Annotated in this window: 49 protein-coding genes and 2 tRNA genes; 30 read left to right on the top strand and 21 right to left on the bottom strand. The window is 34.8% G+C overall.

Annotated elements, in window-relative coordinates:
* Positions 1-460 (top strand): LPXTG cell wall anchor domain-containing protein (locus RZ74_RS06480; protein WP_148562086.1); only part of this gene is annotated, 460 nt, incomplete at its 5' end.
* Between the two features lie 97 nt (positions 461-557).
* On the opposite strand, the gene RZ74_RS06475 is transcribed toward RZ74_RS06480, so the two are convergent.
* The 6 genes from RZ74_RS06475 to RZ74_RS06925 form a co-directional block, all read right to left on the bottom strand.
* Positions 558-1,373 (bottom strand): transporter substrate-binding domain-containing protein, encoded by an 816-nt coding sequence (locus tag RZ74_RS06475; protein WP_053950584.1) that lies wholly within the window; start codon positions 1,371-1,373, stop codon positions 558-560.
* A gap of 11 nt (positions 1,374-1,384) precedes the next feature.
* Positions 1,385-2,128, bottom strand: coding sequence for an amino acid ABC transporter ATP-binding protein (locus RZ74_RS06470; protein ID WP_053950583.1), 744 nt, complete (start codon positions 2,126-2,128; stop codon positions 1,385-1,387).
* Positions 2,129-2,141: 13 nt separating this feature from the next.
* Positions 2,142-2,843 (bottom strand): amino acid ABC transporter permease, encoded by a 702-nt coding sequence (locus RZ74_RS06465; RefSeq protein WP_053950582.1) that lies wholly within the window; start codon positions 2,841-2,843, stop codon positions 2,142-2,144.
* Between the two features lie 238 nt (positions 2,844-3,081).
* Positions 3,082-3,951, bottom strand: coding sequence for a mechanosensitive ion channel family protein (locus RZ74_RS06460; protein WP_053950581.1), 870 nt, complete (start codon positions 3,949-3,951; stop codon positions 3,082-3,084).
* 59 nt (positions 3,952-4,010) lie between these two features.
* A complete protein-coding gene (locus tag RZ74_RS06455) occupies positions 4,011-4,877 on the bottom strand; it encodes a mechanosensitive ion channel family protein (RefSeq protein WP_053950580.1) in 867 nt (288 codons plus the stop codon).
* A 109-nt stretch (positions 4,878-4,986) separates the two neighbouring features.
* A complete protein-coding gene (locus tag RZ74_RS06925; protein ID WP_148562085.1) occupies positions 4,987-5,196 on the bottom strand; it encodes a hypothetical protein in 210 nt (69 codons plus the stop codon).
* 81 nt (positions 5,197-5,277) lie between these two features.
* Here RZ74_RS06925 and RZ74_RS06450 point away from each other — a divergent pair, with 81 nt between their 5' ends.
* Complete coding sequence (locus tag RZ74_RS06450; RefSeq protein ID WP_053950579.1) at positions 5,278-5,832, top strand: TetR/AcrR family transcriptional regulator; 555 nt, start codon at positions 5,278-5,280, stop codon at positions 5,830-5,832.
* 50 nt (positions 5,833-5,882) lie between these two features.
* Here RZ74_RS06450 and RZ74_RS06445 read toward each other — a convergent pair whose 3' ends face one another.
* On the bottom strand, positions 5,883-7,796 hold the full coding sequence (locus RZ74_RS06445; RefSeq protein ID WP_053950578.1) for an ABC transporter ATP-binding protein/permease: 1,914 nt from the start codon (positions 7,794-7,796) through the stop codon (positions 5,883-5,885).
* 220 nt (positions 7,797-8,016) lie between these two features.
* On the opposite strand from RZ74_RS06445, the gene RZ74_RS06440 reads away from it, so the two are divergent.
* A complete protein-coding gene (locus RZ74_RS06440) occupies positions 8,017-9,042 on the top strand; it encodes a GH25 family lysozyme (protein ID WP_053950577.1) in 1,026 nt (341 codons plus the stop codon).
* 140 nt (positions 9,043-9,182) lie between these two features.
* Here RZ74_RS06440 and RZ74_RS06435 read toward each other — a convergent pair.
* From RZ74_RS06435 to RZ74_RS06425, 3 genes are all read right to left on the bottom strand, one after another.
* Positions 9,183-9,254 (bottom strand) — tRNA-Asn (locus tag RZ74_RS06435).
* 128 nt (positions 9,255-9,382) lie between these two features.
* A tRNA-Asn gene (locus RZ74_RS06430) sits at positions 9,383-9,454 on the bottom strand.
* Between the two features lie 259 nt (positions 9,455-9,713).
* Complete coding sequence (locus tag RZ74_RS06425) at positions 9,714-10,460, bottom strand: SGNH/GDSL hydrolase family protein (protein ID WP_083437196.1); 747 nt, start codon at positions 10,458-10,460, stop codon at positions 9,714-9,716.
* A 408-nt stretch (positions 10,461-10,868) separates the two neighbouring features.
* Between RZ74_RS06425 and RZ74_RS06420 the strand changes: the two genes are divergently transcribed.
* The 4 genes from RZ74_RS06420 to RZ74_RS06405 all read left to right on the top strand — a co-directional run bounded on the left by RZ74_RS06420 (position 10,869) and on the right by RZ74_RS06405 (position 14,712).
* Positions 10,869-12,230, top strand: coding sequence for an FAD-dependent oxidoreductase (locus RZ74_RS06420; RefSeq protein ID WP_053950575.1), 1,362 nt, complete (start codon positions 10,869-10,871; stop codon positions 12,228-12,230).
* A gap of 118 nt (positions 12,231-12,348) precedes the next feature.
* Positions 12,349-12,945, top strand: coding sequence for a TetR/AcrR family transcriptional regulator (locus RZ74_RS06415; protein ID WP_053950574.1), 597 nt, complete (start codon positions 12,349-12,351; stop codon positions 12,943-12,945).
* Position 12,946: 1 nt separating this feature from the next.
* Positions 12,947-14,014, top strand: coding sequence for an ABC transporter permease (locus tag RZ74_RS06410; RefSeq protein ID WP_053950573.1), 1,068 nt, complete (start codon positions 12,947-12,949; stop codon positions 14,012-14,014).
* A gap of 2 nt (positions 14,015-14,016) precedes the next feature.
* Positions 14,017-14,712, top strand: coding sequence for an ABC transporter ATP-binding protein (locus RZ74_RS06405; RefSeq protein WP_053950572.1), 696 nt, complete (start codon positions 14,017-14,019; stop codon positions 14,710-14,712).
* A 30-nt stretch (positions 14,713-14,742) separates the two neighbouring features.
* Here RZ74_RS06405 and RZ74_RS06400 read toward each other — a convergent pair whose 3' ends face one another.
* From RZ74_RS06400 to RZ74_RS06390, 3 genes are all read right to left on the bottom strand, one after another.
* Positions 14,743-15,198 (bottom strand): hypothetical protein, encoded by a 456-nt coding sequence (locus RZ74_RS06400; RefSeq protein ID WP_053950571.1) that lies wholly within the window; start codon positions 15,196-15,198, stop codon positions 14,743-14,745.
* 115 nt (positions 15,199-15,313) lie between these two features.
* Positions 15,314-16,204: a metal ABC transporter solute-binding protein, Zn/Mn family gene (locus RZ74_RS06395; RefSeq protein WP_053950570.1), complete on the bottom strand. Its 891-nt coding sequence runs from the start codon at positions 16,202-16,204 to the stop codon at positions 15,314-15,316.
* Positions 16,205-16,295: 91 nt separating this feature from the next.
* Positions 16,296-16,577, bottom strand: coding sequence for an ArsR/SmtB family transcription factor (locus RZ74_RS06390; protein ID WP_187291409.1), 282 nt, complete (start codon positions 16,575-16,577; stop codon positions 16,296-16,298).
* A gap of 173 nt (positions 16,578-16,750) precedes the next feature.
* On the opposite strand from RZ74_RS06390, the gene RZ74_RS06385 reads away from it, so the two are divergent.
* Both RZ74_RS06385 and RZ74_RS06380 read left to right on the top strand, forming a co-directional pair.
* Positions 16,751-17,458: a glycerophosphodiester phosphodiesterase family protein gene (locus RZ74_RS06385; RefSeq protein ID WP_053950569.1), complete on the top strand. Its 708-nt coding sequence runs from the start codon at positions 16,751-16,753 to the stop codon at positions 17,456-17,458.
* 42 nt (positions 17,459-17,500) lie between these two features.
* The gene (locus RZ74_RS06380) at positions 17,501-18,196 is read left to right on the top strand and encodes a GPP34 family phosphoprotein (RefSeq protein WP_053950568.1); all 696 of its coding nucleotides are present in this window, start codon (positions 17,501-17,503) and stop codon (positions 18,194-18,196) included.
* A gap of 33 nt (positions 18,197-18,229) precedes the next feature.
* On the opposite strand, the gene RZ74_RS06375 is transcribed toward RZ74_RS06380, so the two are convergent.
* From RZ74_RS06375 to RZ74_RS06350, 6 genes are all read right to left on the bottom strand, one after another.
* Positions 18,230-18,472, bottom strand: a complete 243-nt coding sequence (locus tag RZ74_RS06375) for a hypothetical protein (RefSeq protein ID WP_053950567.1) — start codon at positions 18,470-18,472, stop codon at positions 18,230-18,232.
* 14 nt (positions 18,473-18,486) lie between these two features.
* Entirely contained in the window at positions 18,487-18,711 is a 225-nt protein-coding gene (locus RZ74_RS06370; RefSeq protein ID WP_053950566.1) for a hypothetical protein, read from the bottom strand.
* A gap of 15 nt (positions 18,712-18,726) precedes the next feature.
* Positions 18,727-18,954, bottom strand: coding sequence for a hypothetical protein (locus RZ74_RS06365; protein ID WP_053950565.1), 228 nt, complete (start codon positions 18,952-18,954; stop codon positions 18,727-18,729).
* 50 nt (positions 18,955-19,004) lie between these two features.
* On the bottom strand, positions 19,005-19,439 hold the full coding sequence (locus RZ74_RS06360; RefSeq protein ID WP_053950681.1) for an ACT domain-containing protein: 435 nt from the start codon (positions 19,437-19,439) through the stop codon (positions 19,005-19,007).
* Positions 19,440-19,744: 305 nt separating this feature from the next.
* A complete protein-coding gene (locus RZ74_RS06355) occupies positions 19,745-20,116 on the bottom strand; it encodes an aggregation-promoting factor C-terminal-like domain-containing protein (protein ID WP_148562084.1) in 372 nt (123 codons plus the stop codon).
* A 180-nt stretch (positions 20,117-20,296) separates the two neighbouring features.
* Positions 20,297-21,745 (bottom strand): catalase, encoded by a 1,449-nt coding sequence (locus tag RZ74_RS06350; RefSeq protein WP_053950564.1) that lies wholly within the window; start codon positions 21,743-21,745, stop codon positions 20,297-20,299.
* Positions 21,746-21,927: 182 nt separating this feature from the next.
* Here RZ74_RS06350 and RZ74_RS06345 point away from each other — a divergent pair, with 182 nt between their 5' ends.
* The 6 genes from RZ74_RS06345 to RZ74_RS06320 all read left to right on the top strand — a co-directional run bounded on the left by RZ74_RS06345 (position 21,928) and on the right by RZ74_RS06320 (position 26,134).
* A complete protein-coding gene (locus tag RZ74_RS06345) occupies positions 21,928-22,878 on the top strand; it encodes a Dyp-type peroxidase (protein ID WP_053950563.1) in 951 nt (316 codons plus the stop codon).
* Between the two features lie 457 nt (positions 22,879-23,335).
* Entirely contained in the window at positions 23,336-23,815 is a 480-nt protein-coding gene (gene rlmH / locus RZ74_RS06340; RefSeq protein ID WP_053950562.1) for a 23S rRNA (pseudouridine(1915)-N(3))-methyltransferase RlmH, read from the top strand.
* Between the two features lie 82 nt (positions 23,816-23,897).
* A complete protein-coding gene (locus RZ74_RS06335; protein WP_053950561.1) occupies positions 23,898-24,770 on the top strand; it encodes a hypothetical protein in 873 nt (290 codons plus the stop codon).
* Positions 24,771-24,890: 120 nt separating this feature from the next.
* Positions 24,891-25,421, top strand: coding sequence for a DUF3278 domain-containing protein (locus RZ74_RS06330; RefSeq protein WP_053950560.1), 531 nt, complete (start codon positions 24,891-24,893; stop codon positions 25,419-25,421).
* Positions 25,422-25,438: 17 nt separating this feature from the next.
* Positions 25,439-25,630: a helix-turn-helix transcriptional regulator gene (locus RZ74_RS06325; RefSeq protein WP_378252472.1), complete on the top strand. Its 192-nt coding sequence runs from the start codon at positions 25,439-25,441 to the stop codon at positions 25,628-25,630.
* A 12-nt stretch (positions 25,631-25,642) separates the two neighbouring features.
* Positions 25,643-26,134, top strand: coding sequence for a DUF3278 domain-containing protein (locus RZ74_RS06320; protein WP_053950558.1), 492 nt, complete (start codon positions 25,643-25,645; stop codon positions 26,132-26,134).
* 10 nt (positions 26,135-26,144) lie between these two features.
* Here the strand turns inward: RZ74_RS06320 and RZ74_RS06315 are convergent, their stop codons facing one another.
* On the bottom strand, positions 26,145-26,780 hold the full coding sequence (locus RZ74_RS06315) for a YczE/YyaS/YitT family protein (RefSeq protein WP_053950557.1): 636 nt from the start codon (positions 26,778-26,780) through the stop codon (positions 26,145-26,147).
* A gap of 350 nt (positions 26,781-27,130) precedes the next feature.
* Here RZ74_RS06315 and RZ74_RS06310 point away from each other — a divergent pair, with 350 nt between their 5' ends.
* Positions 27,131-33,445: a DUF1542 domain-containing protein gene (locus RZ74_RS06310; protein ID WP_053950556.1), complete on the top strand. Its 6,315-nt coding sequence runs from the start codon at positions 27,131-27,133 to the stop codon at positions 33,443-33,445.
* 143 nt (positions 33,446-33,588) lie between these two features.
* On the opposite strand, the gene RZ74_RS06305 is transcribed toward RZ74_RS06310, so the two are convergent.
* Positions 33,589-35,772, bottom strand: coding sequence for a leucine-rich repeat domain-containing protein (locus tag RZ74_RS06305; RefSeq protein WP_053950555.1), 2,184 nt, complete (start codon positions 35,770-35,772; stop codon positions 33,589-33,591).
* A 470-nt stretch (positions 35,773-36,242) separates the two neighbouring features.
* On the opposite strand from RZ74_RS06305, the gene RZ74_RS06300 reads away from it, so the two are divergent.
* The 14 genes from RZ74_RS06300 (at position 36,243) to RZ74_RS06235 (ending at position 51,994) form a co-directional block, all read left to right on the top strand.
* On the top strand, positions 36,243-38,765 hold the full coding sequence (locus tag RZ74_RS06300; protein ID WP_053950554.1) for a M1 family metallopeptidase: 2,523 nt from the start codon (positions 36,243-36,245) through the stop codon (positions 38,763-38,765).
* Between the two features lie 140 nt (positions 38,766-38,905).
* Entirely contained in the window at positions 38,906-39,829 is a 924-nt protein-coding gene (locus tag RZ74_RS06295; protein WP_053950553.1) for a D-alanyl-D-alanine carboxypeptidase family protein, read from the top strand.
* A 166-nt stretch (positions 39,830-39,995) separates the two neighbouring features.
* Positions 39,996-40,475, top strand: a complete 480-nt coding sequence (purE, locus tag RZ74_RS06290; RefSeq protein ID WP_053950552.1) for a 5-(carboxyamino)imidazole ribonucleotide mutase — start codon at positions 39,996-39,998, stop codon at positions 40,473-40,475.
* Positions 40,462-41,583 (top strand): 5-(carboxyamino)imidazole ribonucleotide synthase, encoded by a 1,122-nt coding sequence (purK, locus tag RZ74_RS06285; protein ID WP_053950551.1) that lies wholly within the window; start codon positions 40,462-40,464, stop codon positions 41,581-41,583. The genes purE and purK overlap by 14 nt, the downstream gene beginning before the upstream one ends.
* A gap of 11 nt (positions 41,584-41,594) precedes the next feature.
* Positions 41,595-42,302: a phosphoribosylaminoimidazolesuccinocarboxamide synthase gene (purC, locus tag RZ74_RS06280; RefSeq protein WP_330376144.1), complete on the top strand. Its 708-nt coding sequence runs from the start codon at positions 41,595-41,597 to the stop codon at positions 42,300-42,302.
* Between the two features lie 14 nt (positions 42,303-42,316).
* The gene (purS, locus tag RZ74_RS06275; RefSeq protein WP_053950549.1) at positions 42,317-42,571 is read left to right on the top strand and encodes a phosphoribosylformylglycinamidine synthase subunit PurS; all 255 of its coding nucleotides are present in this window, start codon (positions 42,317-42,319) and stop codon (positions 42,569-42,571) included.
* Entirely contained in the window at positions 42,568-43,233 is a 666-nt protein-coding gene (gene purQ, locus RZ74_RS06270) for a phosphoribosylformylglycinamidine synthase subunit PurQ (protein ID WP_053950548.1), read from the top strand. Before purS ends, purQ begins: the two co-directional genes overlap by 4 nt.
* A gap of 4 nt (positions 43,234-43,237) precedes the next feature.
* Entirely contained in the window at positions 43,238-45,460 is a 2,223-nt protein-coding gene (gene purL, locus RZ74_RS06265; RefSeq protein ID WP_053950547.1) for a phosphoribosylformylglycinamidine synthase subunit PurL, read from the top strand.
* Positions 45,436-46,899 (top strand): amidophosphoribosyltransferase, encoded by a 1,464-nt coding sequence (purF, locus tag RZ74_RS06260; protein WP_053950546.1) that lies wholly within the window; start codon positions 45,436-45,438, stop codon positions 46,897-46,899. Before purL ends, purF begins: the two co-directional genes overlap by 25 nt.
* A complete protein-coding gene (gene purM / locus RZ74_RS06255) occupies positions 46,892-47,926 on the top strand; it encodes a phosphoribosylformylglycinamidine cyclo-ligase (protein ID WP_053950545.1) in 1,035 nt (344 codons plus the stop codon). Before purF ends, purM begins: the two co-directional genes overlap by 8 nt.
* Positions 47,898-48,488: a phosphoribosylglycinamide formyltransferase gene (gene purN / locus RZ74_RS06250; RefSeq protein ID WP_053950544.1), complete on the top strand. Its 591-nt coding sequence runs from the start codon at positions 47,898-47,900 to the stop codon at positions 48,486-48,488. The genes purM and purN overlap by 29 nt, the downstream gene beginning before the upstream one ends.
* A gap of 1 nt (position 48,489) precedes the next feature.
* A complete protein-coding gene (gene purH / locus RZ74_RS06245) occupies positions 48,490-50,022 on the top strand; it encodes a bifunctional phosphoribosylaminoimidazolecarboxamide formyltransferase/IMP cyclohydrolase (protein ID WP_053950543.1) in 1,533 nt (510 codons plus the stop codon).
* Between the two features lie 16 nt (positions 50,023-50,038).
* Positions 50,039-51,289 (top strand): phosphoribosylamine--glycine ligase, encoded by a 1,251-nt coding sequence (gene purD / locus RZ74_RS06240; RefSeq protein ID WP_053950542.1) that lies wholly within the window; start codon positions 50,039-50,041, stop codon positions 51,287-51,289.
* A gap of 108 nt (positions 51,290-51,397) precedes the next feature.
* Positions 51,398-51,994 carry a DUF1003 domain-containing protein gene (locus RZ74_RS06235; RefSeq protein ID WP_053950541.1) on the top strand — a complete coding sequence of 199 codons (597 nt, stop codon included), beginning with the start codon at positions 51,398-51,400 and terminating at the stop codon, positions 51,992-51,994.
* Positions 51,995-52,017: the final 23 nt, after the last annotated feature.

Genomic DNA, 52,017 nt, shown 5'->3' with positions numbered 1-52,017 from the left:
TGCACAAAGCTCAAGCGCATCACAAAGTTCATCAACAAGTGCACAAAGCTCAAGCGCATCACAAAGTTCATCAACAAGCGCACAAAGCTCAAGCGCATCACAAAGTTCATCAACAAGCGCACAAAGCTCAAGCACATCACAAAGTTCATCAACAAGCGCACAAAGTTCAAGTTCATCACAAAGCTCTTCATCTATCTCACAAGCATCAAGTTCTGCTAGCACACCTACTGTAGATGAACACGGTAACAATAATGGTAATGCTGATAAGAAAGAAAATACTAACAAGATAGTTAATGAAAATAATAACAATGATGGACATCATGTAAATAACACCAGCGCACAATCATTACCTCAAACAGGTGATCAAACTAACCAAAAATCATTAGCAATTGCCGGACTGGTAATTGGATTGATTGGATTAGGAATGGCAGCGTTTGGATTTAGAAGAAAAAATAAATAATAGAATTTAAAAAAGGACTTTTAAAGTCCTTTTCTTCTATATAAATATGTAAATAAAAAGCCACTCATTAATTTGAGTGGCTTTTTCGTATCTATAATTAGTTGTTCTTTGTAGTGATGTCTGAACCGAAGTACTTCAATGAAAGTTTCTTTAAAGTACCATCTTTTCTTAATTCATCAATAGCTTGATTGATCTTCTTAGTTAAAGCTGATGATTTCTTGTTTAACATGATTGAAGTTTCAGCTGGAGCTTGTAGCTTAGTTGGAACATCAATTTCTTTTAGACCTTCAGTTGAGTTGTGTTTTGCAAAGTATTTCCATGATGGAACGGCATTGACAGTACCATCTGCTCTACCTTGTTGGATTAATTGATAACCAGTAGCGTTGTCAGGAGTTGATGAAACGTTAGCACCGAACTTCTTAGCAACAACGGCGTTATCAGTACCGGCACCATCAACAATGTTCTTACCCTTGATGTCTTTGATGCTCATCATCTTGCTGTCACTCTTAGTAATAAGAGTGTAGTATGAGTAAGCATATGGTTCTGAGAACTTGTATAGCTTTTCTCTTTGTGGAGTAACAGTCATGTTGTTCATAACAGCATCGTATCTGTCACTACCTAGACCAGCAATTAAACTGTCCCATTTAGTTTGAACAAAGTTAACTTTTAGACCTAACTTCTTTGAGATGTCAGTAGCTAAATCAACTTCAAAACCTTTTAGTTTACCACCTTGACGGTATGAGTAAGGCGCATAAGTTCCTTCCAAACCGATAGTTAGCTTACCGCTTTGAGTTAAATCTGATTTGTAATCTTTTGAGCTTGATGAACTGTTACCACATGAAGCTAAGATAGCTCCAGTACCTAATACGGCCAAAGCAACAGATAGTGATTTCATTAATTTGTTGAATTTCATGATAAATCTCCTTAAATATTTTGTAGTGTCATCGCAGCTAAGAAATCTTTAATTCTTTTGTCTTCAGATTCGAAGAAGTCCTTAGTATCACCGTCAAAACCAACTTTACCATCTTCGATAAAGACAATTTTATCAGCGACACGTTGAGCAAAAGTAAGATTATGAGTAACGATAACTAGTGATTGTTTTTCTTTAGCTAAATCTAGTAGTACTTTTAGAACTTCTAATTCGATTTCAGGATCCAAAGCACTAGTAGGTTCATCTAGCAAAATGTATTCTGGGTGCATTGCAAGTGAACGAGCAATCGCAACACGTTGAGCTTGACCACCAGATAATTGACTAGGATAAGCATTTGCTTTATCCAACATGCCAACCTTCTTTAGTAGTTGTTCAGCAGTCTCTTTAGCTTCTTCCTTTGTTTTGTTGAGTACTTGGACTTGACCTTCCATTACGTTTTTTAAAACGGTAAGGTGAGGGAATAAGTTAAAGCTTTGAAATACCATACTGGTTTTTCGACGAATATTTAAAACAGTTTTTGAACTGATTTTTTCAGCAAAGTTTAAGCTTAGGTCGCTAAAATCATATTCACCAGATTCAGGAGTTTCAAGTAGATTCAAAGATCTAAGTAGTGTTGACTTACCAGAACCGGATGGTCCAACAATTACAGTAGTCTTATTTTCTGGGAATTGAAGGGAGATATTATCTAATGCATGTTGATTATCAAATGTTTTAGATACGTTTTTTAAATTAATCATTTAATACTCCTCTCTAATTACTTACAGAATAACGAGAAACTCGTTTTTCTAGGTAACTTTGTAAAATAGTAAGAACACTACAGATAACTGCGTAGATAGCAGCTACTAAAATGTACATGATTAGTGGTTGATAGTTTTCAGCAGCGATTTGTTGACTGACTTCAAACATTTCCACAATCGTAATTGAAGCTGCTAGTGATGTATCTTTCACCAAACCAATGAATTCATTTGAAAGAGGTGGAAGTGATACTCGACTAGCTTGAGGTAGGATAATTCTCCAAAGTACTTTACGCTTAGTCATACCAAGTGAGTATGCAGCTTCCCATTGACCATCGGGGATTGACAAAATCGCACCACGAATAGTTTCAGAAGCGTAAGCTCCAGTGTTAAGAGAAAAAGTGATAATCCCAGCTACGATAGGGGTTAATCTAATTCCGTCGGGTAATATTCCTGCAATTCTTAGGTATGGAAGACCGAAGAATACGATGAATAATTGAACCAAAAGTGGGGTACTTCTAAATAACCAAACATAGAAGTAGAAAATGGCTTTGACGATATTGAATAGTCCACCACGAGGGGAGATCTTAACCAAAGCAGTAATAACAGCGATGGTTAAACCGATAATAAATGACACAATCGCAATTGGAATTGTATAAGCAATACATGCAGCAAGCAATTGCGGTGTTGAGTCACGAATAATTTCCCAAGCACTCATATTTTGTCTCCTTTGTTTTCTAACTAAAAAAGCATTGGAAATGCATATTTAAATCCAATACTATTGTACACTATTTAATCGTAGTTTCAATTAATTTGTACACAAAATAATCGAAAATGTTAACAACCTCTAAGAAGTCTATTAAATAGCGGTTAGTTGATGATTAATTTAATACTATCAATCAATAATTTAGGTGTCAATTAAAAGGATGTGTATCGATTAAATTTTAACTAATCCTTTATTTTTGTGGGATTGGGGTAATTAATTTATTGTTTGGTAGTGTAATTCCAGCATCATTAATGGCTTCTAAATATAATTGAAGGAATTTGAATTGAACAGCGAATTTAGCGGTGTCTTTACATGGAATCCATTCCTTTACTGCGATGGTTCCATCACCTAGATCAACAGTTCCTAGCAATTGTGGTTCATCAATAATTCCATCTGTAAGTGGAATGTTTTTGGCGTTAACTTCTTTGACAATATCAATGATTTGTTGAATTGGGCTATTAGGGTTAACACGAATGTTAATTTCAGCCTTCAAACGATCTTTAGACATGTTACAGATGTTAGTGATATATCTATTTGGTACGAAGTTTAGTGAGTCATCGACTCCACGAATTTGAGTAGAACGAAGACCAATTTCTTCAACGGTTCCAGTGATAGTGTCTAAAACAACAAAGTCACCGACATCAATTTGATGTTCGAATAAAATGAAGAAACCAGTGATGATATCGTTAGCTAAACCTTGTGCACCTAATCCTAGTGCCACTGTTAATAGTCCGGCACCAGCTAATAGTGAACCAACAGGAATACCAATAACAGTTAAAACAGAATATAGCCAGAAGAATTCCAAAATGTAGTTAAATGTGTTGGTAGCGATTGATTTAAGAGTCCCTTCACGTTTAGGACCAATCTTCTTTTCTTTTTGTAAATATTTACCAAATAGATGGTTTACTAGAGATTGACCAATTACTTTGATAATTAAGAAGAAAATTGAAATTAAAACTAAGTCGATAATCACAAAAGTTAAATTGTGAAGAATGTGTCCCCAGTTAAAACTATCTACGTATTGTTTCAAGATACTAGGGTTAGTTGCTAATCTATACATGTTAAAAACTTCCTTTCAAAAATGATAGTAAAAAACGCCCGAAAGTGGGCGTTGAAACTTTATTTGGAAATATCAGCGATAACTTTGTTGTTTGGTAGTTTAATACCAGCTTTTTGAATAGCTTCCAAGTATAATTGTAGGTATTCAAATTGCACATCAAAGCGAGCTTCGTCGGTAGTAGGAATGTATTCCTTAACGGCGATAGTACCATCACCCATATCAACAGTTCCTAGTAATTGAGGGTCTTCGATAATTCCCTTAGTCTTAGGAACATATTCAGCATTAACTTGTTTGATGATATTAATTACTTCAGTAATTGGAGTATCAGGGTTAACACGAATGTTGATTTCAGCCTTCATTCGATCTTTAGACATATTACAAATGTTAGTAATGTATCTGTTAGGGATGAAATTTAATGCATCATTGTTACTTCTGATTTTAGTGGTTCTTAAACCGATTTCAGAAACAGTACCAGTAACGTCTCCGATAGTTACATAGTCACCAATGTTAATTTGTTTTTCAAATAAGATGAAGAAACCATTGATAATATCATTGGCAAGGCCTTGTGCACCTAAACCAATTGCTACAGAGAATAATCCAGCACCAGCCAGTAGTGTTCCAATTGGCACACCGATGAATGTTAGGACTGAGTAAATCCAGAAGAATACCAAAATGTACATGTAGGCATTAGTGGATAGTGAGTGAAGCGTTTTTAGTCTGTTTTCTGCTACGCCAGTTTGCTTTTTGGCGTAGTTATTAAATAAGTGGTTGATTACTTTCTTTCCGATTGTTCTTAAAATTAAGAAGAAAATTGAAATTAGAATAATATCAATCACAATATTAGTAATGTTGCGTAGAATTTCGTCCCAGTTAAAGCTTAAAAAATATCTTTTAATGAAGTCGGGATTGGCTGCAACTGTCAACATAATCGACACTCCTTACTATTATTATTGTCATATTAATATCCTAACATCACATTAAGTGTTATAACAGTTATAAGTTGTTTTCTTAATAAAATGTTAAGGACTTAGTTAATTAGATTGATGATAGAATGAATAATATGAAGTGACTATCAAGGAAATATGAAATGATAATCACGATGGATGATACCACAAAGCATATAATATCCATTTGAATAGGTGACTTTAAATAAATTCGACGAACGATAATCGCTAAAAATGTAAAGAACGATAATATACCTACCAAGAATAAAATTAAACCAGACATTAATTCAACGTCTAACATATAAAACATCTCTTTTCTATTAATGTTTGTATCATACCACTGTCCATACATAATTTAATAAATAATGGAGGATAATCAATTTTGAAATACGAAAAGAAACGACAATTAACTAAAGATAAAATCGTAAAAGCATTTGTTTCAATTGCAAAAGAAAAAGGAGTCTCAGCTGTAACGGTCAGCGACATCATTAAACAAGCTGATGTAAACCGTAGTACTTTTTATCGCCACTATATCGATAAGTTTGACTTGATTGAAAAAGTTGAAGATGGTGTAATTGATCAAATTAGAAATGCAAACGAATTTTTCCAAGAAACCGATGTTGCACATATCGATACAGCAGCCGGTAAATTCGTATATAGTTTTTTAACTGTAATCGAAGAAAATCAGCCAATTCTAAGTGTTCTAATTAGTGAAAAAGGGGAAATTCGCTTCTCCATTAAACTATTACAATTTTTCAATGAACTTGTTGAATCAACAACAGAAGTTTTTAGTGAAGAAATGGACCCGAAAAAGCGAAAACTATTTGCTGCATATAATTCCTCAACAGCCTTAGGCGTTATCATCTTTTGGATTCATCATTTTGAAGATTATGATAAAGAATACGTATATGATTTCTTAATGCATCGAGAGTATTAAAAAAACACGCTATTGTAAATAGCGTGTTTTTTGTATTTGGGGATGAATTGTTATTCAGCGCTTAAACTTTCGATAGGATCTAGTTTAGCACCCTTGTTTGATGGAAGAATTGATGCTAGTAAGTTAATGATTACAGCAATTACAATTCCAAAGGCAGCATTACCAATAGATACTTGGATAATTGAGTAATGAATCATGCCGTCAACGGTTGAGTTAATTCCTAATTGAATTAGGTAAGAAAGAACTACAGCTGATACTGATGAGAAGATACCTAGGAATAGTGCTTGGCTAACGAATAACATTCTGATGTTACCCTTAGTAGCACCTAAAGCACGTAAGATACCGATTTCTTTAGTTCTTTCAGCAACACTGATGTATAGTACAACGATGATCATGATAGCTGAAACTAATAGTGAGATTCCAGCAATTGCAGCTAGTACGTATACAGCTAAGTTGATGTAAGTGTTTAGAGTTGAAACGATTGCACCAGCACCTTGGATGCTGTATAGCTTCTTACCATCAGCTTCTAGGGCTTTGATTCTGTTTTGAACAGGAGTAACGTTGCTTACACCACCTGAAATGTTAACGTTTAAGAAGTTTGGTTCAATCTTAATTCCGTTAGCTGATAAATCTTTTCCTAAAGTATTGTAGTTAATAATACTAATTGGACTTTGTGAATCAGCTATACCTGAAACTTTTAGATCAGTAGTGATTGGATATGGCTTACCATCCTTCATGGCGTTGAATGTTACTTGAATGGTCTTACCAACTAATGAGTAAGGTTTATTTTTGTTGAATGACTTAGCGGTAGTTTTGGTGATTAGAATTTCACCATCTTTAGGGGTTGTTCCACGTTTGATGTTATCAGTATTAATAGTAGCAATGCTTGAAGTCATGTATGCCACTTGAGCTGATTTTTTACCATCTTTTAATTGGATACCACTAGAAGCGTATGCTTTGTCGACAGATTTAACACCTTTGACGTCTGATAAACGACTAACATCACTGTCTTTAAATGATGAATGATCATTAGTATTCTTGTGTGAAATTTGAATACTGTTAGGGTTAACTTGTGAGTAAATTTCGTGGTTAATGTATCCGCGGATACCGTTACCTAGTCCTAACATGAAAACAACTGAGAAGATACCAATTAAACCACCAAAGATGATTAAAAGGTTTCTCTTTGAATTGTACTTAATGTTGTCCCAAGTCATTTTGACGATTGACTTAAATGATAGAGTTTTGGATTCTAGTGTTTCTTCTTTACTTTCGGCATATTTGTCACGAAGGGTACGATCTTCGTCGATTTTACCGTCAGTCATGTGAACAACACGAGTACCGTAATCAGCAACCTTTTCGGAGTGGGTAACAGTTAAAACTAATTTACCTTCCTTAGCAATGTTGTCTAAGATTTGTAGAATTTCAGTTGTGTTTTCTGGATCCAATGCACCGGTTGGTTCATCGGCAATAAGCATTTCAGGATCACCAGCTAAAGCACGAGCAATTGACACACGTTGTTTTTGACCACCAGATAATTGGTTAGGAAATTTGTTCATGTGGTCTTGTAGACCAACTTTAGTTAGTAATTCCTTCGCACGAGCGACTTGTTCTTTCTTTGAAAGAGTAGTCATTTCAAGTGGTACTAATACGTTATCTAAAATAGTTAAATGACTAATTAAGTTAAAACTTTGGAAAATGAATCCAATAGTTTTACGACGATATTCGTCTAGTTGTTTGTCGGTATCATGTCTTAATGATTCTCCGTTTAGTAAAACATCACCAGAGTATTTACTATCTAAACCACCGATAATGTTCATTAATGTGGATTTACCTCCACCGGATTCTCCTAAGATGGATACCATTTCACCTTTTTCAAAAGATAAATCGATTCCTTTTAAAACTTTAAATTCATCTTTGCCAAGGAAGTATGATTTTTCGATATTTTTTAATTCTAAGAATGACATTTTTTTCACTCCTTATTCATAATTGTTTATTTGTAATGACTATTATAGGGCTAATTTTGATATAAACAATCACCAAAATAGGAAAAAGTGTTGCATTTTTTCCTTAAATTCTTAAGAAAAGGTTAAATTGTCATAATTTGTAACATTCCTATATTATTCTTGAAATATTCGGCGGTTATACTGCTAGTATATAATCAGTTAGAAATAGGAGTGTGGTATATTGATTAAGTTTAAATCAATATTGATGATGTTGATCACTTCAATCGGACTATCAGGAGCAGCTGTTGCAATGGGGAACTACGCAACTGCTCATGCTGCAAGCACTGATAATGTTTACGATTTGTCAGAATGGCAAGGAAAGTTAAGCGACAACAAAGCGAAAAAGTTAAGTAGTGAAGTACCTTTTGTAATTTTAAGAGTTCAATATGGTACAAGACATTACGACAAAACATTCAATCATAATAAAGCAATGATAGAAAAATATGGTGTTCCATATGGGGTATATTCATACAGCAGATATACATCAAAATCTAGCGCTGCAAGTGAGGCTCGTGATTTATATTACAGAGCTCCAAATGCCAAGTTTTATGTAAACGACTTTGAATCTACTTATTTAAGTCGTAGCGCAGCTAGAGCTGCTACATTACAATGGGTTCAAACCTTGCGTCCGCTAGTCGGAAATAAAAAGATTCTATTTTATTCTTACCAAAGCTTCATGAAAGCTTATGCTAAATCTGCACTTAGTGCTTATGACGGATATTGGTTAGCTGCTTACACTAAACATGAACCATCAGTTAGTCATGTATTATGGCAATACACTGATCGTTACTACTCAGCAGCTTTAAATAAAAAAGTCGATGCAAGTAAGATGAGAACTGATCAAAGTTGGTTTATTGGTGATGTTGCTACCCCATCAAGTAACAATAACATCACTGCTGTATCAACACCGACAGAACCTACCCAAACAACTACAAGTACTTCAACCACAGATAGTAATAACACTACAAGTGGAATTCCTGCTATTCAAAATATGGATAAGACTATGACAATTTCATCAAATGCTACTCAAAATATTTATGGTGATAATCAAGCAACACTTCCTGTTGATACAACTATTAATTATCAAGGGATGCAAGTTGCTGTTGTAGCACAATCTAAGTACAATGGTAAGACATACTACTTAGCAACATCTATCTACAGTGGTAATAGAATTGGTTGGATTGCTTCAGATGCGTTCAATAAATAATAAGTAAAATAAAAGAACTTAGCGGGATAGCTAAGTTCTTTTATTATGTGGAATTATAGATAATTATGAATAAAAATATGGAAAAGCAATTTGCTTTATTAGTTAACATTGGGATAAAGCTAACTTGGGATTTCTCCCAACTGCTCTAGCTGGACTCGAACCAGCAACCATCGCATTAACAGTGCGCTATTCTACCATTGAACCATAGAGCAATAAATAAAGGGGTGTTAATAATTTAAGTTAATCCCAAATAAGTAAAGGGGTTAAAGATCAACTCATACAATTAGAAAGATACCGTATCGTTAACATCTCTAATTATGTTGAGTGAATTATCACTCGACTGCTCCGGCTGGACTCGAACCAGCAACCATCGCATTAACAGTGCGCTATTCTACCATTGAACCACGGAGCAAAAATGAGAGAAAAATGTGAAATTTCATTTTTCTTATAAAACTAATAACGTAAATGTTATGTAGTGAATATGTGCCACCAAACCAACATTTTAAAGCTAATTCGGTAAAAATGTAACTTGATACTATGTCTTTGTCATTGACTATAATAATACACTATTATTAAAAAAATACAACCTTTTTTCATCAAATTTTAATAAAAATAAAAATATGTTAACAAAATCCTATTATATCAAGGTTTATCGTCAACATATTTTTTGATTATTCTATCATTTGGTCTAATTCTTTTACGAAAATAGGAGTCCAACCGTAACGATATCCAGCACAAGTAGGGTGAGTATCATCTAACATGAAACTAGGGTTTTGTTCGTTCATTTTCTTTAAGGTTTTGTTTTTCCAAATATCAATAATAGCAAAATGCCATTTCTTTTGAAGTTCAAATAATTTATCTCTTAAAAATTCGTAACCAGGTTCAGGTTTTCTTAAACAAGTATAGAAAACTAATGGGCAATCCCATTCTTCTTGAACTGTTGCAGCGATGTATTCGATCGCACCAATCGTGGTTTGTGTATCAAAATCATCAGGATTGTATGAATTACTAATTTTACCTATATCAATACCGTTTCTTTGATCATTAGTGGATAATTGGCAAGTGAATAAGTCATAGTGAGCATCACGGCTTAAATTATTTTTCATTCTACTAATGTATGAATTTTCATTAATATCAGCTAAAGTTGTTCCACTCACGGCTTCTTTAATTGCGTGAACGCCATGTTCGACACGTAAAAAGTCTACAAATGAGATTCCTTTAGCAGCCAGTCCTGCCGTTACAGATGAACCAAGGAATACAATTTTTTTACCGTTAAGATTGCCATCAACAAAGAAATCACGAGACGGTCTATATATTTCACTATTAGCTTTTCTAATATCAATGCTCTTCTTAGATGCTTTCATTAAAGCGGCACCTGCGGCTGTTACTAATGCAGTTTTAATAAACCCGTATTTCAATGCGATTAACTCCCTTACAATTATTATTTAAAACTAATTTTACTAGCATTTAAGGGTGGTAACAATTAAACGGAAGAAACTTAATTAATATTTAAACATTTAAATTAATCCTTAACATTTGATTGAAAAAGTTTGTGATAAAAGTATTTAATTAGGTGTATTGAGATGGATTAACTATTTTTTGTAAATTAATTAAAAAATTGATCTTTATAACTAATAAGAAAAGAGACTTTTGCAGATTTGTTTTGTTATTGAGTTTAAAAAGATTAAAAAAGTTTAAGTATTTTTTAAATATTGCTTGCTAAATAATCGGGCGAAAGGTAAAATATTGGTTGTAAAGTAATGTGATAAATATCACAAAGTTAAATTATAGAAATATTATATAAAAATTATTAGGAGGCCACACTAATGAAAGTTATCGTAGTCGGTTCTTCACACGGTGGATACGAAGCCGTTCGTGGAATGCTTTTAGAAAACCCTGAAGCAGAAATTCAATGGTATGAAAGAGGAGATTTTATTTCCTTCCTATCATGTGGTATGGAATTATACCTAGAAGGTACTGTAAAGGATGTAAATACAGTTGCGTATGAAACTGTAGAAAATGCTGAAAAAGATGGTGTACATGTATTTGTACAACAAGAAATTGCAAGTATTGATGAAAAGAAGAAATTAGTTCATGTTAAGAATTTAGCTGATGGTTCAGAACGTGATGAAAGCTACGATAAGCTAATCTTAGCTATTGGTGCTACTCCTCGTCGTTTAGACGTTCCTGGTAAGGACCTAGAAAACCTATACGCTATGCGTGGTCGTAACTGGGCAATCAAGCTAAAACAAAAAATGGTAGATCCTGATTTAAAACATGTTTTTGTTATCGGATCAGGTTACATTGGAATCGAAGCTGCTGAAGCATTTGCTAAAGCGGGTAAGGAAGTTACTATCGTAGACCACAATCCTCGTCTATTAGGTAACTACTTAGATTCAGAATTCACTGAAAAATTAACTCAAGAATTTAAAGAAAACGGCGTTAACTTCGTTGGTAGCGTAAACGTTGCTGAATTCGTTGGCGAAGACGGTAAAGTTAAGGCTGTTAAAACTGACCAAGGTACTTTCGATGCTGAATTAGTTGTTGAAACTGCTGGGGTTCTTCCAAATACTTCATTAGTTGATGGGTTATTAGACCTAGACGAACGTGGTCGTATTAAGATTGACGAACACCAAGAAACTAGTGTTAAAGATATTTACGCTGTTGGTGACGCAACTAAGGTTCCATACGCACCAACTGGTGAATTATCATCAATTGCTCTAGCATCAAATGCTCGTCGTCAAGGACGTACTGCTGCTGCTAACGCTGCTGGAAGAAAATTAAAGATGACTGCTGTGTCAGGTTCATCAGCACTTTCAGTATTCAACTACCACTTTGCTTCAACTGGTGTTAAACAAGACACTCAAGAAAAATGTGGTGTTACTAATGCTAAATCAGTATTAGTAGAAGACTGGGCAGTTCCTCCATTCGTTTCAGAAGAAGCTGGAAATGCTAAAGTTTACTTCAAGATTACATTTGACCCAACTGATGGTCGTATCCTTGGTGGTCAAATCATGTCAACTAGAGATGTGACTGCAAACATCAACACAATCTCATTTGCAATCCAACAAAAAGCTACAGTTTACGACTTAGCATATGCTGACTTCTTCTTCCAACCTGGATTTGATCGTCCTTGGAACATCATGAATGAAGCAGCTCAAGAAGCAGTAAGACAAATTAACAAGTAATTTTAAAAAGATGGAATCATTTCCATCTTTTTTTGTGCACATATGTTGACACGGTGTCACCTTGGATGTATTATATTGAAAAATGACACAATGTCACTTAGTCGAAAGGGAGAGAAAAATGCCAACAAAAACGTTTTTAAACTTAAATGAAGAAAAACAAAATCAAATATTTAATGCTTTGATTAAGGAATTTTCTCAATATCGATTAATGGAGGCTCAAGTAGCCAGAATCATTAATGACTGTTCTATTGCACGTGGTTCATTTTATAAATATTTTGAAGATATTAATGATAGTTATCATTATGCTTTAAAGCGAGTTTTAAAAGAGGTTCACTTTGAGGTTTTTCAACAAATTAGAGCTGAAAAGCAAAACTCACTGAAAGTTTTTTATGATGCAACGAAGTCTTTTATCGAGCGTTTAAAAGGAACTCAATATGAATCTTTTTACCAAAAGTATGTTGTTTATAATCAGTTTGAATTAAAACATAAGGAATATGACTATCGTGAAATACCCGAAGAATATTTGGTGCTATTAGTTGATGGGAGACCAGTTGGTGATAAAGAACAAATTATTATCACTTATAAATGGGCAACTAGTGCTGCACATGAAACAATTAGAAACGTGCTAAGTGGTGGTAACCAAGAACAGTTATTTAGTGACTTTGAAAGTCTTTTGGAATTATTGAATAAGGGATTAAAAAATAAGGGAGAGTAAGATGTTTTTATCAATTCAAGAAATTAAAAAGAATAAATTAAGATATAGCTTAATTTGTTTAGTAATTATCATGATTGCATATTTAATCTTTATTTTGACTGCATTAGCTAACGGATTAAGCAATGCTAATCGCCAAGCGATTGATTCTTGGAACGCAGAAAAAATCGTTTTAAATTCAGATGCGAATGGATTATTAGATCAATCTACAATTACTAAACAACAAGCAAGACAATATCCAGCTAACAAACGTTCCGACATTACTCAAATGAGTGCCAATGTTCAAACGTTTAATGATGGGAATAAAGTTGGCTCACAAATTATTGGTTTAAATAAGAACCAATTTATTTATAAAGATTTAAAAATCACTTCAGGTCGTACCTTTAAAAATGATTATGAAGTGGTTGTTGATGATAGTTTAATCTCACAAGATCACTACCGATTAGGTGAAAATGTTAAGTTTAGTAGTAACGGTCATCAATTTAAAATTGTAGGAACGGTCAAAAATAATCAATTAAATGTTGCACCGGTAATTTACGCCAGTTCGAAAAATGTACAATCAGAAAAGTTTGGCAAAAACGACCAAGCTATGATTAGTTCAATTATTTACAGAAATGACCCTAAAGAGACTGTTAGTGGTACTCAGGTAATGGGAATGGAAGATTTTATTCAAGACATTCCCGGTTACAGTGCCCAAAATTCAACTTTTGAATTTATGATTGTCTTCTTATTATTAATCACACTAGTGGTGATTTCGATTTTCTTATATGTATTAACGATGCAAAAAATACCATACTTCGCTGTAATGAAGGTGCAAGGGGTATCTAACTTCTACCTTGCAATGAACGTAATTTCTAATGCGATTATCTTAGCTGTGAGTGGAGTCGCAATTAGTGCATTACTAACACTCTTAACTGCAATTTCAATGCCAGCCGCTGTTCCAATGACATTTGACCCTGCCTTGATGGTATTTGTATCTATCATGATTATTTTAATGTCAATCATAGGAGCACTTATTCCAATGAGAACGGTCACTGAGATTGACCCAGCAACTGCAATGGGAGGAATTTAATAATGGCTACAATTGAATTAAATAACGTTAATAAAGTTTTTGGTGTCGACGAAGCTGCCACCACAGCATTAAACAATATTAATTTTTCTGCTAATAAAGGGGAAGTTATCGCAATTACTGGACCATCTGGTTCAGGTAAATCTACCTTTATGAAAATTTTAGGTGGGATTCTTTCAGCCACTAGTGGTGAAATCATGATTAATGGTCTTAACTACGGAGATATGAATTCTAAACAACAAAGTCGTTTCAGATTAAATCGCATCGGTTTTATCTTACAAGCATACAACTTATTACCTTACTTAAAGGTGAAAGATCAATTTAAACTGGTTAATAAAGTTAAAAAGACTGGCAATATGTCTGTTGATGAATGTCAGCAACTAGCAGAAGAAATAAAAGTGACTAACTTAATGAACAAATATCCAGATGAATTATCTGGAGGTCAACAACAAAGAGTGGCCATTTTAAGAGCGCTATATACTAACCCTGATATCATCTTAGCTGATGAACCAACAGCAGCATTAGATGGTCAAATGGCAATTAAATCAATGGAACTATTACAAGAACTAGCTCATAAACAAAATAAAACGGTGATTGTAATTACTCATGATTCCAGATTGTTAAATTATGTTGATAAAAATTATCGAATCGTTGATGGTCAAGGCGAATTCATCGATACCGATGACTCTGTCTTGGTATAAAAAAAGAAGATAGGCAATGCCTATCTTCTTTTATTTTTGATGTTGTTGTTCAACGTGATTAGTAATGTCATTGTAGAAACGTTGTTCTAGCGCAGAAGAACCAGAACTCTTAAATGCTTGCCAGCTACCGACTAAATCAATGCTGAAAATGGTGATTTTATCATCAACTAAAAATTCTTTTTCTAAAGTGGATTTTAAATCTTTAACGATTTCCTTAGTACGATCTAAAACCTCAAATTCTTTTTCATTAATGAATGAAGATTCGAATTCCTTTTGATACTTGTTTAAGAAGTTACTCATTACTTCTTGTAGTTCAGCATCATATTTTTCGATAAATTTACGTTTACCATCTTCGAATTTATGGAAACCATCATCAACTAGAAATGATAATTTAAACCATTCAGTATATCCGTCTCTGGAATCCTTGTAACTTAAATCAGGATCGTTAAATTCGTTAAACATTTCATTTACTAGTGCAATTGCCATGATGGTTGAACTCCTTATTCTGAATAGTATTTTGTATCTATATTATATACTAATATTTTCTCCAAATGACTTCAAATAAAAAAACATTTATCGGAATAGATAAATGTTTTTTTCATTACTTTTTGTTTTGGATAGCTTGAATTTCTTTATATTGGTTTTGCATCCATGTGATGTAAGTTGGTTCATCACTTGGTTTAGTTTCAGTCACAGAGACTACTGGCACATTGTTTTGCTTAGCTAGTTTAACTAAGTTAGTGACAGTCTTACTGTTAACTTGCTTGTTGTAAACAAAGAAAGCTAGTTTGTGGTCTTTAATATCGTTTTGTATTTCACGAATACTCTTAGGGGATGGATCATTATCTTTTTCAGTGGCTTCTTCAAATGATTTGTCAGAAACGGTGTAACCCATGTTAGTAAGTGAGTAATCAAAAACTGGTTCTGAAACGGCGACAGTTTTGTTAATTTTGTTTTTCTTGATATCTGCTAATTGGGTATTTAGCACTTTTAGTTTTGCGATGTATGCTTTGGCGTTATTTTCAAAGTCTTTTTTGTGGCTAGGTTGTAGTTTAGTGAATTTAGCAGCTAATTCGTTAGCTAATTTTTCCATAGTGGCTACGTTGTACCAGATATGTGGATTGTCACCTGTCTTTTTACCCATTAGACTACCAACGTTAATTGAATCGACGTTCTTGTTACTACTTAATAGTTTTTGTGCCCATGAGTCGTAACCTAATCCATTATATATAACTAAGTTAGCTTGGTAAACGCTCTTAGCGTCTGAACTAGCAGGGTTAAAATCATGTGGATCAATGTTAGGGTTGTTGATAATTGAAGTTACTTTACCGTATTTTCCTAAAACATTTTTGGCAACTTCACCGTAGAAGTTGACTGATGAAGTGACATGGATACTCTTTTTAGCATCGTTCTTGCTGGCTGAACATCCGGTTAAGATTAGGATGAATGTTGCGATGAAGACAATCAAACTAATCGCTTTAATTTTTTTCATAATTTCCTCCAAATAAAAAATATATCTAAATCTGTTATATAACGAGTATAGTTATATAACTAAAATAGATATATGTCAAGAATAAAACTTTTTAATCGTTAATATGTGTTTTTAATGTTGCTAGTAGTTGAGAAACGTGGTTATCGCTAAGTTGATAAATGCGTTCTTGTCCGTCTTTTTGGCTGTAAACTAAGTTAGCATCAGCTAATATTTTTAGATGACGAGAAATATTAGGTTGAGAAGTTTCAAAGTAATTCATTAAGTTGGAGACATTACTTTGTTGATTATCTTCTAAGTAATAGAGGATTTGAATTCGTAATGAATTATCCAATGCCTTAGTAATCATATGTAGTTTTTTATCATTTATGATCATAATTTCCTCCGCGATAGTTGATATTTAAATTATAACGTTAAACGCTGGAAAAGAAAAATTATTCCAATAAATATTTATCTTAAAATAAACAGTAATTAATTGAGTAATTATATTGCAAAATTAAAAAATAGATTTATTATTAATTGAGAGGAAACAAAAGGGGGATATTTAAAATGAAAACATTGGTTTTTGGTCATCGTGGGGTACCAGATTTGTATCCAGAAAATTCACTACAAGGATTTCGTTATGCTCTGTACCATCACATTGATGGGCTAGAATTTGATGTTCATTTAACAAAAGATAATATCCCAGTCGTTATTCATGATGAACGTATTGATCGTACCACTGACGGACGTGGTTTGGTTAATAGTTATACTTATGAAGAATTATCACAATTTTCACTTGAAAATTATGAACGCATTCCAAAATTAGAAGAATTATTAGCACTGATTGAAGGACGCGATGTTTTGGTTAATCTAGAATTTAAGACTGATAAAATTCATTACCCAAATATCGAAAAGATTGTTGTTGATATGGTAAGTAAATTTGAACTATTACATCCAGTTATTTACTCATCATTTAATTTGTCGTCTGTAAAAATTGTCCAAGAACTAACCGACGATGCTCAATTCGCCTACTTAACTGACCGAAGAGTCGATAACCCAAAAGAATTCATGTTAACTAATCACTTGGATGCCTTGCATCTTCAATTCTTCCAACCAGATATTGAAAATAAAGAAAGAGTTTGGACGGTTAACGGATCATTACGTTTACGTTTCTTAATTAAACACGGTGTCGATGCTGTCATCACCAATAATTTCGAACGTGCAATGAAGATTCGACAAAGCGTCGCAAATAAAAAGGCTAACAAAAAAAGATAAGAAGTGTTAGAATACTTTTATCCTACTCATGGAGGCTATACAATGGCACTTACAACTGCTGAAATGTATTTTTTAATCACCAGTAAGTCCAAAGATAGTCGTGTAATGTTGAAAAACGTACGTCTACGCGCCTATTTAGTAGACAGTTGTTTATTAGATTTAGCGGCTGCTGGAGTAATTAAATTAAATGAAGATAACCGCATTGAAATTGTCGATGCGTTGCCACATAAATTATATTTCTTAAATTCATTTATGGATTTAATTGAAAGAAATAAAGATGCAGATGTGGACACAATGATTGCCAAGTTATTACAAAATGTTGATGTAATGAAACATACTTACATGGCATTAGGTGAACAATTTTATGAAGGCGGTCATGTGCTAGAAAAGAAAAAGGGATTAGTGCATAAGGTGAGAACCTTTGTCCCTAAGTCACAAACAAATCAAGATATTATTGATGAAATCTATGATCAAATGATGGGTTCTGCACCAATGACTGTAAACGTCTATTGTTTGGCTAAGATGTTAACCATTAGTCGACAATTGAAGTTATGCTTCAAGAGTCGTGAACGTCGTGCGATTGCTTTACGCATGGCACATTTAATGGAACATCCAGAATTCGCTCACATTCAAGAATTAATCGATGAATTTGGTGTTCATATGCGTAAAGTGTCAGCTCTAGTCGCAAAGGAACAACCAGCATCATATATGAATCGAACTAAAATTAATACAATTTAAAAGACCCAGCCAAAATGGCTGAGTCTTTTTTTATTATCCTTTGAATTCTAAAATGAATTCTTTATCGTTAGTTTGTTTGATTTTAATGTTCCAAATTGGCGTAAATACGATACCGTCATTATACTCAACTACTAGTTGTGCATCGTCATATGCTTTACCACCCGCATTTTCAGTTAAGTATTTTATAAATAAAATAGCATCTCTTTTTTGATCAAAGAAGGGTAACATATGGTCTTGGTAGTAGATGGTGTAACCGTGAAAAGTTATTTGAGGCATTGAATTCTCCTAGTTTAAAAGTCAGATTTTAGTTCGTAATGTGTTGAATCGATTTCTTCAATGGAAACATAGTCGCCACCATTGGGATGAAATGTTAATTCCTCGTTATCAATGTCGACTGCTAGCAATAAATTGCTGCCAGCTATGAATGCCAGTCTTTCGTTACTTTTGTCGAAATAACTGTCAATTTGATTATCGTCGTATCTCAAATGGTACTGTCTGATTTGAACTTCTCTCATTTAGCTCTCCTTGCCCTAAACGGGTTGGTATTCGTTGGCGATGATGTGGTATGTCTTACCATCGGCTTTTTTAATGGTAACGCCATATTGTGGTAGCAATACAAGATGTTCATTTTTGAATCTAATTTTGATTCTAACTTCACCATCTAAAGTAAAAAAGGTTAACACTTCGTCGTTGTTGGTATAAGTAGAATGTTCGGGATTAAACACAAAAGTGTAATCCATAAATTGCAATTTATCCATTGTAATTTCCTCTCTATTTATTAGACATGATGTTAACATTTTATGTCTAATTACTCAATAGCGACTAGGTTAACCTTGTTCGTTCCATTGATTGAATTGATATCTTTGATTAATTCATCGATTGTGCCATCAATTTTTCTCAAGTCTAATGAAATGACTACACTAGCTGAATCATTGATGGGTATGTTTTGATTGATTGTTAAAATGTTAGCTCCACGATTAGAAATCGCATTTAAAACTTGAGACAAAATCCCACTTTTATGATCTAGTAGAAAAGAGATAACTGCTTTTCGTTGCCATGAAGATTGTTGGACTTCATATACATAGTCTTTGTATTTATAGTAACTGGCACGACTGATTCCGACTGTTTTAACGGCTTCACTAACGTTCTTCACTTCGCCGTTATCAATCATTTTACGAGCCTCAATTACTTTACCAAAAGCTTCAGGTAATAAAGAGTCATCGACAAGATAATATTTACTAATTGTCATCACCGCCTCGTTCATTATTTATACGTTTTTAATTTTTAAATCAATTTTAACCTTATTTACAATTCTATCACGATTATTCTATAAGTTGACATCCATAGATAGTGTATATAAGACATTAATATATATTAGGTAATAATATGATTTTTATTTCTTTAATGACATTTACTATATTTTTAATTATGAAGTATGGTTCATGTTTTTTACCAACTATACTATCCCTGAATTATCTTCTATCAAAACATGTTTTCAAACATATAATTGTAATAAAAAAACACCTAGCGGTTAACTAGGTGTTTTGATTAATACCAATGGTGTTGTTGCCAGAACTTTTTAGCGTTTGACCATGAACCATAACGACTTGCAACGTACTTGTTAGCAGTTAGTTCTTGGTTTTTCTTTGAGTGGTCACCGTGTAGGTAACTAACGTCTAGTTGGAACTTACCGTAACAGACACCGTTTCTTGCGTAGTATCTGTTTGATGATTCATGGAATGAGATCCAACGTCTAGCAGCGATATCTTTTTTGCTTAGGCCTTGTTCAGCAACGTGTTGCCAGTTTACTGAGGCACTTGCTGAAACGTTATTTTTAGCAATATTGAATGCGAATAGAATTAAAAGTGATGTAAATGCGATTACTGAGAATTTGATAAAAGTTTTGGTAATTTTATTCAAAATAAAATCTAACTCCTTTTGTTTTAAATACTTCGATTTCTTTTCTATGGTTAATACTATATCGAAGTAATATATCAAAAGCGTTAGTACATCGTTACAGTTATATTATTAAATATTACATTCTTGCAACAAAAGACAGAAAAAGACCGCTATATCAATGATATAACGGTCTTAATGTAATTATTCTTTAGTAATTTCGTCCATATCTAAGCCGATTGCGTTAGCAACTCGAGTACCATAATCATGGTCAGCTTTGTAGAACATTCTAGTTTCTAGAACTTTGTTTTTGTGGCTTTCGATACTACCTAAACGACTAGCGATAGTATCTACTAAGCGCATTTTTTCTTCTTCAGAGTAGATGTTATATAGTGCACCTGCTTGTGAGTAAGGATCAGAATCATAAGTTTTGTAGTTGCCAACTTGACCTGAAACATCATAAGCATGGATATGTGCATGTGGATCTTCTCTAGGGCTATTTTTTTCGGTTGGTTCATAGTTAACAGAGCCATCTTGGCCTTGTGCCATGAATCCATCGCGAGCATAGTTATGAGCACCGTTCTTAGGACTGTTTACTGGAAGGTGTTCATAGTTAGCACCTAAACGATATCTAGCAGCATCTTTGTATGCGAATAAACGACCTTGAAGTAATTTATCTAATGAAGGTTCGATTCCAGGGACTAAGTTAGCAGGAGAGAATGAAGCTTCTTCGACGTCATCAAAGTAGTTAGCTGGATTTTCGTTTAATACGAATTCACCAATTTCTTGGAGTGGATAGTCTTTATGTGAAACAGTTTTAGTAACATCAAAAATATCGTATTTGTAATTTAATCCTTCATCATATGGAATTAATTGAACACAAACTTTCCACTTAGGGAATTCACCGTTCTTAATTCTGTCATATAGGTCTTGGATTAGGTAGTCAGTATTTTCTGAAGCAACTTTTTGTGCTTGTTCCTCAGTCATATTCTTGACTCCTTGTTCTGAGATAAAGTGATATTTAACCCAGAATGCTTCGCCTTTGGCATTAACCCATTTAAATGTGTGAGAACCATAACCATTCATGTTGACATAACTGGCTGGATTACCACGATCACCCATTAAGTAAGTAACTTGATGTAATGATTCTGGAGAATGTGCCCAGAAATCCCATTGCATATCTTCTGAACGAAGATGAGTGGCAGGATCTCTTTTTTGCGAATGAATGAAATCAGGGAACTTCAATGGATCGTTAACGAAGAAAATAGGGGTGTTGTTTCCAACGATGTCGTAATTTCCTTCATTAGTATAGAATTTCATTGCGAATCCACGCACATCTCTAATGGTATCAGGATAACCTAATTCACCAGCAACTTCAGAAAAACGAATGGTTAGTGGTGTTTGTTTACCTTCTCCATTAAATAAATCGGCCTTGGTGTAGTCACTCATATCTCTAGTTAAAGTGAACACACCCTTGGCACCAGCACCTTTAGCGTGAACGACACGTTCTGGAATTCGTTCTCGGTTAAAGTGCGCAAGTTTTTCAATTAATTGGTAGTCTTGTAATAAAACAGGGCCACGATTTCCGGCAGTTAAAGAATGATTATTATCTGCCCATGGTTGACCTTCATCAGTAGTTAATTTATCAGTCATGGTAATTCCCCCCTTTTGGTTTAATACAGGGTCATTTTAAACCCATTTGGGTAAAATACATAACATGACGTTTATAATTTAATAAAATTTTAAAAAAGATTTGAAACTAATTAGATTTTCAGAGTATAATAATATTGTTTATTATTTTAGAATGATTATAAATTACGAAAGAGGGTATCAATATGCCATTTGATCCAACAGATGCACAAGATGTGTACAAAGATGCTGGTAAAAACGTATTATTTACAACTTTAACTATTAATAAAAGTAATCCTGATGAAGACCGTGAAAAGGTCGCAGAGCTAGTATCGAGAGAACAAGCAATCTTACGATCAATGAATATTAGATACCCAGAAGAACACTTAAAAGTATCTTTTGGTTTTGCTAATTCAGCTTGGGATTACTTGTTTGCAGATTACAAGAAGCCACAAGAATTAGAAGACTTCCAACCAGTAAAAGGACCTAAATATACTTCACCAGCCACACCAGCTGATTTATTTATCCACATTCGTGCTAATTCAGAAGCTGTGGTATACGAAGTAGCAAGTCAAATTAGAAATTACTATCGCGACTTTACGACTGTTCAAGATGAAACCAAAGGATTCAGATATTTTGAAGGTCGCGCCATTATTGGATTCGTTGATGGTACTGAAAATCCTGAAGTGCAAAAGGCATCAGCATATGCAATTATTGGGGATGAAGACCCAGATTTTGAAAATGGTTCATATGCCTTTGCTCAAAAATACATCCATAATATGGATGCTTGGAATGCATTAAAGACTGAGGATCAAGAAAAAGCGATTGGACGTAAAAAGTATTCAGATTTGGAATTAGAAGATGACGAAAAACTAGAAAATGCTCATAACGTTGCTTCTCAAGATAACGATGATGGAATTGAACATAAAATTGTTAGAATGAACGTTCCATTTTCTAATCCTAGTGAAGGTACTACCGGAACTTATTTCATTGGATATGCCAGACACTGGAGCGTTACTAAACGCATGTTAGAAAACATGTTTGGTCAATCAGACCGTTTGCTAGACTTCTCTGATCCAGTGACAGGAAACATGTTCTTCATTCCTTCATTAACCACTTTAGACCAAATTGTTGAAGACAAATTACCAGCCAAATAATTAACCAAAAAAGCATTGATTAGAAATCAATGCTTTTTTATTTTGATTTTACGAACGATATCTAAATTTTGTATAATAATCTTTGTGAAATTTTCATTCACAAGTTTTCACAAAGAAAAAAACATACATTCGGTGTATAACTAAAAAATTCAATGACTAGATGATGTAGATTTTTTATTGATTTATCAAGTAATTGTGCCACTTTTTAAGTTATTCACGTCTTGTGGATAACTCTGTGGATAAAAGTGTGGAAAAGAAAGTTCCACGCTAAATTGACACCATTAAAACGTTGATATTATAATGGTTTATAGGTGTTACACACTTAATTTTGACATATTCACAAATGTGGATAACTAAGAAAAATCTTGACAATTTTTATGCAATATTAGTAGTAGTTGTGATTACTCACAGACACTAAATATAGTGGTTCGAAAAATGAGAAAAGGAGATTTCACAAATGAATATTAAATTTGTTGTGGTCGGAAAATTAAAAGAGAAGTATTTTAAAGCCGGAATAGAAGAGTACAGTAAGCGTTTATCACGTTTTTGTAAGTTTCGGATTATCGAAGTTCCAGATGAGAAAGCGCCTGAATCGCTTAGTGAGTCTGAAATGAACGATGTGATGGATAAAGAAGGAACTAAAATCTTAGATAAAATTGCGGATAAGGAATATGTTTATGCGCTTGAGATTTTGGGAAAAGAACGTTCATCAGAAGAATTCGCTAAGGAAATCGATCAATTAGCAACCTACGGTCATTCCGATATTACTTTTGTGATTGGTGGATCACTAGGATTAGCGCCAAAAGTGCTAAAAAGATCCGATACACAAATTTCGTTTGGTCGTTTTACATTACCGCACCAATTAATGCGTTTAGTGTTAACTGAACAAATCTATCGTGCTTTTATGATTAATGAAGGTAGCCCATATCACAAATAAAGAAATATTAGGTATATTTTAATTTACAAATAGGTAATGATTATATATATTTAAATCATATATAGAAAAGAAGATGAGTATTATGGTTGTAAGTAATAAAAAAGAATTCCTAGATAAGCTCAAGAAAAATGGATATGATGAAGTTTCAACCTTTTTAGTATATCCAAATGCTGACGCGAATAACGTAATTGGAACAGGCGCTTACGCAAGCGTCGAAATGAGCGAAGAATTTGTAAATAGTGATGATTTTGTCCGTGATATAAATACAGATTCTGGCATTATCTTTATCGGATTAAACTATGCCCAAAGAGAAGATGGATATGATGGTAAAGCTTTCCGAACAATGCATGATTCAAAAAACAAACAATCTAAAGATAATAATATTGCGGTATCTTTAATTGATATGCATGGTGCTAATAAAACGGATAAATCAGATGATGTTGTGAAATATTCTGTATCCTTAGATCAATCAGAAGCGTATGGTAGTTTTGCATTTGATATTATCAACAAGTTTGCTTGTACTAATCTAAAGGGTTTTGTGGGTAGTTTAGTTAAGGAATTAAAAAAGAATGCACCAGCTGTTAATACTGCAGAAGACTTTAATATGAGTAAAGTGGAAAATGGTAAATGTGATGATATTTTAAGTAACTGTACTGATCCAGAGCATAAAGAAAAAGAACCAAACAAATGTCCATCATGTCATCCAGCTATTTTAAATAAATTGATGGATAGACTAGTAAAATATGATATTCCATCTTTTATTAATTTGATTAATTGGACACAACCAAAGGGATTAATTTGCTTTGGAACTGATTCTTATAAATTAGTGAGTGCAATTAATGATATTTATCATTTGAACTTAAATGTTCAACAAGCCATTCATTATTCAGCACAAAGATCATATTATGATAAAAGAAATAGCGTTTATGATGCAGTTAAAAATATTGTTAAATAATAATAAAAAACTACGATGTAAATCGTAGTTTTTTTATGCTTGCATTTTTGAATCATGTAATATATAGTTTACATATGGAATATATATATTACCTAAAATGAATTAGGAAGTGCATATCTAATGAAAAAAATATTAAGCAAAATTATCGAATATGAATTGGGTGTTCCATCTAAAAGGGATGAATACCAACAAAATGTCTTATACGAAAGTGGTTTTATTGCGTTTGGATCTTATTTTATATTTAGTTTTATTGAATTTTTGGTTGCTGGATGTATCTTTTTAAATTCATCTTCTGAAAACTTTTTATATAACTTATTAGCAGTCATATTATTGATTAACTTGTTGGCTATGTCAGTAACATTAGCGTTTCTAAAATATAAAGTACGTAAAAGTAAAATTGACTTAATTGATGTAACTAATGAACAATCATATGAAACATTGGTAAAGAAGGCGAAACGTCGTGGAGTGAATTGTGGAATATTGTTTTTTGTTTTGGAAAAAGCGATTGTTATCTTTGGTGGTCCCAATAATGCCGGTAACACCATTGCGGAGAGAGTGTTAAGTCCATGGAATAATGTAATGTTGCTAGTTTTTGCTGTGATTTGTGGCTTTGCTGTATATATTACTTTAAAAAATAAAATTCAAAAATAAAGACGCTGCGAGGGGTTATCTTGGAAAATAGAGTTAAGGAAATACGAACCAAATTGAATATTCAGCAAAAAGATCTTGCGCAACTAGTTGGTATTTCTCGTCAAACTTTAAGTTTGATTGAAAAGGGCGAATATAATCCCAGTTTAAAACTATGCGTTAGTCTAGCTGAAGAATTACAAACAGATTTAAACACACTATTTTGGCATTAGGGAGATGAGGATATGAAAGAAACGTTCTTTATTAAAGTGGTTAAATGGTATTACGGAATCAATAGACCTTTTGATGAGTATTCTGAAAAAGTGGTCAATGAAGCTGGTAATAAGGTGGCAGTTGGCCTAATTGCTTTTCTACTACTATCATCCTGTTTATCGATGATATTAATCAATGTTCTGAATTCGTATAATGTTTTAACCGGATTGATATTTATGGATCTAATCGCAATTGTTGTAGCATCTGGTTATATGGGAAGACTCATTAAAAAGCATGGATTCGACTATTATGAGTATGATAGCAAAGATGAAAGAAATGCTTGTATAAAGAATTATATATTTTCAAACATGTTAACTTTGATCTTCATGTGGGTGCTATTATACACGTCAGCATTATGGTCTAATAATGTTGGTGGATTTTTCTTCTTTTATTTTGTTGTATGCAATGTCGGAATAATTATTGGAATGTATGCAGATTATCGTCGTAAATTTAAAAAAGCATAGAGCGCTTGCTCTATGCTTTTTTAGTTTTATCTAGAATGTAATTAAATAGATTGATCAATTGACCAACGAATAACACTGCTAATAATGTACCAATTCCGATTGATGCAATTCGGTGTAAAAATACCAATCCTAAGATTATGGTAATGACGATCATAGATGCATCAAAACTAAATTTCATCATACCAAAAGGTTTGTTTAACTTTTGACTAATGACGTTTACAAAGCCATCGGCTGGGATCAAAACGAAGTCTGCTTTTACCATCATGAATATTCCCAAGGCGGTACAAATAATTGCTAATAAAGTAACAGGGATGCGTTCACCGAATCCTTCTAGTGGAATCTTTTTTAAACCAACTGTAATGCCGTAAAAATCAACTAACCAACCAAATACAAAAGATAGTACTAATTGTAATAGTATTTTGATTTGAACGGTTCGTAAGATAACCATTTCAACAATTACTAGAATCACAAAGAAAATGGTTGTGGCGTGTCCTAATGTAGTATGAATGATAAAAGATAATGTTTGTGGCACGGAAACTAAAGAACTAACTCCTAATTGTCCACATGCAAATAAAGTAGTTCCTAGCGCTAAGATATTTAGACCAATTATGTATAAAATCGTGCGCCATAAAATAATATGTTTCAAAATTTTCATCTCCAATTTATTAAAACCATAATATCTAATATTTCATGTATTGAGATTAAAAGCAATAAAAAACACTAACTTTTTGTGAGTGCTTTTTAAAATATTGTTTAATTAGTAAAAAATCAGCGTTTAACTTTTTGTCCAAAATATATAAATAAGATAAAAAATACATTTGGACAATACTTATATATCAGTAAATTAAAATAATTTGGGTTACATAAAGTATATTTATCATTTATTTATTACGTAAAAGTTTAAAGTATTTTAGTAAAACTTAAGTTCAAATCACAAACTTCATAATTATAATGAGGAATCGTAATCTCAATATTATAGAGGGAGAAAAGATAATTATGATGTTTAATAAAAATCAGTATAGTAAATCAAGTGATCGAAAAATTTTGAAAAAAGTAAAGAAACAATGGGTGGTAGTGTCTGTTGCCACATTGTCTATCCTTGGTGGATCAATTATGTTAAGCACTACAACTGCTAGTGCTGATACTGTTACACAAGTGGCTACTCAAACCAGTTCTTCAGCTGTTAGTTCATCATCAGCAAGTGATAATAGTGCTAGTTCATCATCAAGTTCAAGTGCTGCCCAAGTTTCTAGTGCAAGTGTAGATTCTTTAACTGCTTCGAATAGTTTAAGTTCAGCTAGTGTAACTGCTTCATCAGCAGCGAGTGATTCTGATCAAAGCTGGAACAATAGTATTAGTTCATCTGATGCAGTTCTATCTAATAGAGACGGAAACGCTCCTACGGTTTCATCACCGCAAAATAGTTCCGTTAAATGGGACTTCTATGGTAATGCTACTGATCAATATCAAGCAGGAACTTTAGTTATTCATAGTGGGGTTATTAATTCTCAAAATCCAGTAGCTGATACAATATATTCACCTGCTATAAAAGGATGGAGTGGATTATCAAAAACAGACGTTCAACATATTTTGTTTGATGGACAAAGTGCTGGATCTGTGCAAATTACGGGCGATGCTTCATATGTTTTTTCTAATTTACCAAAACTTTCAGATATTAAGTCAACAAACAACGTAAATGTTGATACTTCTTCTATGACAATTGCAAAACAGATGTTCTTTAGTGATCCTAATTTAACCGATATTAGTGCATTAAGTGGATGGAATGTATCAAATGTTACAAACTTAAACGGTATCTTTTATGAAGATTCTAGCCTATCTGATATTAGTCCGTTAAGTGGATGGAACGTATCAAATGTTAATACATTGGAGTATGCATTTGATGTAACTAATATAACAGACACTATTGCATTAAGTGGGTGGAATGTATCGAATGTTAAAAGCCTTCACTATACTTTTGGTAATGGTTATTTAAAAACAAAAGTTTTGAATCTGAGAGGACTAAGTAGATGGGATGTATCAAACGTCACTGACATGCAGCAGATATTTTTCCAGTCTTATGTAAATGATTTACAGCCATTACAAAATTGGAACACATCAAAAGTTACTACTTTAAATAGTGCTTTCTCAATGAAGTCTGATAGTTTGGATCTTACCCCACTATCAAAGTGGAATGTATCAAATGTTACTGATATGAGCGGGTTATTTTCGAATAGTTCAGGGGTAAAAGACCTTAGTCCATTAAGTGGATGGGATGTATCAAATGTTACGGATCTTTCGGATGCTTTTAGCTTTACAAGCATAACTAATTTATCTGGATTATCTAACTGGAATGTTTCAAAAGTAACTAATTTATCTTTCATTTTTGAACATATCGATACTCTCGATAATGTTGATGATATATCTAATTGGAAAGTATCTTCGGTAAAAAAAGCTTTTTATATGTTTTACGGTGATCATAACCTTAAAAACATAAACGGAATGACAAAATGGGATCTATCAAATGTTATTGATATGACTGAAATGTTCGATACTTACCAAAAAGTTAATAATGTTGGGAGATATTATGATTTTAGTAATTGGGATACTAAGAATGCAGTAAATAACAATAAAATGTTTGGTCTAAACCCATTAATTGCTTCCTTCACATTAGGAACCAATATTTATGGTTTCCCTAAAGTAGAATCATTATCTGATAATGAATATATACAAGATGTTGGTACTGGAGATTTGGATAATCCAAATGGTCCAAAGTATAGTGCCAGCGATTTTAAGGCATTGTATTCTAATCAACAAAAGGATAATAAAACTTTTGTTAAAATGATTAAAGTGGTTCCTTCCGCTAATTACACTATCAGTAATATTTCTGGTGATTCTAATTTATTTAAAACAGCAGTTAATAATTTATCTAAAACGGTTACTAGAACTATTAACTATGTTGATGAAAACGGTAATCAATTACAACAACCTGTAACTCAAACTTTATCATTCACCAGAACTGCTGCATACAATGAATACAGTGGTAAAGTAGATTATGATTCATGGACAGCATCATCAGGTAATTCATTTGGTGAAGTTATATCACCAAATATTAATGGGTATACTTTGTTGGATCAATCACATCCTTCTGTGCCAAAACAGGATGAGGTATCTAGTGATTCTGATGGAATTACTGTGAATGTTGTATATAAAATAAATAAGCCTAGTTTAGAAGAAGAAGCAACAAAGGTAAAAAATGATATCGAAAATGATCCTACATTAACTCAATCAGAAAAAAATTCACAAAAAACTAAAGTCGATTCAGATAAAGTATCAAATCAAAAAGTAATCGATGGTGAAACTACTGTTGATGGAGTAAATAAAGCCTTTGATGCAGGTAAAACAGCGATTGATGCAGACCATACCCCAGGTGCAAGTTTAGATGACCAAAAAGCAAATGATAAGTCAAACTTAAATGCCGAAGCAGACAAGATAAAGAGAGAAATCGATGCCGATAACACTTTATTGTCAACAGAAAAAGCAGCCCAAAAGGCAAAAGTAGACGCTGATAGGGAAGCTGGCAATAATGCAATTGATGCAGCAACTAATGCCGACGGGATAAATAGTGCTTATGCTGCAGGTAAAACAGCGATTGATGCAGACCATACCCCAGGTGCAAGTTTAGATGACCAAAAAGCAAATGCTAAGTCAAACTTAAATGCCGAAGCAGACAAGATAAAGAGAGAAATCGATGCCGATAACACTTTATTGTCAACAGAAAAAGCAGCCCAAAAAGCAAAAGTAGACGCTGATAGGGAAGCTGGAAATAAAGCAATCGATGCAGCAACTAATGCCGACGGTATAAAGAGCGCATATGCTGCAGGTAAAACAGCGATTGATGCAGACCATACCCCAGGTCAACCTATAGATTCACAAAAAGCAAACGCTAAATCTAATTTAGACAATGAAGCATCGAAGATAAAGAATGATATTGATGGAGATCCAACATTAAGTCAATCTTCAAAAGATGCGCAAAAAGCAAAAGTAGATGCCGATAGAGATGCCGGCAATAAAGCTATTGATGCTGCAGCTAATGCCGATGACATAAAGAACGCATATGATTCAGGTAAGGCCAAAATTGATGCTGACCACAGACCTAGTTTGGATGCGGAATCTATAAAGGTAAGTGGCGAAATTGATGCGGACAATACATTGACTCAAGCAGAAAAAAATGCTCAAAAAGTTAATGTTTATGCAGATAAAGTAAGCGGTCAATCTGTAATTGACAATGCCGCTACAGCTGATGATATCAATAAAGCATTTAACGATGGAAAAGCTAAAATTGATGCTGATCACAAACCAGGCAATAGCCTTGAATCTCAAAAGCAAGTTGCTAAAAACAACTTAAATGCTGAGGCAGAAAAGGTAAATGGTGATATCGATAATGATGACACTTTAACTGATGCTGAAAAAGATTCACAAAAAGCGAAAGTAGAAGCCGATAGAGATGCTGGGAACAAATCAATTGACAATGCAAGCAATGCCGATGGTGTAAATGAAGCTTATAACGCAGGAAAAGCAGCAATTGATTCAGATCACAGACCAAGCTTAGCTTCGGAAGCTGCTAAAGTTAAAAATGACATTGATAATGATTCAACATTGAGTCAAGCGGAAAAAGACGCCCAAAAAGCAAAGGTAGAAGCTGATAGAGCAGCAGGACAATTAGCAATTGACAATGCCACTACAGACGATGATATTGATAGGGCTTTTAATGCTGGTAAAGCAGCGATTGACGCAGATCACAGACCAAGCCTTTCATCAGAGGCTGATAAAGTAAAAAATGACATTGATAATGATTCAACATTGAGTCAAGCGGAAAAAGACGCCCAAAAAGCAAAGGTAGAAGCTGATAGAGCAGCAGGACAATCAGCAATTGATAACGCTACTAAAGCTAGTGACATCAACAAGTCCTTTAATGCAGGAAAAGCAGCAATTGACGCTGACCATAGACCTAACTTAGAATCAGAAGCAACTAAGGTTAAAAGTGAAATAGATGCTGACAATACATTAATTCAAGCGGAAAAAGACGCCCAAAAAGCAAAGGTAGAAGCTGATAGAGCAGCAGGACAATCAGCAATTGATAGTGCAACTACAGCAGATGGTATCAATAAAGCATTTAACGATGGTAAAACAAAGATTGATGCCGACCACCAACCAGGTAAGAACCTAGATGATCAAAAACAATCAGCTAAAGATAACTTAGATGTGGAAGCAACTAAGGTTAAGGGCGATATCGATAATGATGCAACCTTAACTCAAACAGAAAAAGATGCGCAAAAAGCTAAAGTAGATACTGATAAGGAATCTGCTAATAAAGCGATTGATGCCGCCACTACAGCTGACGGCATTAAGAATGCATATGATGCAGGAAAAGCCCAAATTGATGCAGATCATAGACCTAACTTAGAATCAGAAGCAACTAAGGTTAAAGGTGAAATTGATGCTGATAATACTTTAACTCAAGAGCAAAAAGATGCACAAAAAGCTCAAGTGGATGCAGATAGAGATTCAGGCCAAAAGGTAATTGATTCTGCAACAACTGCTGATGACATCAATAAAGCGTTTAACGATGGTAAAGCCAAAATTGATGCAGATCACCAATCAGGTAAGAGTCTAGATGATCAAAAACAATCAGCTAAAGATAACTTAGATGTGGAAGCAACTAAGGTTAAGGGCGATATCGATAATGATGCAACCTTAACTCAAGCAGAAAAAGATGCACAAAAAGCCAAAGTAGATACTGATAAGGAATCTGCTAATAAAGCGATTGATGCCGCCACTACAGCTGACGGTATTAAGAATGCATATGATGCAGGAAAAGCACAAATTGATGTTGATCATAGACCAAGTTTAGAATCAGAAGCAACAAAAGTTAAAAATGATATTGATAATGATTCAACATTGAGTCAAGCAGAAAAGGACGCTCAAAAAGTTAAAGTAGATGCAGATAAAGATTCAGGTCAAAAGGCAATTAATAGTGCAACTACAGCCGATGACATTAAGAATGCATATGATGCAGGAAAAGCACAAATTGATGCAGATCACAGACCTAACTTAGAAGCGGAAGCAACTAAGGTTAAGGGTGAAATTGATGCTGATAATACTTTAACTCAAGCAGAAAAAGATGCACAAAAAGCGAAAGTAGATGCAGATAGAGATTCAGGCCAAAAGGTAATTGATTCTGCAACAAATGCTGATGACATCAATAAAGCGTTTAACGATGGTAAAGCCAAAATTGATGCAGATCATACATCTGGTAAGAGCCTAGAAGATCAAAAACAATCAGCCAAAGATAACTTAGATGCAGAAGCAACTAAGGTTAAGGGTGACATCGATAATGATGCAACATTAAGTCAAGCAGAAAAAGATGCGCAAAAAGCGAAAGTAGATACTGATAAGGAAGCTGCTAATAAAGCGATTGATGCCGCTACTACAGCTGACGGCATTAAGAATGCATATGATGCAGGAAAAGCGCAAATTGATGCTGACCATAGACCAAGTTTGGAATCAGAAGCAACAAAAGTTAAAAATGATATTGATAATGATTCAACACTAAGTCAAGCAGAAAAGGATGCCCAAAAGGCCAAAGTAGATGCGGATAAATCAAAGGAACAAGCAGCAATTGATTCTGCAACTACATCCGATGAAATCGATAAAGCCTTTAATGCTGGTAAAGCACAAATTAATGCTGATCACCAAAGTAACTACATTAGTAATGTTCCCGATAATTCAGACAAGAATGTTATTGATGCTCATAAGAATAATGCTGGTAAGGCAAAGGATAAAGCTATTGGCCGTCGAATTTACTTGGTGAAGGGGCTTTACAGATACTCAAAGGCTTACTTTAACAAGAAGAATCGAGTACAAGGATACAAGAAGTACAACCGACCAAATGCACACATGTTTAAGATTATTGGCGTAGTAACTAACAAGAATGGATACAAACGTTACAAGGTAATGGAAATTACTAACGGAACCTTTGAATTAAACCATAAGAAGGTTGGTTACATCACAGCTAGAAAATCTTACATGAAACCATTGTTCTACCAAAGCAGTGTTCGTAAGGTAAAAGTTATTGGAAAAGGACTTCGTTTATACAAAGACATTAAGCTAAGTAAGTTCGTTAAGTCTTACAAGAAGGGCACAGTCTTAAACGTTAAGTCGGTTAAGAAACTAGGAACCACTTACAGATTACAATTAAGCAATGGTCAATATGTAAGTTCAAACAAGAACCTAGTGAAATTAGTTAAATAACTTTCTACAAGATTTAAATAAAAAGGACATATCCATTTAGAGGATATGCCCTTTTTATTGTTTCTAAAGTGATTTTTTTATGATCAGTAAAATATTTTGTAAATAAAAAAGTCTTAGCATCTTGCCAAGGCTTTTTTATTTGATTATTTAACTTTAACAACAAAGTATTTGTTTGCTGTAACGAATTTACCATTTTGAAGTTGAAGTGAGTAAGCATTTCCATGCTTCTTAACTGACTTAACTTTTAAAACAGTTCCTCGTTTGTATTTCTTAGAAGCATCCTTTAAATTAGCTTTTTTGTATGAAGTAACTGATTTTCCAGACACTTTAACTGCTTTTACACTGCTAGTGTAGTAAAGAGGTGTAACGTAAGTTGATTTGGCAGTAATGTAACCGCGAGTGTTTTTGATTTCTTTGTTAGTAAATGGATTGATTTGGTAAACAAAGTATCTTGGAGTGTTAATTGATGAGAATACTTTCTTAACGACTTTGAATAGTGGACGTTTGTTTCCGGTAGCTTTCTTGTAAGCTTTGATTTTATTTTTCTTAGTGAAAGCGTTCTTCTTGTAAAGGTTTAGGCTACGAGTTCCAATTACCTTACCGTAAACAGTCTTTTCGGCTTTACCAGAGTTGTTACCGTGGTTGTTAATTACTCCATTATCAGAACTGTTAGTACCTCCGTTGGTGTTAGAACCAGAGTTGCTTGAACCACCGTTGTTGGTGTTAGAACCAGAGTTGCTTGAACCACCGTTGTTGGTGTTAGAACCAGAGTTGCTTGAACCATTGTTGTTGGTGTTAGACCCATTGCTGCTATTAGGATCTACCCAATTGATAGTTAGGTTGTAAGTACCATTAAATCTATCGCGAACACCTACGTTTAGGGTTGAGTTAAAGTTAAATGACAAACTATTTGATCCTGAACCAGAATAATTTAATTTCACTGATTTAACACCGTTTGTAACACTTGAATTGTTAACAGTTCCATTTGGATTTCCATCATTACCTAATACAGTTACACCATCTGGAACATTTGATACAGTTACATATGATTGACCGGATGGTGTTGCTGATGCATTGTATCCCGATGAAGGTGATGATAATGAAACATCCGCAATTGTTTCTGGTAAATTAACAGTTACAGAGGCACCAACAGTAGCTGGTTTGTTTACATTAACTGTTTCATTAATGATTTGATCTTTTGCAAAAGAATTAATGCTAAAGTTGTAACCGGCCATCCAAGAAATATCATTGATACTATTGTTCTTCACAAGGAATGTGTTTAGTTTGCTGAAGACATTGTTCTTGCCTTTTAAAGAAGAAACATTACTGATATCATTGCCATTTGCACTAATGGTAGTTAAGTTTGACCATTGTGTTTGAGCGAATGGGTTAATATCAGAGATGTTGTTATTGTCCACATTGATTGAAGTTAAATTTTTCCATGTAGCACCAGGACCGTTAGTAGAACTTGAAATTGGTGAAATATCAGAGATTTGGTTATTTGAAGCATTTAAACTTGTTAAGTTAGTCCATTGATGTTGGAAATTTTGTAGTGGAGATAAGTCGTGAATTAAGTTAGAACTTACATTTAATTCTTGAAGTTGTGACCAGTCTACATTTTCAACAGGAGTGAAATCAGAAATTGAGTTATTAGTGATAATAATGTGTTTAACATTTGGAATTGAAATGTTATTTAAAAATGATAGGTCGCTAATGTTGTTGTTTGAAAAGTCTAGGTAAGTTAAGTTGTTATCTACCCATCTGCCAATAGTAGCAACACTTCCTAATGTTGCGTTTGGATTACTTGATAATCCTGTATTAGTGAATTGTGCAACTTTGATTGTAGTGAAAGTATTGAAGTTTGTTAAAGCAGCGTTCTTTAGAGAAACGTTTTTAATCGAAACAATTTGTAGATTAGGGAATACTGATTGAGAAATTCCATTAAATGACTTGATTGATTGTGAACCATCACCTTGGAAACTAATCTTGGTAAGTCTAGCTAAGTCACTATTAGTAATTTGTGAAGCGTCAGTATATTTTTGTTGACCTTGACCACTATATAAATCGTTATTAACTTCAGTTAATAAGAATGATTTCAATGTTGGATCAGTAATGTTTTGAATATTTGTTGTACTGGTGTCACCTGTTGCAGGTGCTGGAGTAATGTTATCGGTAGGTTGTGTATCACCGACTTGGTTTACACTGGATGTGCTGTCCGCGTGAGCAATAATTGCGGTGTTTGCGTTGTGGCTAACAACAGATGGTGCTTCGACTGCACCGAAAAATAATGTAGAGAATAATAGAGCTGTCTTGATTGATTTATTCAATATAATCGCCTCTTTTAAAAAATTAAATAATATATTATCTGTCTAAAATACTATTACCAACTTATACATTTGTATATAATTAAAATATTAATTTTTTATAAAGGAAATTAATATTTTATAAAAACAATATAACTATAAATTCATTTTAGTGGATTGTAAGAGTGATAATAACATATAAAAATTGTATATCTAAAGGCTTTCTATTGCTATAGACATAAGGTTAAGTTTTTATGAAAAGAGTAAAGTTTTTCTAAAAATTTACTAACTATACAGAAGAGATTTTTGAATTTTATTTTAGAATCGATAAATCAATTGTTAGAAATGTCTATTTTTGACAATTAAAATAAAGAATATGCCAAAAGTATGCAAATTTTTTTCATTCAACTACAATATATATATGGAAATTGATTCTCAAATAGCGTACAATTAAAAAATAATGAGAAAATGATGATAAGAAGAGGAGTGTTATAATGGCTGATTTAGTAAGATTATTCAATCGCTTTCAACCGGATCACTACGATATCTTTTTAGATGTTAGTCGTAGCGAAAAGAAATTTAGTGGTAAAACTACCATTTATGGAACTGCAAGTGAAAAATCAATCGGGATTCATGAAAAAGACTTTGATGTTACTGCGGTAACAGTTGATGGAACTCCTGTTAAATTTGATGTAGATAACGCTAACGAAGTTATCAATGTTGAATTAGATCACACCGGAGAAGTTGCTGTTTCAATCGAATACTCAGCAAAACTAACTGATACTATGATGGGAATTTACCCTTCATACTACCAAGTTGACGGTGAACAAAAACAATTAGTTGGAACTCAATTTGAAACTAACTTTGCACGTCAAGCTTTCCCATGTATTGATGAACCAGAAGCTAAAGCTAAGTTCAATTTAGCATTAAAATTTGATGAACAACCAGGTGAAACAGCCATTGCTAACATGCCTGAAACTAAGGTAGAAGATGGTGTTCACTACTTTGATGAAACTGTTAAGATGTCAACTTACCTAGTTGCTTTCGCCTTTGGTGATATGCAAAGCAAGATGACTGAAACTAAGAGCGGAGTAAAAGTTGGTGTCTTCGGTACTAAAGCACATGCTGCTAAAGAATTAGATTTTGCTTTAGATATTGCTAAACGTTCAATTGAATTCTTTGAAGATTTCTACCAAACTCCATACCCACTTCCACATTCATGGCAATTAGCCTTACCTGACTTTTCTGCCGGTGCGATGGAAAACTGGGGGCTAGTTACTTACCGTGAAGCATACCTATTAGTTGACCCTGACAATACTTCATTTGAAGTTAAACAAAGAGTCGCAACTGTAATTGCTCACGAACTAGCTCACCAATGGTTCGGTGATTTAGTAACCATGAGATGGTGGGATGACCTATGGTTGAACGAAAGTTTTGCCAACATGATGGAATATGTTGCTATCGACGCAATTGAACCTTCATGGAACATTTGGGAAGTATTCCAAACTACCGATGTTCCTGCAGCATTAAAACGTGATGCAGTTGACGGTGTTCAATCAGTTCACGTTCAAGTTAACCATCCAGCCGAAATTGATGCATTATTTGATGGTGCCATCGTTTACGCAAAGGGTGCCAGAATGTTAGTAATGGTTCGTGCCTTAATCGGTGACGATGCATTACGTGAAGGTCTAAAGAACTACTTCGAAGATCACAAGTACAACAATGCTAAGGGTAGTGACCTATGGGATGCTTTAGGTAAAGCTTCTAACATTGATTTAGGTAAGATTATGGAATCATGGCTAGAACAACCAGGTTACCCTGTGGTAAGTGCCTTCGTTGAAGATGGTCACTTGAAACTATCACAAACTCAATTCTTTACGGGTGCAGGTAAGGATGAAGGACGTCGTTGGCAAATTCCTTTAAACGCTAACTACGATCAAGCTCCTGAAATCTTCAGTGAAGAATCAATTGATTTAGGTGATTACGAAGAACTACGTAGTTCAAATGGCAAACCATTCAGAATTAACGTAGGTAACAATTCTCACTTTATCGTTAAATACGATGAAACATTACAAAATGACATCTTATCTGATGTTGATCAATTAGATGCAACTGCTAAGATGCAATTACTACAAGACTTCCGTTTACTATCAGAAGCTAAGCAAGTTTCTTACGCTGAAGTAGTGCCAGTCTTAAAACAATTTGCTGACAGTAAATCAAACGTGGTTAACGATGCTGTTTACACTATCGTTGCTGCATTGAAGAAATTCGTAGAACCAGGTAGTCAAGATTCAGATAACTTGAAGAAATTTGTTCGTCAACTAAGTGATGCTCAATTAAATCGTTTAGGTCTAGTTAGTGTTGACGGTGAAGACAACAATGACAAGTTAAGTCGTCCATACATCTTAGGGGCAGCTTTATATGCTGATAACCCAGACTTCCAAGAAGCAGCTCATGCGATTTACTTGGATCACCAAGACAACTTAATCTCACTACCAGCTGATACTCGTGTTTACATCCTATCTAATGAAATGAAGAACTATGCTAATGCTGAATCATTTGATGCATTAATCGAAGAATACAAGCAAAGCACAGATCCTAGTTTTAAATCAGATATTTGTGCCGCTGTAACTTCATCTAAGGACGCTAAGCTAGTTGGTAAACTAGTTGCTAACTTTGAAGATAGTTCAGTAGTTAAACCACAAGATTTACGTGCATGGTTCGCTGGAGTATTAAGAAACCCAGCCGGACAACAATTTGCATGGGACTGGATTAGAGATGAATGGCAATGGTTAGAAGATACTGTTGGTGGTGACATGGAATTCGCTACTTTCATTACTGTAATTTCTAACATTTTCCATACTCAAGAACGTTTAGATGAATTCAAAGCATTCTTTGAACCAAAACTAGACACTCCAGGATTAACTAGAGAAATTAAGATGGATACTAGCGCAATTGAAAGTACTGTTGCATTAGTTGAAACACAAAAAGATGCTGTTCGTTCAGCAATTAAATAGTTAAAAAGAAGACCACCCGATTTTCGGGTGGTCTTTTTTACATTCCATAACAAAAACGTAATAATTTGTAACGTTAAACGCCCTGAAATCATAGTAGAATTATATGTATTAAGATTTTTAATGGGGTGCAAATTGACAATATGATAAAACAAGTAAGAAATGCGATGATGGTATTAATCGCTGTAGTAACATTTAGTTCATCCGTAGCTTCAGTTAGTGCAAGTGCGGATTATAATAGTCAAATGGCTAAATATAATAAACATAGTAGTGCAACCTATGTTATGAACATGGATACTAACCAAGTTTATTATCAAAAAAACGCCGATACTAAGCGTGCCGTTGCTTCCACTGCGAAGTTAATGACATTATATTTAGCGGTGCAAAAAGCGCAAAATACTAATGGTTGGAATCAAAAGGTTAAAATCTCAAAGAGTTTGGCTAAAATGAGTCGTAATAAATCATTAGGTAGTTACGTATTAAAAGCTAACCACAGCTATACAGTTAGAAACTTATATCGAGCAACCTTAATTGCTTCTTCTAATAGTGCGGCGATTGCGCTAGGTCAATGGGTAGCCGGTACTAACAATAACTTTATTCGATTAATGAACCAACAAGCACAAGCATTTGGAATTGGATCTGAATCTCGTTTTGTATCAGCATCTGGTTTGGAAAATTACGACTTATATCCATATTACATTCGTTATGGTGGTCGTTACGATTACAACCGTGTGTCTGCTAAAGCACTAGCAGTGATTGCTTCACAACTATTAAAACTATACCCAGCAATTGTGAACGATGCTAAATACTACCGTTACTACCAAAGTGGTCAAACTATGCATAACACTAACGAGTTGTTACAAGGTGGTTTGAGATACGTTCCTTCTATTTTTGTCGATGGATTGAAGACAGGATACACACCATTAGCTGGTAACTGTCTAGTAAGTACTAGTCAACTTCCTGGTAAGAATCGTGTGATTATCGTAACTTTAAATGATCGCTATGAAGCATACGATCAATCTAGAATGTACAAATTAATTTACCAAACATTCCCTGAATTTAAATAATTAAGAAAAAAGACCAATCATTAGAAAATTGGTCTTTTTTTGTACCCTAATCGTTATTTTTACGAACTATATGTAATTTAAATATAATATTGTTCGTATTTAGTGTTGACGAAAGCAAAATCTGTTGTTATTATAAATTTAACGATTAAGAGGGGAGTTTAGATAAATGGATGTAGCAGTTGTAATGGGATCTATCTCTGATTACCCTAAAATACAGGGTACATTGGATATTTTGGATGAGCTAAATATCAGTTATGATAAGCAAGTTATCTCAGCTCATCGCATGCCCAGCGAATTACAAGCATTTGGTCTTTCTGCAAAACACGAACATTATCGTGTGATTATTGCAGCGGCAGGTGGTGCAGCTCATTTGCCAGGTATGTTAGCGGCAAATACGACACTACCGGTAATTGGAATCCCAATTAAGACCAGCACATTAAATGGAATGGATTCACTACTATCAATTGTCCAAATGCCTGCTGGAGTACCAGTAGCGACAGTCGCAATTGGTGATGCCGGTGCCAAAAATGCAGCATTATTAGCGGCACAAATCCTAGCGTTGAATGATGACGAAATTGCGAACAATCTTGATGATTTCCGTGAAAAACAAACTAAGGGGGCAATCGAGAGCAATGAGCAATTATAATCAACCAATTTTACCCCCAGCGACCATTGGAATTTTAGGTGGAGGCCAACTAGGTCAGATGATGGCATTAGTGGCCAAAGAGATGGGGTATAAGGTTGGCGTATTAGACCCAACAAAAGATGCACCCGCTGCTCAAGTTGCTGATTTTCAAATTGTTGCTGATTATGATGATTTAGATGCAATGAAAGAATTAGCACAAAAATCCGATGTAATAACTTACGAGTTTGAAAATGTTGATCAAGATGCCATGCAGCAAGTTAACGACCTGACCTACATACCACAACCCATAAGCGAATTAACGATTACTAGTAATCGTATTACAGAAAAAAGTTTCTTAAAAAAAATTGGTGCACCAGTAACTGAATTTGTCGAAGTTAATAGTCAATCTGATTTGATGAATGCCTATCGCGCTATCGGGACTCCAGCGATTTTAAAGACTGCGGAAGGCGGATACGATGGCCATGGTCAGTTTGATATTAATAGCGAAGCTGATATGAATTCGGCTGCTAACCAGTTAAATTCAGTTCAATGGATATATGAAAAGAAACAATCTTTTGTAAAAGAAGTTTCTATCATGGTTGGACGAGATATCACTGGTAAGGTGACTGTTTTTCCACTAAGTGAAAATATCCATAAAGATCATATTTTACACACTAGTATTATTCCAGCCAGAACAGATGAATCTGTTCATACAAATGCGAAAGATATCGCTACTAAAATTGCACAAGAATTAGATTTAATGGGCGTTTTAGGAATTGAATTTTTCCAAATGGAAGATGGAAAGTTACTAGTAAATGAATTAGCACCAAGACCACATAACTCTGGCCACTATTCAATTGAGGCCTGCAGTATTTCGCAATTTAAAGCACACATATTAAGTATTTGTAATTTAAAGCTACCAGAAGTATCACTAATTAATTCTGCTGTCATGGTGAATTTATTGGGGGATGACTTAACCACGGGTAGACAAGAACTATTCAATCACCCTAATTGGAATTTCCATGATTATGGTAAGGCAGCCATTAAACCACAAAGAAAGATGGGCCATATTACAGTCGTGGGTTCAGACATAGATCAATTATTAGACGAAGTAAATTTATTTAAATGAGGAGAATTAAGATGACTACATTAGTTACATCAGGTAAAACTAAAGAACTTTACACAACTGAAAACGATGGGGTGTTGCGTGCACATTATACTGACCACACTACAGCAGGGGACGGTTTGCGTAATGAATTAATCGATAACAAAGGTGCAGTAAACAACCAAATTTCTAGTTTGATTTTCGCTTACCTAAACCAAAACGGTGTTGCTACGCACTTTATCGAACAAGTAAGTGAAACAGATCAATTAAATAAAAAAGTAGAAATGATTCCGCTAGAAGTTGTCGTAAGAAACTTTGCTGCTGGTCATTTCCAAAAAAGATTCGGCACTGATTATCTTCAAACATTGAAACAACCAGTTGTCGAATTTTTTTATAAAGAAAATGACTTACATGATCCAATCGTTACTAAATCAGATGTAGTTGGTTTAGATTTACTATCAGCTGAAAAATTAGAACAACTAGAAGCTGCCGGTTTAAAAGTTAACCAAGTTTTGACCGACCTATTTAACAAGATGAACGTTACCTTAGTCGATTTCAAACTAGAATTCGGTATAAATGCTGAAGGTGAAATCATCTTAGCTGATGAAATTTCTCCAGATTCATGCCGTCTGTTAGATAAAGACACTAACGAATCATTAGATAAAGATGTATTTAGAAAACAAACTGGTGACTTGATGCCAGGTTATCTTGAAATTCTACACCGTCTTCAAAAGGCCATTTAGGGAGGATATTTAAAATGTTTGAAGTTAAAATTTATGTTCATCACAAAGCCTCAATTTTAGATCCACAAGGTGAAGCAGTCTTAAACGCACTTCACCGCCTAAGTTACTCACAAGTGTCATCAATTACTCAAGGTAAATACTTTGAAGCTAATATTGAAGCCGACTCTAAAGAAGCAGCTAAAGAAGTCGTTGAATCAATTTGCAAAGACTTATTAGTTAACCACAACATGGAAGCATTTGAATACGAATTAAAGGACGTGGCGAAATGAAATTTGCAGTAATTAGTTTTCCAGGATCTAACTGTGATATGGATATGTATTATGCCATTCGTGATTCACTTGGCGAAGATGTGGATTTAGTACCTTCAGACTCCACTAATTTAGATGGTTATGATGGTGTCATGATTCCCGGTGGTTTCTCATACGGCGACTACTTAAGAAGTGGTGCGGTAGCTCGTTTTGCACCAGTAATGGAATCAGTTAAACAAATGGCTGAAGATGGCAAACCAGTTTTAGGTGTTTGTAACGGATTTCAAATTTTAACTGAAGCAAACCTATTACCCGGTTCACTTCAACATAATACTAGTATGGAATTCATCTCTGATTGGTCAAAGTTGAGAGTCCAAAACAATGACACTATGTTTAGTGATGGCTACGATGAAGGTGAAGTCATCGATATTCCAATCGCTCACGGTGAAGGTAACTACTACTGTGACGACGAAACATTAGCCCAATTAAAAGCCAACAATCAGATTGTATTCACCTATGAAGATAACCCTAATGGTAGTTGCGACAACATCGCCGGTGTTGTGAATGAACAAGGAAACGTTTTAGGGATGATGCCACATCCAGAACGTGCAGTCGAAAGTATTCTGGGTGGTACTGACGGATTAAAACTATTTAAGTCACTATTAAACCACGTTAGGAGTTAAAACAATGCAAAAGCCAAAGACAATTACCCCTGAAGATATTAAAGAAGAACGTATTTACGCTCAATGGGGATTAACTGACGATGAATACGAATATATTTGTAATGGAATTTTACATCGTTTACCTAACTACACTGAAACAGGATTGTATTCAGGCATGTGGAGTGAACACTGTTCTTACAAAAATTCCAAACCAGTCCTTCGTAAATTCTGGTCTGATGGATCACGTGTTATCCAAGGACCTGGTGAAGGTGCCGGAGTTTTAGATATTGGTGATGGTCAAGCGGTGGTTTTCAAAGCCGAAAGTCATAACCATCCCAGTTATGTTGAACCATATGAAGGTGCTGCTACCGGTGTCGGCGGAATCATCAGAGACATCTTCTCAATGGGTGCCAAACCAGTGGCTTCGCTAGATAGTCTTAGATTCGGTGAATTAACTAACCCTAAGAACCTTTTTCTATTAGATAAAGTCGTTGCTGGAATTGCTGGATACGGTAACTGTATCGGGGTGCCAACAGTTGGTGGTGAAATTAGTTTTGATCCTTGTTACGACGGAAATCCACTAGTTAACGTAATGTGTGTGGGTCTAATGGACCAAGCTGATATTGAAGCTGGTCGTGCCTCTGGTGTCGGCAATGCAATCATCTATGTCGGTGCTAAGACTGGTCGTGATGGTATCAACGGTGCCACTTTCGCTTCTAGCCAATTTAATAGTGAAGAAGAATCAGACCGTTCAGCTGTTCAAGTTGGTGATCCGTTCATGGAAAAACTCCTTGTTGATGCATGTGTAGAAGTTACTCACCAACATAAAGATGCGTTAGTTGGAATCCAAGATATGGGTGCTGCTGGATTAGTTTCATCATCAGCTGAAATGGCTGATAAGGCCAACAGTGGTGTTGATTTAAACCTTGATTTAGTTCCACAAAGGGAAATCGGCATGACTCCGTACGAAATCATGCTTTCAGAATCACAAGAAAGAATGTTGCTATGTGTGAAGGCTGGTCACGAAGAAGAAATTTTAGAAGTGTTTAAAAAACATCATCTAGACGCAGTCGTTATCGGTCATGTTAATGGTGATAACCAATACCGTTTATTCCACAATGGCGAAACTGTCTGTGATATTCCAACTTCTAGTTTGGTAAACGATGTACCTGAATACACTCATGAAGTGATTCAACCAGAACGTCTAAAGAACGTTGCGGAAGCTAACATTCCTCAAATCGATGACTTAAATGACATGGTCAAAACCATCATTGCTAAACCAACGATTGCTTCAAAAGAATCAGTTTACCGTCAATACGATTGCCGTGTACAAGCAAATACGGTTGTCCAACCCGGTAGTGATTCAGGAGTAATTCGTGTCCGCGGCACTAACAAGTCACTTGCAATGACAACAGATGCCAACGGTCGCTATATTTACCTAGACCCTAAATTAGGTGGTCAAATCGCCGTTGCTGAAGCAGCTAGAAACATTGTAGCAAGTGGTGCCACTCCAATTGGGATTACCGATTGTTTGAACTTTGGAAACCCAGACGATGCAGATAGTTACTACGAAATGGATCAATCTGTTGAAGGAATTTCTAAAGCCTGTGAAAAATTTGATACCCCGGTTATCGCAGGAAACGTCTCTTTATACAATGAAACAGACAACGAAGCAATTTACCCAACTCCTTTGATTGGCATGGTGGGATTGATTGAAGACAATCAATTTATTACCAAGTCAGATATCAAAGGATCAGGTGAATTGGTCTATGTCATTGGGGAGACTAACAATGATTTCGCTGGTTCAGAAATTCAAAAATATCTAGAAGAAACTATCTATGGCCAAATTCATTTCGATTTAGAAACTGAATACGCTAATCAACAATTAATTTTAAAACTAATCCACGCACACTTAGTTGAATCAGTTCATGATGTTAGCGAAGGTGGATTAATCACTGCGATACTAGAATCACTATTCGACCAAAACTTAGGATTAAGTGGTCAATTGGATTTAGATGCAGCTCAATTATTCTCAGAAACACAATCAAGATATGTGGTTTCAATTAGTCCTGCTGACCAAGATGCCTTTGAAGAAATGGCTGGTCAATCAGCCCATTTAATTGGTCGTACTAATGACAGTCATCAAATTGATTTAGCCTTAAATGACGGCAATTACGTTGATGATGTAGCCACTTTGAAATCAATTTGGAAGGACGGTTTATCATGCCAAATGAAGTTAAAAGCTTAAACGATGAATGTGGTGTCTTTGGTGTTTGGGGCGTTCAAGGTCCAGCCGCTAAAGTAGTCTACAGTGGACTACATGCACTACAACATCGTGGCCAAGAAGGAGCGGGAATTTTAGCGATTGATGCGAATCAACGTTTGAATCGTTTCCGTGGCCAAGGCCTATTAGGAGCGATTTTTGATGATCCACATTCTTTTGATAGATTACATGGTAAAGCTGGTTTAGGCCACATCAGATACGCTACTGCTGGTAGTCATACCATCAACAACGTACAACCGTTTATGTTTGAAAACACTGAAACTCACTTTGCGCTATCACATAATGGAAACTTAACTAATGCTGATACGCTAAGAAAAATGCTATTGAAGACTGGAACTATTTTTCAATCAGATTCAGATAGTGAAATTTTTGGTGACTTAATTGAAATTAGTAATAAAGAAAATTTTGTCGACAGAATTAAAGAGGCTGCTAACCAAATGCACGGTGGTTTCGCTTATGTATTGTTAAGTCCAACTGCAATGTATGCAGTCTGTGATCCGAACGGATTGAGACCACTAGTGGTTGGTCAACGTGAAGACGGTGCGGTAGTAATTTGTAGTGAAACTTGCGCACTAGATCAAGTTGGTGCTAAATACATTCGAGATGTTCAACCTGGTGAAGTAGTCATTGTTGATGATACCGGAATTAAAATTGATCACTTCACTGAAGATACTGAGTTAACAATTTGCTCAATGGAATACGTTTACTTCGCCCGTCCTGATTCAGTCATTCATGGGGTATCAGTTCATGAAGCTCGCAAGAGAATGGGGGCATTAGTTGCTAGAGAACATCCAGTTAACGCTGACGTTGTTATTGGAGTTCCTAATTCCTCTCTATCTGCTGCAATGGGTTATGCGATTGAAAGTGGCATTCCATATGAAATGGGAATGATTAAAAACCAATACGTAGCGAGAACATTTATTGAACCTACCCAAGAACGTCGTGAACGCGGTGTTTCAATGAAACTTTCCGTGGTTAAATCAGTAATCGCTGGTAAAGACGTTGTCTTAGTTGATGATTCAATTGTGCGTGGAACTACCAGCAAGTTTATCGTTAAAATGCTTAAAGATGCTGGTGCCAAATCAGTCCACGTCAGAATTGCTTCACCTGATTTGAAATATCCTTGTTTCTACGGAATTGATATTCAAAAGCCAAGTGAATTAATTGGGGCTAATTATTCAGTCGATGAAATTAGAGACATTATTGGTGCGGATACTTTGAAATACTTAAGTGTTGACTGCTTAATTGAAGCCATCGATTTGAAGTGTGATAACCAATACCGCGGTCTATGTACAGCGTACTTCGATGGTAAATATCCAACTTCTTTGTATGATTACCAAGAAACTTATGACCGAGAAGCAAAGAGATTACATCTTTATGAGGAGGAAAAAGTGAATGACTGATCAATATAAACAAGCAGGTGTCGACGTTGAAAGCGGTGAAAAAGCAGTAACTGCGATTAAAGGAATGGTCGCATCCACATATGATCAAAGCGTCGTCGATGATATTGGTGGATTTGGGGCAATGTATTCTCTTCAATCTCACTTTGCCAAGTATGATAATCCGGTGCTAGTTTCTGGTACTGATGGTGTCGGAACTAAATTGATGCTAGCAATTCAAGTTAATCGTCATGACACAATCGGGGCCGATTTAGTTGCGATGTGTGCCAATGATATTTTGGCGCAAGGTGCGAAGCCATTATTTTTCTTAGATTACATTGGTATCGGTAAATTGCTTCCTGAAGAAGTTAAAGAAATCGTTTCAGGAGTTGTGATGGGATGTAAGCAAGCAGGTCTTTCACTAATTGGTGGTGAAATGGCGGAAATGCCAGGTATCTATAAGACTGGCGACTATGATTTAAGTGGTTTTGCTGTTGGTATCGCAGATAAGAAACGCCTTTTAAAAGCTGAAAATGTACGCGAAGGCGACATCTTAATTGGTTTAAAATCTTCTGGAATTCATTCCAATGGTTTTTCATTAGTTCGTAAAATTATTGATGATGCGAAGTTAGACTTAAACAAACAATATGACGGTTTCAATCAACCATTAATTGATGAACTATTAACGCCAACTCATCTTTACTACCATTACATTAAGGGCATTGTCGAATCTGGTGCATTGCACGCAATTGCTAACATTACCGGTGGTGGAATTGCTGATAATTTATCTAGAGTGATTCCAGATGATTTAACAGCCATGATTTCCAGACATACATGGGAAGTACCAACTATTTTCAAAAAACTACAAGAGTGGGGGCATCTAGATCAATCTGATATGGACTTGGTATTTAACCAAGGGATTGGAATGATTCTAGTTGTACCACAAGAATACGAACAAGCAGTTACTGATTACTTATCCGAGGCCGGACAAGAATATTTTGAAATTGGTGAGGTGGTAAAACGTGACAAACAAGCAGTCCAACTTAAATAAAGTTCCAGTTGCGATATTTGCTTCGGGGAATGGAACTAATTTTGAAGCGATTGCTGAAGCCGATTTGCCAATCGATATTAAGTTATTGGTTTGTGATCATCATGATGCATATGTGGTAGAGAGAGCTAAAAAGTTTAACGTTGATGTCTTTATTGCCGAGGTCACCAAGGGTGAAAACCGTGTTCAACGCGAGGGGAAAATCTTGCAGGCACTTCATGATGCTGGCGTTAAAGTGATTTTTCTGGCTGGATATATGCGAATTATCGGTGAAACCTTGCTGAATGAATATCCACAAAAAATTGTGAATATTCATCCAGCATTACTACCAAGTTTTCCAGGAAAACAAGGTATCTTGGACGCCTATAACGCTGGAGTTAGTGAAACTGGGGTAACGATTCATTTCATTAATGCAGAAATTGACTCTGGCCAAATTATTGCCCAAGAAGTAGTTCCTCGTAAAGAAGGTGATACGTTAGATGATTTAGAGAGTCGGATTCATGCAGTAGAACATCAATTGTATCCACGTACAATTTTGAATTTAATTGAAAAGGGAGAAATTTAAAGTGAAAAAGTTAGCATTGTTAAGTGTCTCAGATAAAAATGGAATTGTAGAATTTGCCAATCAATTGGTAGAACGAGATTTTGAAATTATTTCAACCGGTGGAACTTTAAAAACACTTTTAGACAATGGTGTTGCCGCTACGGCTGTTGAAGAAATCACTAACTTCAATGAAATGTTAGACGGTCGTGTAAAGACATTACACCCTCGCATCCATGCTGGAATCCTAGCGCGTCGTGATAATCCAGAACACATGGAACAATTAAAAGAACAATCGATTGGTTTAATTGACTTAGTCTGTGTCAATTTATATCCATTTAAAGAAACCATTGAAAAACCAGACGTTACATATGCCGATGCAATTGAAAATATTGATATCGGAGGTCCTTCAATGCTAAGAGCAGCTGCTAAAAACAGCCAAGATGTCATCGTTATTACTGATGTAAATGACTACGCTGACTACATTAAAAGATACGATGAAGGCAACATTGATTTAGCATACCGTAGCTGTCTAGCTGCTAAGGTATTCAGACATACTGCTGCTTATGATGCATTGATTGCAAATTACTTAACTAAGGAAGAATTCCCAGATAAGTTAACTGTTACTTATGAAAAAGTAGAAGATATGCGTTATGGTGAAAACAGTCACCAACAAGCTGCTTACTACAAGGAACCAATTCCTGAAACATACTCATTAGCAAATGCTAAACAACTTCACGGAAAGAAACTTTCATACAACAATGTTCGTGATGCAGATGCCGCACTAAGAATTGTGGCTGAATTCCCAGATCAAGCAACAGTAGTTGCATTGAAGCATATGAATCCATGTGGAATTGGAAGTGCGGATGATTTATTAACTGCTTGGAATTTAGCATACGAATCAGATTCTACTTCAATCTTCGGTGGAATTATCGCATTAAACCGTGAAGTTGATTTAGCTACTGCTGAAAAGATGCACGCTATCTTCTTGGAAATCGTAATTGCACCATCATTTACTGATGAAGCTTACGATGTGTTAGCTAAGAAGAAAAATATTCGTTTACTGACAGTCGACTTTGCAAAGATTAACCAAACTAAACCGGACATGGTTTCTGTATTAGGCGGGATGTTAGTTCAAGAACGTGACTTAATGCATGAAAATGAATCAGAATACAAAGTTGTTTCTAAGAAACAACCAACTGAACAACAAATGAAGGCATTAGCATTCGCGCAAAACTCAGTTAAGCATGTTAAGAGTAATGCGATTGTTGTTACTACTGATAACCAAACGCTAGGAATTGGTTCAGGTCAACCAAACCGTATTGATTCTACTAAGATTGCAATCAAGAAGGCCGAAGTTAAACCTAACTATGCAAACGCAGTATTAGGTTCAGATGCGTACTTCCCAATGGATGATTGTGTTGAATATGCTGCTAAACATGGTATTACAGCAATCGTTGAACCGGGTGGTAGTATTCGTGATCAAGATTCAATTGATAAAGCAGATGAATTAGGAATTGCGTTGGTATTTAGTGGCAATCGTCACTTCAAGCACTAAAATAGGAGTGGAATAAATGGAAAATTGGTTGTTAATTGGATCTGGTGGTCGCGAATATGCGATGGCAAAGCAGCTAACAAAGAATGATAATCGTCATGTGTATGTCGCACCTGGAAATCCGATGATGAATATTTTAAAAAACGTTGAAACTTTAGATATTGATGAGTGTGATTTTGATGCCCTAATCGAATTTACACAACAAAATCAAATTGATTGGACATTAGTAGGACCAGAAAAGCCACTTAGTGAAGGTGTTGTTGATCGTTTTCAAGCGGCGGGATTAAATATTTTTGGTCCCAAACAAGCTGCAGCCCAACTAGAAAGTTCCAAGGAATTTGCGAAAGATGTAATGACATCTGCTGGAGTGGCTACCGCTCAATATGCTACCTTTGATAATCAAAGACAAGCATTGAAATATTTAGAGACAACTAGTTTTCCAGTTGTGATTAAGTTAAACGGATTAGCTTCCGGTAAGGGAGTCTTTATCGCTGAAACTAAATCTGACGCTCAAGCAATCGTTAATGATGTTTATCAAAACGAAGCTAATCAAGAAATTTTAATGGAAGATTACTTAGTCGGCCAAGAATTTTCGATGATTGTAATGGTTAATGATTTAGATGTTGTTACCATGCCACTAGCGCAAGATCACAAGCGTATTTATGATGGTGACAAAGGGTTGAATACCGGTGGAATGGGTGCTTATAGTCCATTGCCTCAATTCGGTGATGATGTTGTCGAAGCTGGGTTAGTGAAGGTGATTAGACCAGTCTTAGATGAAATGCACAAACGTGACATTTTATTCCAAGGATTTCTATACGCCGGATTAATTATGACTGACGATGGCATCAAAGTAATTGAGTTTAATGTTCGAATGGGTGACCCAGAAACTCAAGTTATCCTTCCTCAATTACAAGATGATTTTGGTGAAGTTATTAAGCAATTAATGAATCATCAACAACCAACAGTTCACTGGAGTACTGACCGTTATTATTTAGGAAATGTGTTAGCAGCGAAGGGATATCCACAACAACACTTAGATGCATTAACGTTGCCAGAATTCACTCAATCAGGTATTGATGTTGATTATGCTGGAGTGAAAGAACAAGACGAAAAGCTAGTTAGTTCTGGTGGTCGTATCATGATGGTGATTTCATCAGATGAAGACTTAAAGCAAGCTCAAACTAGGGTTAACCAAGTGATTCAAGATACAGTTGATGCTAACCTTTATTCATATAGAACTGATATTGGCTCAAAGGCATTTCAATAGTTAAAAAGCAGATCGTAATGATCTGCTTTTTATTTATCGCAAATAATTTTTGTATCTGGTCGCTAATAAGTATAAAATCAAGATATATAAACATTTAGGAGTGACAATATGGAAAATTACGCCCAACAATATGCTGATATTAAAAAAGCGATGCGCAAAGATGAAGCTGCTTTTAATAAGATTGACCGTCGCTTAACTCAAAAAATTAATAATGAAGATTTTAAAGTGATTGATACTGATCAAGCACTACAAGAAAACTATACTTTTGGTAAACGTTTAGCTGATAAAGTGGCTAAAGTCGGTGGTTCATGGGGATTTGTAATCTCATTTATCGTCTTCTTAGTCGTTTGGATGTTCATTAACGTAATGCAATTATTCGGCTGGCACTTCGATCCATATCCATTTATTTTATTAAACTTAGCACTATCATGTATCTCTGCAATCCAAGCACCTATTATCATGATGAGTCAAAACCGTGCTGGTGAAAAGGACGATTTAAACCGTCGTAACGACTACCACGTTAACCTTCGTTCTGAAGAAGAATTGAAATTGTTGCATGCTAAAGTTGATTTACAAACTAAATATAACAAACATCAAAGCCAATTGAACCAACTTCAAATGGAAATGTTAATCCGCATTGAAAATGCGCAAAGAGAAAAAGAAATCGAAAAATCAATTCATGTTGATCAAAATGATGAATACTAAAAAAGAGTGCTATTTAATAGGAT

This window comes from Apilactobacillus apinorum (genome assembly GCF_001281175.1).
GTDB classification, from domain to species: domain Bacteria; phylum Bacillota; class Bacilli; order Lactobacillales; family Lactobacillaceae; genus Apilactobacillus; species Apilactobacillus apinorum.
Note: the sequence above shows the minus strand (reverse complement) of the source record. Positions and strands in the feature narration are given on the sequence as shown.

What these genes read in the sequence shown, in the direction of transcription:
- RZ74_RS06385 (WP_053950569.1), top strand. Translation starts at nt 16,751, where the DNA reads ATGAAAACATTGGTTTTTGGTCATCGTGGGGTACCAGATTTGTATCCA.
- RZ74_RS06445 (WP_053950578.1), bottom strand. Translation starts at nt 7,796, where the DNA reads ATGTCATTCTTAGAATTAAAAAATATCGAAAAATCATACTTCCTTGGC.
- purD (WP_053950542.1), top strand. Translation starts at nt 50,039, where the DNA reads ATGGAAAATTGGTTGTTAATTGGATCTGGTGGTCGCGAATATGCGATG.
- RZ74_RS06330 (WP_053950560.1), top strand. Translation starts at nt 24,891, where the DNA reads ATGAAAAAAATATTAAGCAAAATTATCGAATATGAATTGGGTGTTCCA.
- RZ74_RS06925 (WP_148562085.1), bottom strand. Translation starts at nt 5,196, where the DNA reads ATGTTAGACGTTGAATTAATGTCTGGTTTAATTTTATTCTTGGTAGGT.
- RZ74_RS06365 (WP_053950565.1), bottom strand. Translation starts at nt 18,954, where the DNA reads ATGGATAAATTGCAATTTATGGATTACACTTTTGTGTTTAATCCCGAA.
- RZ74_RS06310 (WP_053950556.1), top strand. Translation starts at nt 27,131, where the DNA reads ATGATGTTTAATAAAAATCAGTATAGTAAATCAAGTGATCGAAAAATT.
- RZ74_RS06420 (WP_053950575.1), top strand. Translation starts at nt 10,869, where the DNA reads ATGAAAGTTATCGTAGTCGGTTCTTCACACGGTGGATACGAAGCCGTT.
- RZ74_RS06400 (WP_053950571.1), bottom strand. Translation starts at nt 15,198, where the DNA reads ATGGCAATTGCACTAGTAAATGAAATGTTTAACGAATTTAACGATCCT.
- RZ74_RS06410 (WP_053950573.1), top strand. Translation starts at nt 12,947, where the DNA reads ATGTTTTTATCAATTCAAGAAATTAAAAAGAATAAATTAAGATATAGC.
- purL (WP_053950547.1), top strand. Translation starts at nt 43,238, where the DNA reads ATGCAAAAGCCAAAGACAATTACCCCTGAAGATATTAAAGAAGAACGT.
- RZ74_RS06455 (WP_053950580.1), bottom strand. Translation starts at nt 4,877, where the DNA reads ATGTTGACAGTTGCAGCCAATCCCGACTTCATTAAAAGATATTTTTTA.
- RZ74_RS06370 (WP_053950566.1), bottom strand. Translation starts at nt 18,711, where the DNA reads ATGAGAGAAGTTCAAATCAGACAGTACCATTTGAGATACGACGATAAT.
- RZ74_RS06395 (WP_053950570.1), bottom strand. Translation starts at nt 16,204, where the DNA reads ATGAAAAAAATTAAAGCGATTAGTTTGATTGTCTTCATCGCAACATTC.
- RZ74_RS06465 (WP_053950582.1), bottom strand. Translation starts at nt 2,843, where the DNA reads ATGAGTGCTTGGGAAATTATTCGTGACTCAACACCGCAATTGCTTGCT.
- purE (WP_053950552.1), top strand. Translation starts at nt 39,996, where the DNA reads ATGGATGTAGCAGTTGTAATGGGATCTATCTCTGATTACCCTAAAATA.
- purM (WP_053950545.1), top strand. Translation starts at nt 46,892, where the DNA reads ATGACTGATCAATATAAACAAGCAGGTGTCGACGTTGAAAGCGGTGAA.
- RZ74_RS06345 (WP_053950563.1), top strand. Translation starts at nt 21,928, where the DNA reads ATGCCATTTGATCCAACAGATGCACAAGATGTGTACAAAGATGCTGGT.
- RZ74_RS06380 (WP_053950568.1), top strand. Translation starts at nt 17,501, where the DNA reads ATGGCACTTACAACTGCTGAAATGTATTTTTTAATCACCAGTAAGTCC.
- purS (WP_053950549.1), top strand. Translation starts at nt 42,317, where the DNA reads ATGTTTGAAGTTAAAATTTATGTTCATCACAAAGCCTCAATTTTAGAT.
- RZ74_RS06235 (WP_053950541.1), top strand. Translation starts at nt 51,398, where the DNA reads ATGGAAAATTACGCCCAACAATATGCTGATATTAAAAAAGCGATGCGC.
- RZ74_RS06295 (WP_053950553.1), top strand. Translation starts at nt 38,906, where the DNA reads ATGATAAAACAAGTAAGAAATGCGATGATGGTATTAATCGCTGTAGTA.
- RZ74_RS06350 (WP_053950564.1), bottom strand. Translation starts at nt 21,745, where the DNA reads ATGACTGATAAATTAACTACTGATGAAGGTCAACCATGGGCAGATAAT.
- RZ74_RS06460 (WP_053950581.1), bottom strand. Translation starts at nt 3,951, where the DNA reads ATGTATAGATTAGCAACTAACCCTAGTATCTTGAAACAATACGTAGAT.
- RZ74_RS06405 (WP_053950572.1), top strand. Translation starts at nt 14,017, where the DNA reads ATGGCTACAATTGAATTAAATAACGTTAATAAAGTTTTTGGTGTCGAC.
- purK (WP_053950551.1), top strand. Translation starts at nt 40,462, where the DNA reads ATGAGCAATTATAATCAACCAATTTTACCCCCAGCGACCATTGGAATT.
- RZ74_RS06470 (WP_053950583.1), bottom strand. Translation starts at nt 2,128, where the DNA reads ATGATTAATTTAAAAAACGTATCTAAAACATTTGATAATCAACATGCA.
- purQ (WP_053950548.1), top strand. Translation starts at nt 42,568, where the DNA reads ATGAAATTTGCAGTAATTAGTTTTCCAGGATCTAACTGTGATATGGAT.
- RZ74_RS06300 (WP_053950554.1), top strand. Translation starts at nt 36,243, where the DNA reads ATGGCTGATTTAGTAAGATTATTCAATCGCTTTCAACCGGATCACTAC.
- RZ74_RS06475 (WP_053950584.1), bottom strand. Translation starts at nt 1,373, where the DNA reads ATGAAATTCAACAAATTAATGAAATCACTATCTGTTGCTTTGGCCGTA.
- purC (WP_330376144.1), top strand. Translation starts at nt 41,595, where the DNA reads ATGACTACATTAGTTACATCAGGTAAAACTAAAGAACTTTACACAACT.
- RZ74_RS06335 (WP_053950561.1), top strand. Translation starts at nt 23,898, where the DNA reads ATGGTTGTAAGTAATAAAAAAGAATTCCTAGATAAGCTCAAGAAAAAT.
- rlmH (WP_053950562.1), top strand. Translation starts at nt 23,336, where the DNA reads ATGAATATTAAATTTGTTGTGGTCGGAAAATTAAAAGAGAAGTATTTT.
- RZ74_RS06320 (WP_053950558.1), top strand. Translation starts at nt 25,643, where the DNA reads ATGAAAGAAACGTTCTTTATTAAAGTGGTTAAATGGTATTACGGAATC.
- RZ74_RS06415 (WP_053950574.1), top strand. Translation starts at nt 12,349, where the DNA reads ATGCCAACAAAAACGTTTTTAAACTTAAATGAAGAAAAACAAAATCAA.
- purF (WP_053950546.1), top strand. Translation starts at nt 45,436, where the DNA reads ATGCCAAATGAAGTTAAAAGCTTAAACGATGAATGTGGTGTCTTTGGT.
- RZ74_RS06390 (WP_187291409.1), bottom strand. Translation starts at nt 16,577, where the DNA reads ATGATCATAAATGATAAAAAACTACATATGATTACTAAGGCATTGGAT.
- RZ74_RS06375 (WP_053950567.1), bottom strand. Translation starts at nt 18,472, where the DNA reads ATGCCTCAAATAACTTTTCACGGTTACACCATCTACTACCAAGACCAT.